Origin of the sequence: Halalkalibacter nanhaiisediminis (assembly GCF_007830185.1) — a bacterium.
In the GTDB taxonomy this organism is placed as follows: Bacteria; Bacillota; Bacilli; order Bacillales; family Bacillaceae_D; genus Halalkalibacter; species Halalkalibacter nanhaiisediminis.
Map to the genome: position 1 here is coordinate 96383 of NZ_VLKZ01000004.1, position 57671 is coordinate 154053.

Annotated in this window: 52 protein-coding genes and 1 other annotated feature (1 of these 53 cut by a window edge); of the genes, 41 read left to right on the forward strand and 11 right to left on the reverse strand. The window is 39.1% G+C overall.

Annotated features, from left to right (window positions below):
- A partial coding sequence (locus tag IQ10_RS08015) for a transglycosylase domain-containing protein (protein ID WP_242009792.1) occupies positions 1-2728 on the reverse strand: 2728 nt, incomplete at its 3' end.
- Between the two features lie 274 nt (positions 2729-3002).
- Positions 3003-3216 (forward strand) — a binding site (T-box leader).
- Between the two features lie 108 nt (positions 3217-3324).
- On the opposite strand from IQ10_RS08015, the gene tyrS reads away from it, so the two are divergent.
- Positions 3325-4569, forward strand: a complete 1245-nt coding sequence (tyrS, locus tag IQ10_RS08020) for a tyrosine--tRNA ligase (RefSeq protein WP_144449976.1) — start codon at positions 3325-3327, stop codon at positions 4567-4569.
- 59 nt (positions 4570-4628) lie between these two features.
- Here the strand turns inward: tyrS and rpsD are convergent, their stop codons facing one another.
- Entirely contained in the window at positions 4629-5231 is a 603-nt protein-coding gene (gene rpsD / locus IQ10_RS08025; RefSeq protein WP_144449977.1) for a 30S ribosomal protein S4, read from the reverse strand.
- 518 nt (positions 5232-5749) lie between these two features.
- On the opposite strand from rpsD, the gene IQ10_RS08030 reads away from it, so the two are divergent.
- Entirely contained in the window at positions 5750-7987 is a 2238-nt protein-coding gene (locus tag IQ10_RS08030; protein ID WP_144449978.1) for a sensor domain-containing diguanylate cyclase, read from the forward strand.
- A gap of 158 nt (positions 7988-8145) precedes the next feature.
- Here IQ10_RS08030 and IQ10_RS08035 read toward each other — a convergent pair whose 3' ends face one another.
- Positions 8146-8631, reverse strand: a complete 486-nt coding sequence (locus IQ10_RS08035; RefSeq protein WP_144449979.1) for a GAF domain-containing protein — start codon at positions 8629-8631, stop codon at positions 8146-8148.
- A gap of 176 nt (positions 8632-8807) precedes the next feature.
- Between IQ10_RS08035 and refZ the strand changes: the two genes are divergently transcribed.
- Positions 8808-9443: a forespore capture DNA-binding protein RefZ gene (refZ, locus tag IQ10_RS08040; RefSeq protein ID WP_144449980.1), complete on the forward strand. Its 636-nt coding sequence runs from the start codon at positions 8808-8810 to the stop codon at positions 9441-9443.
- A 32-nt stretch (positions 9444-9475) separates the two neighbouring features.
- Here the strand turns inward: refZ and hisJ are convergent, their stop codons facing one another.
- Positions 9476-10297 (reverse strand): histidinol-phosphatase HisJ, encoded by an 822-nt coding sequence (gene hisJ, locus IQ10_RS08045; RefSeq protein WP_199757403.1) that lies wholly within the window; start codon positions 10295-10297, stop codon positions 9476-9478.
- A gap of 262 nt (positions 10298-10559) precedes the next feature.
- Here hisJ and ezrA point away from each other — a divergent pair, with 262 nt between their 5' ends.
- Positions 10560-12248, forward strand: coding sequence for a septation ring formation regulator EzrA (gene ezrA / locus IQ10_RS08050; RefSeq protein WP_144449981.1), 1689 nt, complete (start codon positions 10560-10562; stop codon positions 12246-12248).
- 42 nt (positions 12249-12290) lie between these two features.
- Here the strand turns inward: ezrA and brnQ are convergent, their stop codons facing one another.
- Entirely contained in the window at positions 12291-13604 is a 1314-nt protein-coding gene (gene brnQ, locus IQ10_RS08055) for a branched-chain amino acid transport system II carrier protein (protein WP_144449982.1), read from the reverse strand.
- Between the two features lie 232 nt (positions 13605-13836).
- On the opposite strand from brnQ, the gene IQ10_RS08060 reads away from it, so the two are divergent.
- The 14 genes from IQ10_RS08060 (at position 13837) to IQ10_RS08125 (ending at position 28165) form a co-directional block, all read left to right on the forward strand.
- Entirely contained in the window at positions 13837-14979 is a 1143-nt protein-coding gene (locus tag IQ10_RS08060; RefSeq protein ID WP_144449983.1) for a cysteine desulfurase family protein, read from the forward strand.
- A complete protein-coding gene (thiI, locus tag IQ10_RS08065) occupies positions 14979-16184 on the forward strand; it encodes a tRNA uracil 4-sulfurtransferase ThiI (RefSeq protein ID WP_144449984.1) in 1206 nt (401 codons plus the stop codon). The genes IQ10_RS08060 and thiI overlap by 1 nt, the downstream gene beginning before the upstream one ends.
- Before the next feature lie 103 nt (positions 16185-16287).
- Positions 16288-16506 (forward strand): alpha/beta-type small acid-soluble spore protein, encoded by a 219-nt coding sequence (locus IQ10_RS08070; RefSeq protein ID WP_144449985.1) that lies wholly within the window; start codon positions 16288-16290, stop codon positions 16504-16506.
- A gap of 164 nt (positions 16507-16670) precedes the next feature.
- Positions 16671-18257, forward strand: a complete 1587-nt coding sequence (gene mbcS / locus IQ10_RS08075; protein ID WP_144449986.1) for an acyl-CoA synthetase MbcS — start codon at positions 16671-16673, stop codon at positions 18255-18257.
- 156 nt (positions 18258-18413) lie between these two features.
- Positions 18414-20018: an amidohydrolase gene (locus tag IQ10_RS08080; protein ID WP_144449987.1), complete on the forward strand. Its 1605-nt coding sequence runs from the start codon at positions 18414-18416 to the stop codon at positions 20016-20018.
- Between the two features lie 164 nt (positions 20019-20182).
- Positions 20183-21178: a signal peptide peptidase SppA gene (gene sppA / locus IQ10_RS08085; protein ID WP_144449988.1), complete on the forward strand. Its 996-nt coding sequence runs from the start codon at positions 20183-20185 to the stop codon at positions 21176-21178.
- 15 nt (positions 21179-21193) lie between these two features.
- Entirely contained in the window at positions 21194-21760 is a 567-nt protein-coding gene (locus tag IQ10_RS08090) for an RDD family protein (protein ID WP_242009793.1), read from the forward strand.
- Between the two features lie 91 nt (positions 21761-21851).
- The gene (locus tag IQ10_RS08095; protein WP_144449989.1) at positions 21852-22481 is read left to right on the forward strand and encodes a DUF2953 domain-containing protein; all 630 of its coding nucleotides are present in this window, start codon (positions 21852-21854) and stop codon (positions 22479-22481) included.
- A 54-nt stretch (positions 22482-22535) separates the two neighbouring features.
- Positions 22536-23003 carry a GerW family sporulation protein gene (ytfJ, locus tag IQ10_RS08100; RefSeq protein ID WP_144449990.1) on the forward strand — a complete coding sequence of 156 codons (468 nt, stop codon included), beginning with the start codon at positions 22536-22538 and terminating at the stop codon, positions 23001-23003.
- 166 nt (positions 23004-23169) lie between these two features.
- On the forward strand, positions 23170-23670 hold the full coding sequence (gene tpx / locus IQ10_RS08105; protein WP_144449991.1) for a thiol peroxidase: 501 nt from the start codon (positions 23170-23172) through the stop codon (positions 23668-23670).
- A 108-nt stretch (positions 23671-23778) separates the two neighbouring features.
- Entirely contained in the window at positions 23779-24768 is a 990-nt protein-coding gene (locus IQ10_RS08110; protein ID WP_144449992.1) for a class I SAM-dependent methyltransferase, read from the forward strand.
- A 239-nt stretch (positions 24769-25007) separates the two neighbouring features.
- Positions 25008-26204, forward strand: a complete 1197-nt coding sequence (locus IQ10_RS08115) for an acetate kinase (RefSeq protein WP_144449993.1) — start codon at positions 25008-25010, stop codon at positions 26202-26204.
- Between the two features lie 161 nt (positions 26205-26365).
- Complete coding sequence (locus IQ10_RS08120) at positions 26366-27322, forward strand: 3'-5' exoribonuclease YhaM family protein (RefSeq protein WP_144449994.1); 957 nt, start codon at positions 26366-26368, stop codon at positions 27320-27322.
- A gap of 12 nt (positions 27323-27334) precedes the next feature.
- Complete coding sequence (locus tag IQ10_RS08125) at positions 27335-28165, forward strand: EcsC family protein (RefSeq protein WP_144449995.1); 831 nt, start codon at positions 27335-27337, stop codon at positions 28163-28165.
- A gap of 45 nt (positions 28166-28210) precedes the next feature.
- On the opposite strand, the gene IQ10_RS08130 is transcribed toward IQ10_RS08125, so the two are convergent.
- Entirely contained in the window at positions 28211-28519 is a 309-nt protein-coding gene (locus IQ10_RS08130; protein ID WP_144449996.1) for a hypothetical protein, read from the reverse strand.
- A 260-nt stretch (positions 28520-28779) separates the two neighbouring features.
- Here IQ10_RS08130 and IQ10_RS08135 point away from each other — a divergent pair, with 260 nt between their 5' ends.
- The 4 genes from IQ10_RS08135 to IQ10_RS08150 all read left to right on the forward strand — a co-directional run bounded on the left by IQ10_RS08135 (position 28780) and on the right by IQ10_RS08150 (position 32697).
- Complete coding sequence (locus tag IQ10_RS08135; RefSeq protein WP_144449997.1) at positions 28780-29988, forward strand: argininosuccinate synthase; 1209 nt, start codon at positions 28780-28782, stop codon at positions 29986-29988.
- Positions 29988-31370, forward strand: coding sequence for an argininosuccinate lyase (gene argH / locus IQ10_RS08140; RefSeq protein ID WP_144449998.1), 1383 nt, complete (start codon positions 29988-29990; stop codon positions 31368-31370). The genes IQ10_RS08135 and argH overlap by 1 nt, the downstream gene beginning before the upstream one ends.
- Before the next feature lie 134 nt (positions 31371-31504).
- Entirely contained in the window at positions 31505-32263 is a 759-nt protein-coding gene (locus IQ10_RS08145; RefSeq protein ID WP_144449999.1) for an SDR family oxidoreductase, read from the forward strand.
- Between the two features lie 53 nt (positions 32264-32316).
- Positions 32317-32697: a hypothetical protein gene (locus tag IQ10_RS08150; protein ID WP_144450000.1), complete on the forward strand. Its 381-nt coding sequence runs from the start codon at positions 32317-32319 to the stop codon at positions 32695-32697.
- Between the two features lie 58 nt (positions 32698-32755).
- Here IQ10_RS08150 and IQ10_RS08155 read toward each other — a convergent pair whose 3' ends face one another.
- Positions 32756-33853, reverse strand: coding sequence for a M24 family metallopeptidase (locus IQ10_RS08155; RefSeq protein ID WP_144450261.1), 1098 nt, complete (start codon positions 33851-33853; stop codon positions 32756-32758).
- A 181-nt stretch (positions 33854-34034) separates the two neighbouring features.
- On the opposite strand from IQ10_RS08155, the gene IQ10_RS08160 reads away from it, so the two are divergent.
- The 3 genes from IQ10_RS08160 to IQ10_RS08170 all read left to right on the forward strand — a co-directional run bounded on the left by IQ10_RS08160 (position 34035) and on the right by IQ10_RS08170 (position 36462).
- Positions 34035-34718 (forward strand): metal-dependent hydrolase, encoded by a 684-nt coding sequence (locus IQ10_RS08160; RefSeq protein WP_144450001.1) that lies wholly within the window; start codon positions 34035-34037, stop codon positions 34716-34718.
- Between the two features lie 93 nt (positions 34719-34811).
- On the forward strand, positions 34812-35051 hold the full coding sequence (locus tag IQ10_RS08165) for a hypothetical protein (RefSeq protein WP_144450002.1): 240 nt from the start codon (positions 34812-34814) through the stop codon (positions 35049-35051).
- 103 nt (positions 35052-35154) lie between these two features.
- A complete protein-coding gene (locus tag IQ10_RS08170; RefSeq protein ID WP_144450003.1) occupies positions 35155-36462 on the forward strand; it encodes a CBS domain-containing protein in 1308 nt (435 codons plus the stop codon).
- 50 nt (positions 36463-36512) lie between these two features.
- Here the strand turns inward: IQ10_RS08170 and IQ10_RS08175 are convergent, their stop codons facing one another.
- Positions 36513-36797: a YtpI family protein gene (locus tag IQ10_RS08175; protein WP_144450004.1), complete on the reverse strand. Its 285-nt coding sequence runs from the start codon at positions 36795-36797 to the stop codon at positions 36513-36515.
- A gap of 97 nt (positions 36798-36894) precedes the next feature.
- Here IQ10_RS08175 and IQ10_RS08180 point away from each other — a divergent pair, with 97 nt between their 5' ends.
- Positions 36895-37830 (forward strand): DHH family phosphoesterase, encoded by a 936-nt coding sequence (locus IQ10_RS08180; protein ID WP_144450005.1) that lies wholly within the window; start codon positions 36895-36897, stop codon positions 37828-37830.
- Positions 37831-37941: 111 nt separating this feature from the next.
- Here IQ10_RS08180 and IQ10_RS08185 read toward each other — a convergent pair whose 3' ends face one another.
- The 3 genes from IQ10_RS08185 to ytrH form a co-directional block, all read right to left on the reverse strand.
- Positions 37942-38148 carry a YtzJ family protein gene (locus IQ10_RS08185; protein WP_144450006.1) on the reverse strand — a complete coding sequence of 69 codons (207 nt, stop codon included), beginning with the start codon at positions 38146-38148 and terminating at the stop codon, positions 37942-37944.
- A gap of 99 nt (positions 38149-38247) precedes the next feature.
- Positions 38248-38754 (reverse strand): sporulation membrane protein YtrI, encoded by a 507-nt coding sequence (ytrI, locus tag IQ10_RS08190; protein WP_144450007.1) that lies wholly within the window; start codon positions 38752-38754, stop codon positions 38248-38250.
- Positions 38751-39086 (reverse strand): sporulation membrane protein YtrH, encoded by a 336-nt coding sequence (ytrH, locus tag IQ10_RS08195; protein ID WP_144450262.1) that lies wholly within the window; start codon positions 39084-39086, stop codon positions 38751-38753. Before ytrH ends, ytrI begins: the two co-directional genes overlap by 4 nt.
- A 187-nt stretch (positions 39087-39273) precedes the next feature.
- Here ytrH and dnaE point away from each other — a divergent pair, with 187 nt between their 5' ends.
- The 15 genes from dnaE to hflK all read left to right on the forward strand — a co-directional run.
- A complete protein-coding gene (gene dnaE / locus IQ10_RS08200) occupies positions 39274-42642 on the forward strand; it encodes a DNA polymerase III subunit alpha (protein ID WP_144450008.1) in 3369 nt (1122 codons plus the stop codon).
- Positions 42643-42803: 161 nt separating this feature from the next.
- Positions 42804-44012, forward strand: coding sequence for an NADP-dependent malic enzyme (gene ystJ / locus IQ10_RS08205; RefSeq protein WP_144450263.1), 1209 nt, complete (start codon positions 42804-42806; stop codon positions 44010-44012).
- A 35-nt stretch (positions 44013-44047) separates the two neighbouring features.
- A complete protein-coding gene (locus IQ10_RS08210; RefSeq protein WP_144450009.1) occupies positions 44048-44713 on the forward strand; it encodes a FadR/GntR family transcriptional regulator in 666 nt (221 codons plus the stop codon).
- Between the two features lie 71 nt (positions 44714-44784).
- Entirely contained in the window at positions 44785-45633 is an 849-nt protein-coding gene (gene accD, locus IQ10_RS08215; RefSeq protein ID WP_144450010.1) for an acetyl-CoA carboxylase, carboxyltransferase subunit beta, read from the forward strand.
- Positions 45634-45646: 13 nt separating this feature from the next.
- Positions 45647-46624 carry an acetyl-CoA carboxylase carboxyl transferase subunit alpha gene (gene accA, locus IQ10_RS08220; protein ID WP_144450011.1) on the forward strand — a complete coding sequence of 326 codons (978 nt, stop codon included), beginning with the start codon at positions 45647-45649 and terminating at the stop codon, positions 46622-46624.
- Between the two features lie 204 nt (positions 46625-46828).
- A complete protein-coding gene (pfkA, locus tag IQ10_RS08225) occupies positions 46829-47788 on the forward strand; it encodes a 6-phosphofructokinase (protein WP_144450012.1) in 960 nt (319 codons plus the stop codon).
- A 40-nt stretch (positions 47789-47828) separates the two neighbouring features.
- A complete protein-coding gene (gene pyk / locus IQ10_RS08230) occupies positions 47829-49583 on the forward strand; it encodes a pyruvate kinase (protein ID WP_144450013.1) in 1755 nt (584 codons plus the stop codon).
- Between the two features lie 68 nt (positions 49584-49651).
- A complete protein-coding gene (locus tag IQ10_RS08235; RefSeq protein WP_144450014.1) occupies positions 49652-50047 on the forward strand; it encodes an FxsA family protein in 396 nt (131 codons plus the stop codon).
- Between the two features lie 211 nt (positions 50048-50258).
- Positions 50259-50732 (forward strand): DUF441 domain-containing protein, encoded by a 474-nt coding sequence (locus IQ10_RS08240; RefSeq protein WP_144450015.1) that lies wholly within the window; start codon positions 50259-50261, stop codon positions 50730-50732.
- Positions 50733-50952: 220 nt separating this feature from the next.
- Positions 50953-52068, forward strand: a complete 1116-nt coding sequence (citZ, locus tag IQ10_RS08245) for a citrate synthase (protein ID WP_144450016.1) — start codon at positions 50953-50955, stop codon at positions 52066-52068.
- Positions 52069-52182: 114 nt separating this feature from the next.
- Positions 52183-53448: an NADP-dependent isocitrate dehydrogenase gene (icd, locus tag IQ10_RS08250; protein WP_144450017.1), complete on the forward strand. Its 1266-nt coding sequence runs from the start codon at positions 52183-52185 to the stop codon at positions 53446-53448.
- A 40-nt stretch (positions 53449-53488) separates the two neighbouring features.
- Complete coding sequence (mdh, locus tag IQ10_RS08255; RefSeq protein ID WP_144450018.1) at positions 53489-54433, forward strand: malate dehydrogenase; 945 nt, start codon at positions 53489-53491, stop codon at positions 54431-54433.
- 175 nt (positions 54434-54608) lie between these two features.
- Positions 54609-55343: a response regulator transcription factor gene (locus IQ10_RS08260; protein ID WP_144450019.1), complete on the forward strand. Its 735-nt coding sequence runs from the start codon at positions 54609-54611 to the stop codon at positions 55341-55343.
- Entirely contained in the window at positions 55330-57111 is a 1782-nt protein-coding gene (gene pnpS, locus IQ10_RS08265) for a two-component system histidine kinase PnpS (RefSeq protein ID WP_144450020.1), read from the forward strand. The genes IQ10_RS08260 and pnpS overlap by 14 nt, the downstream gene beginning before the upstream one ends.
- A gap of 352 nt (positions 57112-57463) precedes the next feature.
- Positions 57464-57671, forward strand: the beginning of a protein-coding gene (gene hflK, locus IQ10_RS08270; protein WP_144450021.1) for an FtsH protease activity modulator HflK. It continues 746 nt past the right edge of the window; 208 of the gene's 954 nt are visible here — the first part of the coding sequence; it begins with the start codon at positions 57464-57466; the stop codon falls past the right edge of the window.

The following is a 57671-nucleotide window of genomic DNA, read 5'->3' on the forward strand; positions in this document are numbered from 1 at the left end:
CATTTCCGTTACTAGGAGAGCCATTGCCCCCACCATTGCCATTTCCGTTACTAGGAGAGCCATTGCCCCCGCCATCATTACTATTTTCATTTCCATTTCTAGCTGAATCGTTAGGATCACCATTACTGCTGTCATCATTATTTTCAACTGGAGTGGTTACTTCATCTGTTTCAGGCTGATATCCTGCACCTTGAGCAAAGGAGGATGCTTGGGATTCACGACCAGATGCATCTACAGCTGTCACATAGTAAGAGTATGATCCAGCTTGAACGGTTGTACTTGTATTCGTATTTTGACGCACATGTGTTAGACGTTGATAATTAGTTTGACCACTCGGAGCCCGGTAAATCCTGTAACCGACAATATCGTTATCAGGATGTTTGTTCCAAGATAGCGTTTGTCCATTTAACGTTACTCCTGTAACTGTACCTGGAGTTCTTCCGTTGTCAGGCGCTTGCTGGTCTGGGACTACATTTCTCATTGAATCTGGCAAATAAGAAGATATATTGGAAATATCCCAAATGTTATTCGAAATCGCAACGCCTTGTTCGGTAAATTCGGATGGAGTTGAGCCAAGTGCTAAATAGTTTCGCCCATCAATTGTGACATAACGTACGCCTTCTAAACTGTCATCTGCTTGAGATGGTAAAAAGTTCACATTAAATAAATCAGTTGTCACGAGTCCAGCTTGCTGACAAGCGGGAGAAGGGAGAAGACCCGTTATACTACAGATCGATCTTCTAACAATTCCATCAGGCATTACAAAGCTTTGCCCAGGAGCTAGTAGCTCTGGATTAGCAGAGTGAGCTGCGTTAGCAATATTAGCCCAAATTTGCTGAGTGCGAGGCCCGTAGCGCAAGCCTCCTACAGTGGTTTGGATTTGTTTAGGTGTGTCATAACCAATCCATACTCCAAGTGTTACATTAGGATTTGTACCGACAAACCATGAATCTCTTACACCACTTGTGGTACCTGTTTTTCCTGCCCAGTCAGCATAGAACGATAACCGACCAGGTAATGAACTTGCTGTACCACCAGGACGAAGCACATCTCGTAACATATCAATCGTTAAATAAGCTGTTTGTGGAGAGAACACTTCTGTTTCTTTCGGCTGATGCTCATAAATGATTTCTCCATTAGCTGTTTCAATTCGTTCGATAAGATAAGATTCTACGTATTTACCGCCATTTGCAAATGTTGCATAGGCGTTTGTATTTTGTTCTACCGTCACATTATTTTCTGTTGCTCCTAATGCAGCAGACTCATAAGGCTCGCCAGGTCCTAATTCAAAGCCGAGATTGAGCAATGTTTCTCGTGCTTGCTCATGCGGAACTCTCATAAATGAACGAACAGCTGGTACGTTCCGTGAGCGAGCTAACGATTCGCGAACAGATAGCAAACCCTGATGTGAATTGTCAAAATTGGTAATCTCTTGCCCTCCCGAATAGTAAGCTTCTGTATCAGGAACGACAATTCCAGGCTGTACTGCACCGATTTCCATTGCAGGAGCATAAGCAAGGAGTGGCTTCATAGTTGATCCATTTTGACGATATGCTTGTGTTGCGTGGTTGTATTGACTGTCTCCACCTTCATCTCGACCACCGACGAAGCCTTTTATCGCACCAGTTTTGTTCTCAATAAGAATAGCCCCGACTTCTTCTTGTTCGCTATCATTATTTGGTCCAGGTTTGTTTGGTCCAAATAAATGATCATTTTGAACAGCTTCTTGCATAGCGATATAAATGTCTTTCTCGATGGTTGTGTGAATTCGATAGCCGCTGCCTCTTAGTTGAGACATGGCTTCGTTTCGTATTTCTACATGTTCTTCTGCATCAAGGTCTTCAATCGAAATGTTCTGTTGCTTTAGCTTCTGTTCAACTAAAACATCTGTTGCACGACGCATCACTTCATATGTCAAATAAGGGTATAGTTCAATTGGTGCTGCTGTACTGTCTGTTAAATTTTCTCGAATTTCATAGGACATTGCCGTTTCTAACTGTGAGTCAGTAATAAAACCGGCTTCATGCATTCTCGAGAGTACAGTTTGCATACGATTTAAACTCGGATCAAGATTTTCTTTTACAGACCCATCACCATTAAATGGTGTGTAGCCAAAAGGACTTTGGGGTAGACCTGCTATATAGGCTGCTTGCGGGATCGACAATTCGCTTGCATTAACACCGAAAATACCTTGTGCTGCGGCTTGAACGCCTGCAATATGACGTCCAGAGGAATTTCGGCCAAATGGGACAATATTTAAGTAAGCTTCTAAAATCTCATCTTTTTCGAGAAACTTTTCTAAGCGCATGGCCAGTAAGATTTCTGTTGCCTTTCGATCAAAAGAGACCTCACTTGTCAGGATTTGATTTTTGATGAGTTGTTGAGTTAGTGTACTTCCACCTGTTTGCAAATTCGAATTAGCAAACTCCTGAAAGGTTGCCCGCATAATGGCTTTTGGAACAACGCCATCATGTTCATAAAAATATTCATCTTCTGTAGCAATAATAGCATTTTTCACATGATCAGAAATGTCCTCTAAGGCAACTTGGTGTCTTTCGATATCTGAAGGTAACTCGCCTAAAAATACATTATTTGCAAAATATACTTGACTCGTTTCTTCATAATCGTAAATGTCTGTGCGCATCTCATTTGCTGTTCGCAGGGGCTCATCTTTTACAAGGGAGGCGAAATAACCTGCTGCTGTTCCTCCAACAAAAAAAATCGACATACATCCGACTACTAAGCAAATAAGGAAAAGGTTCCAAAATACTTGGTATGTGATGCCGATTCTTCGAAAAACTTTCATTTCGTGCAATTTCCTTGAAAATGCTCGTATTTTCTCTATAAATGTTGATTTGTTAGTATGCATAGCAAACCTCCCATATATCAGCCATATTATAGCACATGCTAGTAAGTGATGATACGCTTTCTGGGATATTATCTTATGTCTGATTGACAAGGTGAAATAGATATGGTAAAAAAGAAACATTAAAATTTTAATAATTTCAGCGTTGAAAGATCGAAGTAATCTTTGTCTCCCTGTTTTAAAGAGAGCTGATGGTTGGTGTGAATCAGTACAAAGGCAAAAGGTGAATTACAATCTGGAGCTTTCTTTGTGATAAGCAAGGAACGGTTAATCCGTTATCGAAATCAAGTGGGAGAAATATATTTATTATTTCTTCAACAAGGGTGGTATCGCGAGACCTCGTCCCTTTTTTAAGGGGTGGGGTCTTTTTGATTTTACAAGGAAGTTTATTCAAAAAAAAGTCTAGCTACAGTACCTAACCAAGGGGCTGATGCTTTTCATACTAGGAGGAATAAATGATGGAAAAAGAGTACACATTGACAGTGGAGCAACAAGCAGAGGTAGAACGGCAAATCGCATATTTACAACGTGGTGTCGTTGAAATTGTTCCAGAAGCAGATTTTAGAAAAAAGATTGAGAAGTCGGTTGTGACAGGAAAACCGTTAAAAATAAAGCTTGGTATGGACCCGTCCGCACCAGATGTGCACATTGGACATACGGTTGTTCTTCATAAGCTTCGTCAATTCCAAGAGCTAGGACATGAAATTCAAATGCTTATTGGAGATTTCACGGGTCGAATTGGCGATCCAACAGGAAAATCGGAAACGAGAAAGCAACTGACAGATGAAGAAGTAAAGAAAAATGCAGAGACGTATGTGGAACAATATGGAAAAATTCTTGATATGGATAAGGCGAAAATTTATTACAACTCAGAATGGCTTAAGCCGCTAACGTTTGAAGATGTGGTTAAGCTTGCAGGAAATATGACAGTAGCAAGAATGTTGGAACGCGATGATTTCGAAAAGCGCTATAAATCAGGTCAACCGATTTCTGTTCATGAATTTTTCTATCCACTTATGCAAGGATATGATTCTGTTGCTCTAGAATCAGATATTGAAGTTGGGGGTACGGATCAGAAATTTAATTTGCTGATGGGGCGTCATCTTCAAGAGGCTTATGGGAAAGAGAAGCAAGTGGCGTTAACGTTGCCGTTAATTGAAGGTCTTGATGGTGAACGGAAAATGTCGAAGTCACTTGGTAACTATATTGGTATTGACGAAGAACCAAATGAAATGTTTGGTAAGTCAATGTCGATTCCTGATGAGTTGATGATTAAGTATTATAAGCTAGCAACAGACTTGTCACTAGAAGAAATTGCGCAGCTTGAAGTTGGGTTGAAGGATGGTAGTGTTCATCCGCGTGATGCGAAAATGAATCTTGGAGCGAAATTTGTTGAAATGTACCATGGTGAAGAAGCTGCACAAGAAGCGAGAACATACTTTGAAACAGTATTCCAAAAACGTGCACTTCCAACAGACATTCCAGAAACAACATGGGAAGGTAGTTCGCCAGTATGGATTGTCGACTTACTTGTAGATTTAAATATGCTCGGTTCAAAAGGTGAGGCAAGACGGATGATCCAAAATGGTGGAGTGAAAATTAACGAAGAAAAAGTGGAGGATGTTCAACTACAGGTTGAGATTGGTTCAGGATTTGTCCTTCAGGTCGGTAAGCGTAAATTTATGAAGGTCAATCCTAAATAATGTATTATTTAAAGGATAAAAAAATCCAGCCCCTATGAGGCTGGATTTTTCTTTGAAGATTAACGAGAGTAGAATTCAACGATAAGCGCTTCTGTGATTTCAGCAGGAAGCTCAGAACGCTCAGGAAGACGAGTGTAAGTTCCTTCTAGCTTATCTGCATCAAATGTTACGTAAGTTGGAACGAAGTCATTGCCTTCTAATGCTTCTTTCACAACTTCAAGGTTACGAGACTTCTCACGAAGGCTGATTGTTTGACCTGGTTTAACGCGGTATGATGGAATATCAACGCGTCCGCCATCTACAACAATGTGACCATGGTTAACTAGTTGACGAGCTGCACGACGAGTGCGAGCAAGACCCATACGGTAAACTAGGTTATCAAGACGAGACTCAAGAAGAATCATGAAGTTCTCACCGTGGATACCATTCATTTTACCAGCATCATCAAAAATACGACGGAATTGACGTTCGTTCACACCGTACATGTGACGAAGCTTTTGCTTTTCTTGAAGTTGCAATCCGTATTCAGAAAGCTTCTTACGTTGGTTTGGACCGTGTTGCCCTGGAGCGTACGGACGTTTTGCTAATTCTTTACCAGTTCCGCTTAGTGAAACACCTAAGCGACGAGATAATTTCCAAGATGGACCTGTATAACGAGCCATAATTTGACTCCTCCTTGTTATTTTGTTGTTGCAAAATAACAACCGCTTGATAATCTCATACTATGATCATTTTGCCTTCATGTATTTTCGCTTCGACAGCTAGAAGTTACACAATACACCTCGACTTTAGTCTCGAGGAACAAAATGAAGCTAACATAGTACGTTTACCTTGGCTGTCTTATTTTACACAAAATCCATTATACAAAATTTATATTGTTGATGTCAATATTCTTTTTAAAGCAAGCACTGAATAGGAAGATGGGATCCCATAATTTTTTATATGCTTACTCTGATCAGACATAGTAAAATGCAACAAGTTGTTTTATAATAGAGTGCACAAAGACCTAAAGTTAAATGAAATAGAATAATCGAAATGTCATATATACTTTGAAAATTAAGGGTATGATCTAGCCTGTCTTACTAGACTATTTCCAAATTTTAAGAATGATTAAAAATACGATGCGCTGTAGTCTATTGTTACCTAAGATGCGCATGAAATTGTGTGGTGGTACAAGAGAATGGACAAGCTTCTAATTGGAAACAGCTATAATAGTCAATTTAGAACAGTATTAGAGGAGGTTGTGTCAAATCATATTTTGAACACAACTTTGTTTGAGTCTGCTGTTTTTTTTATTGCATCTAATGAACAAATTCTTTCTGTTTGTAGAGTACAAGATATCCCTTCTTCTATGATAGAGGCCGTTAACTATTTTCAGAATCATTTCTCATCTGAAAAGTTGAAACATGAATATGAGCAATCGTTGCTGCTTGCTGTACCTATTTTGAACATCAACGAAAGTAACCCTGCACGTTACATAGGTGCCATTGTTCCATTAGAAAGTGAAGACAAGACTCTTTTAGAAGAATATCTTGAAGGAATTGCTTCTGGAATGAATTTAAGCCAACACTTATCTAATGCTGAGTCAGAATTAATTAAGTTAAAAGACTTACTGAAAGAAGCCGACTATCAGATTGAATTTACGTCTCTAGCTAACGCACTCGTGCAGTTATATGAGAGAAATGAACAAACTTCAGGTAAGCTGCTTATCGTGGAAAAAAGCGGTGACCATTATGTTCCATTATTTCATCAGTCTGAGTTGCAAATCCTTCCTGTTAAAGAAGCTGTTGAAGCGTATAGCTATGTAGAAGCTACGGATGCTGATCATCTGTTTTTCCTGAAAGATATTCCTATTTTAGGAAATGGGTATAACGATCATCTTGTTTTTCTACTATTAAATGATAAAAAAATAGTGTCCTTGTTTCTTTTTTCATTTCAATCTGAGCAAGATGCGATGAGAGAAAAGGAAAAAATGAACGTTACTTTAAAAGAAATCGCACCGCTTTTGCAAAAGGGATATGCTCATGAAAAAAGCGTACGAGAAGGGCAGCGAAGCGATATCCTCTTTCAAGTAACCAAGAAATTTTATTCTACAATGAATATTGGTGAAGTGTTGGGAGAAATTCTCTATGCTATGGAAAAAGCTTATCCTCATTATCATGTTCATCTCTTGCTCTCTCAGGAATGGGAGGTTAGTGCGGAATTACGAATTAAACCTTTCATGTATGGGGCTGACAGTGGGAATCGTAAAGCAGAACATGCCTATTTAACAGGTAATATTCAAGTTGACGACAATATGTTATATGTCCCATTACGTGGTAAGCAAGGAGTCTATGGAGTGATGGAAATTCAAACCGCTCCCAATGTTTATATTCCATCCTATGAAATTGATTTTATTCAAATGCTTGCAGATACAGGAGGAAATGCTTTAGAAAATGCAGAGTTGTACCAACAATCGCGCAACCTTATTCATGATTTGCAGCTTATTAATGAAACGTCGCATCAAATCAATCTCAATTTGCGATTGGCCGATACGATCAATTTTATGACTCAACAAATCATAGAATCTTTTCAAGCTGAGCAAGTAGGGTTTATTATGTTTCCTGCAAAAGGAGAGTCCGTTGTTCTTGATGGAAGTACCCCATTTTTTATAAACGATGAAACGCTAAGCAGTCTTGATCCGTTCATACGAAAGGTCAAACGCGATAAGGATCCAGTTTATATTGGAGATACGCGTTTACATGAAGAATTTCAACTAGAGGAATATAAATCGGTTTTGACGGTTCCGATGATTCAAAACAATGAACTAAAGGGAATGGTTATTACGATTCATCGTGATGCTTATCATTTTACTTTTGAGAATTTTAAGTTGCTTCAATCATTGGTTCATCATTCCACACTTGCCTTTACAAATTCAATGCTTCATGAGGAGCTTGAACGGTTGGTCATTACTGATCATCTGACAAAATTATACTCTCGCAATCACCTTGACAAACGAATTCAGGACTCGATGAATCAAGATATTCAAGGGACATTTCTATTACTTGACATTGATAACTTTAAACAAATTAATGACACTTACGGACATCAAGTAGGTGATGATATCATTATTCAAGTATCCAATATTATGAAGAAAAATATTCGAGATGAAGATATTGCTGCTAGGTGGGGTGGGGAGGAATTAGCCATCTATTTCCCAAAGATAGAAGTCAACATTGGGAACCGAATCGCTAAACGAATTGTAGAGGCAGTTTCAGTTGAAACAAGTCCAAAGGTGACTGTATCAGTGGGTGTTTCTTCTTGGCATGCAAAAGACGCTGATCTGTCGTTGAAACGTTTGTTCAACCTAACCGATGAAGCGTTGTATAGTGCGAAAGAAGCAGGTAAAAATCAAGTTGTGACAAAGATGCCTTTATAGAAAAAGAAGAGAAATGGTTATATAAAAGTGACTCGTAATGGTCTGACTCTAACTAGACTACTGTCGTCTGAATAAACGATAAGTAGCAAGTAAATCAGACCTCGAGTCCTTTTTTATTCTTTAGGAAACTTCGCTATTGATTGCTTATCCATTATTAATTAAATAAAGATATGTTGCTCCAGTTCATGAATGAATTGTTCTAGGTGGGCTTGATCTTCTTGTGAAAAGCGGTTAACAGTTGGACTGTCGATATCTAAAATGCCAATTATTTTTCCTTCGTAGCGAATTGGAATGACAATCTCAGAACGTGAAGCCGCATCACAAGCGATATGACCAGGAAATGCATGAACATCCTCCACTAATAAAGTTGTCTCTTTCTCCACAGCAGTACCACACACACCTTTTCCAATCGGAATGCGTACGCATGCAGGAAGACCTTGAAATGGAGCAAGGACAAGTTCTTCATTTTTTAGAAGATAGAAGCCAACCCAGTTGACATCGGATAGAAATTGATAAAGAAGAGCACTTGCATTCGCTAAATTTGCGATCAAGTCCTTTTCTCCAGTGAGTAAAGCATTTAATTGTTTTGTCACAAGCTCATAGTTCTTAGCGAGTGTACCTTTATATGTCTCTGTTTGAAACATGAGTGTTCCCCCTTTTCATTAACTCTTTCTTTCGTATTCTACACGATTCTTGATTCAGAACAAAATAAAAAATATGTAGAAAGATTTCAACTAATTGTCGACCGATTCATAAAGGAAAATAAATGGTTGAATCGAAACGATTATAGTGAGCACTAGCAAAGGAAGGGGATCATGAGATGAAGGTAACAACGAAGGATAAAATGCTGGACGCTGCTGTTAGGTTGTTTCATACTCAAGGCTATGATGGCACTTCTGTTAGAGACATTGCGACGAAAGCAAACGTAAATGTTGCACTTGTCTCCTATCATTTTGGAGGGAAGAAAGGGCTATATGAAACGCTTGTGACCCAGTTTTTAGAAGGTTACCTTCATGTGATGAAAAGCGAGCTGAATCGTGATTTGTTGTCAGCGAAGGAACAATTGCTGTCGTTACTTAGAGCACTACTTTTATATCAAACAACGAATCACTACGTTGCAAGGATGGTTCATCGGGAATTGACCCTTGATTCGATACTTGTTCGTGAATTAATGGCTACGTACCTCAGAAAAGAAAAGCATGATTTTGAGAACGTCATTCGTCGAGGAATGAGAACGGGTGAATTTCAGAAGCAGCCAATTGACTTTATTATTATCCATTTGCATACGATGGTGACGATGCCGTATTTGTCGCCTCATTACTTGCGAGAATTGTACCAAATCACACCTACTGAACCTTATTTTATCGAGCGTTACATGGAGCACATGGAGCGCTGGGTGAAGACATGGCTTTGTCAAACATCAAAAGCCATGCCTTCAGCGTATCTTGCACTTTAATGACTGTATTCACATAAACCTTAATTAAGGATTCAGCGTATTGGTTTAGTAAGCGGGGCGTGTGGTACGAGCTGATCATGGCCGCTCATCAGTGCACTAACTTGATGGGCATCTGAGCCGTACACAAGAGGGATGTTTAGTTCAATCGCTTGATCGATAATATGATCATAAGGGTATGGCTCTTTGCAAAGCGGCTTGACACATCCAGCGCCGTTATAGTCGAGCTCATATCCTTTCTTTTGGATTAGTGAAAGGATTTGCGTCGTTTCTTCGTTAAAAAGAGCATTTGTTGGAAACCGCTTATGAAACTTACGGGCCAGTGTAATATGTCCAATTCGCTTAGGTTTAAAATGACCGATGTTTGCTTCAATGGATGCTAATACTGTTTGAAAGTAACGTTTGTATACATTTTCGGTTGAACCAAGTAATTGAATTGCTTCGGCAAATGTATCTGGACTATAATCTATGCAGAAATAATCCTCGTCTATTTTTAAAAAATGAACGGACAGAATGCTATCATCGAGCAATGACCCGACTTCATTTAAGAAATAGGTTGTCTCACGTTCAAACCCCTCAATGTAATCAACTTCTAAGCCTAATAAAATATTAAGTTTCCCTTTATACTCTTTTTTCAAAGCTTGGATATGATCTATATAGCTTTCTAGATGTTTTGGATCCATTCCACTATCTTTTAAGGGAGTAGGGTCAGTGAAGGAAGGCGGAAGTGGTGCGTGTTCGGCAAATGTAATTCCCTTCATACCAAGTTTTATTGCCTCTTCGCAATAATCTGCAAGTGAATCCATAGTCCCATGTGGGCACCAAGGTGTATGAACGTGGCCATCATGTATGATCATCTTATCTCTCCTCCTATGTCGATACCCTTAAAAAAAGCATACAAAGTCGCATTTTCATGGTATCATAATACTGATCAAAATCGTAAAAAACATAAAAACTTTATAAAAATTGTCATGATATAGAGGATATTTGTTTTTTTTGGAGAAACAACAAGAAGTGCCGTAATAAACGAGTTGGTTTAAACGCTATTGGCGTTCATCACAGAGTGAAATGAGGCCTTCATTACAACGATTATAAGGAGCATAAGAAGGGAGTCCTCACATGTCTTACCTTATTTATACGGCGATCGCCGTTATTGCTATTTTAGTTATTGTTAGTGCAATCTTTAGAAAACGAACGTATAAAGAAGTCGATCGATTAGAGGAATGGAAAAATGAGATTATTAATCGAGCCATCCCCGATGAAATTGGTAAGGTTAAGCAGCTTCAAATGTCAGGGCAAACGGAAGAGAAATTTGAAGAATGGCGAAATGAATGGGATGATATTGTCGTAACCATTTTGCCTCAAATTGAAGAGCAGTTGTTTGATATCGAAGAGCTGGCAACGAAAAATCGCTTTAATAACGCGAAGCAATTGATTACCACGGTTGAAAATCGTTTAAATGGGATTGAAGTGCAATTAACGCAAATGCTTGGAGAGATCGACCAGCTTGTACAAAGCGAACAGCAAAATCGTACAGAAATTGACGATGTTAAGGCGAGTTATAAAAAATTGTATGCTGCATTAATGAAGAAGCGAGGGTCGCTTGGACAAGGTCTTGCTGCATTTGATGAGAGGTTTGATAAGGTAAATAACTTATTAACATCATTTGACGAAGCTACGGCTGAGGGGAGTTATCTTCAAGCGAGAGATCACCTTGTTGAAGCGAATGATTTGCTTACGGAGACCGAATCGTTATTGGAGCGTTATCCCAAGTTGTTGGTGCAGATTGAAACGACGATACCTTCAGAAATAAAGAATATTCGTGAAGGTATGGAAGAAATGGAGATTGCAGGATACAAGCTAGAAGCATTTGCTCTTCATCCACGAATCGACCTATTTCATGAAGAGCTAGTGGCGTTGAAAGAAGAAATGGCTAGCTTAAAGTGTGATGAAGTGGAGCAACGTTTAAAAGAATTATCAGAGCAGATTGAACAGGTATATGAAGCTTTAGAGTACGAGGTACAATCAAAACAATATGTGACTGATAAGCTATCTGAATTAAATGAACGAGTAGAGCAAGTGAATCAAAGAAGTGAGGAGTTAGCTCAAGAAACAGAGCAAATTCAGCAAAGTTACCATTTATCTGAAGAACACTTTAAAGCTCAAGATAAAATGAAAGAGAAGGTATTTGATCTAACGAAGCAGCTGGATGTTTTAGAGGATATGTCTTTAAATGAAAAGCAGACGTTTACATCCATACGTGAAATGGTTGACGAGTGGCAAGTAGAAATGGAGAAGCTTTCAACCTCTGTTGAACGTGACAAAGAGTCTCTTTTTGCTCTTAGAGAAGATGAATGGAGAGCGAAAGAAACACTGCGTACTTTAAGAGATACAATGCTTGAGACGAAACGAATGGTTCAAAAGAGTAATATTCCTGGATTACCTCAGAAATCTCTTATGCAGCTTGATCAAGCGGAACAGAAGTTAATGGAAGCTTCTGTTCAACTTGAGCAAGTCCCTCTAGAGCTTGGTAGGGTTAATGTCCTTGTGCAAGAAGCTGTTGGATTGGTTAATGAGAATGAAGAGTTGATAAAAGAAACGATTCATCAAGCTGCATTGGCAGAGAAAATCATTCAATTTGGAAATCGTTACCGAAGTCGATCTCAAGCTGTAGAGGCAGGATTGATTGATGCTGAACAATACTTCCGCCAATTTGAATATGAAGAGGCAATTGAATGTGCGGTACAGGTTATTAAAGTATATGAACCAGATGTGTTAGAACGTGTAGAAGAATATGTCAGTGCTTAAGTTTAAAACCAGGACCTGATCAGGGTCCTGGTTTTATGTGTTTTAACCGTTATTTTTATTATGCAGTATTGTGCCGATAATAGCACCAATAATAGAAGGAAGCAACCAACCAACTCCATTTGTGAAAAGTGGAATATTCTCAAAAACAGAAGAGATTGAGATGATCTCCATTCCAGCTGCGACGAGCCCATCATAAACGCTAATAACACTTGCAAAAGCAATGGATCCGATAAAAGTAGAGCGAGGGATACGGATAAAAGAATCAATCAACGACAACGTAATTAAGACAATAGCAATTGGATAAATAGCCACAAGAACGGGTAACGAAACGGCAATGAGCTGACTGAGACCTAGGTTAGCCATTGTCAGACTGAAAAGACATATAACAGCTATAATAACAGGATAAGAAAGCCCGTTAAACCGTTGTGTTAAAAATTCTCCGCAAGCAGAGACAAGTCCAATTGATGTTGTTAAGCATGCGAGTATGATAACCAAGGCCAATAAGACTGTACCAACTGGTCCAAATAACGAAGCTGTTATAGAAGAAAGGATAGCTCCTCCATTATCTAAATGTCCAATTGTTTCGACACTTGTAGCACCAAGATAAGCTAGTGCTACATACACAAAGGAAAGGCCTAATCCTGCAACAATACCAGCTTTAATCGTGTAAGCACGAAGCGCTACTTGCTGAACAATTTCTTTTTCCTTTAATCGGTTTATAATCACAATTCCAAAAACAAGAGCAGCAATTGCGTCCATTGTTAAGTAGCCTTCGAGAAAGCCACTGAAGAAAGGACTGCTAGAATACTTATCGACAGCAGGCTCTAATTGACCAAGTGGTGAAGCGACACCACGAACTGAGATAATAGCAATAAAAATCAAGAGCAGAGGTGTTAATACTTTACCAACTCGATCGACTAGCTTCGCGGGATTAAGAGCTAGCCAAAAAGTAAGTAAAAAGAAAACAAAAGTGGAGATAAATAAACTCCAACCATTTTGACTCGAACTTGTTAGAAAAGGAACAACACCAATTTCATATACGACTGTTCCTGTACGAGGAATTCCAAAAAAAGGACCAATCGCTAAATAAACGACAATGGGGAAAATCATAGCAAATAAAGGATGCACTTTTGATGAGAGTTGGTGAAGATCCCCTTTAACTTGTGAAATCGTGATGACAGCAAGCAGAGGCAATCCGACCCCCGTGACGAGAAAACCTAAAATAGCTAACCAGATGTCTTCACCTGCCTGTTGTCCTAGTAAGGGAGGAAAAATTAAATTTCCAGCTCCTAGAAATAATGCGAACATTAAGAAACCGAGTGCGGCGATTTCTTTTAATGGTAATGTTTGTTTCATGTTGTATCCTCCAGCGTGTGTTGTTTAAACGTCTACCTAAAAAAAAACCGTCACTAATCGTATCATAAATAAGGGCACGATTGAACAAAAGAAAAAATGAAAAGGTTGAAATGATGAAAATAGTTACCAAAATGCATCTCGATCTTGTTATTTAGACATTTTGTGCTAACATATATGAATGCACAAAATTAGAACGGGGTTTTTAAAATAAGATGAGGAGGTTAGCGAATCGATGATTTATTTAGATAATAGTGCGACGACAAAACCTTATAATGAAGTTGTCGAGACATATGCAAAGGTAGCAACTACTTATTTCGGTAATCCATCATCTCTCCACTCTCTTGGTATGCAAGCAGAAGGACTTATGCTCGAATCGCGTAATCGGATAGCTGGTCTCCTTGGTGTGAAAGTAAATGAAATTATTTTTACTTCTGGTGGAACAGAAGGGAATAATTTAGCGATAAAAGGTACAGCGTATGCACGTAAAAAACGTGGGAAACATTTGATAACCACTGTAATCGAGCATCCATCTGTGCATGAAACGTTTAGTCAGCTTGAGCAAGAAGGATATGAAGTAACATATCTCCCTGTTGATCATGAAGGAAGAGTAAATGTGGAGCAGGTTGTCTCTGCTATTCGTCCTGATACCATTCTTGTTTCGATTATTCATGTTAATAATGAAGTTGGAACGGTTCAACCGATTGAAGAGATCGGAAAACGTTTGAAAGAATATCAGAATGTCTATTTTCATGTTGACCATGTTCAAGGGATATCAAAAGTTCCCTTGTCATTTCATCAGGCCAATATTGATTTATGCACATGTTCAGCTCACAAATTCCATGGAATGAAGGGGACTGGATTTTTGTTTGTACGTGAAGGCGTAAGATTAGCATCCCTTCTTCATGGTGGAGAACAAGAAAATAGATTTCGAGCAGGAACGGAAAATGTAGCGGGTATTGTTGCGATGGCAAAAGCGTTAAGGCTTGTAAAAGATCAAGAAAACACAAAGTATGCACAGCTTTATGAGCTTCGAGAACAATTTGTCCGTGAGCTAAGAAAAATTGATGGCGTTGTTCTCAATAGCCCAATGGCAAAAGCGGCCTCTCATATTGTTAATTTTTCAATTCCAGGTGCAAAGCCAGAAGTAGTCGTCCAGTCTTTGACTACAAAAAAAATCTATGTATCTACAAAATCCGCTTGTTCATCAAAGCTATCGGCACCTAGTCACGTTTTAATGGCAATGGGTTTAGGAGAAGAAAGAGCCGCCTCTGGTGTTCGTGTCAGCTTTTCTTATGAGACAACAGCAGCTGAACTTAAATGCCTGCTGCAAGAGCTTCATTCTTTAATTCCAGAATTGTTGGAGGTTGTCAGATAATGCAATATGATCATATTTTAGTTCGCTTTGGTGAACTTGCATTAAAAGGAAAAAATCGTTCTGTTTTTGAAAAACAGTTACTTCAAAATATTAAAATGAACCTAAAGGCTTTTTCTCGACTTAACATTACTCGGACATTTGGCCGTATTATTGTTGAGTTAAATGATGAGAACCATGAGCCAGTTGTCGAAAAGCTAAAATCTATTTTTGGTATCCATTCATTTAGTTTGGCTTTTAAAGTGGAGAATGAGCTATCTGCGATTCAGCAGGCAGCTTTAGAAGTGTTGAAAGGACACGAGACACCTGTCCGCACATTTAAAATAAGCTCTAGACGTGCTTATAAGCAATTTCCACTTGATTCGCAGCGTTTAAATTATGAGGTTGGTGGATACGTTCTGACTCATACAGATGATATTACAGTCGATGTGCATCACCCTGATGTCAATATTACTGTTGAAGTTCGTGAAACAGCTACCTATGTTACATCGGGTTCATACCAAGGTCCAGGTGGATTACCTGTAGGAACAGGTGGTAAAGTTTTATTGATGCTCTCAGGAGGAATTGATAGTCCTGTAGCTGGTTATTTGACAATGAAGCGTGGCGCAAAAATAGAAGCGATTCATTTTCATAGTCCACCCTATACAAATGAACGTGCGAAACAAAAAGTAATCGACTTAGCAAAGACATTAACAAAGTTTGGAAGCAATGTCACTTTACATCTTGTTCCATTTACGGACATGCAAAAGCATATCCATTCTCAAATACCAAGTAGTCTTCAAATGACGATTATGCGTCGCATGATGATGAGGATTAGTGAGCAAATCGCGCAGCAAAGGGGAATTTTAGCTCTAGCTACAGGTGAAAGTCTAGGTCAGGTGGCCAGTCAAACTCTTCATAGTATGAATACAATCAATGAAGTGACGAATTTGCCAATTATCCGCCCTTTAGTGACGATGGATAAGCTAGAAGTGATCAAAATTGCCCAAGAGATTGATACGTATGAAACATCAATCTTGCCTTATGAGGATTGTTGTACAATTTTCTTGCCTCCTGATTCTAAGACTAGACCAAAGAGAGAGCAAGCAAATAAGTTTGAACAATATGTTGAAACAGACAAGTATGTAAAAGATGCTGTAGAAAGAACGGAAACGATCGTCATAACGAGTCAAACTCAAATGAATCATGAAGTGGATGATTTGTTTTAAGTTGATCTTATAAACATGTAAATTCACAGCAATTACCAGCAATACTATTGCATGTTTTTCTTCCTTTAGACTCATTCTATGAGTACAGAAGGAGGTGAGAAACATGGCTGGAAACAATAGTGGCGGTAATAGCAGTAATCAATTGCTTGTACCTGGTGTACAACAAGCGCTTGATCAAATGAAATATGAAATTGCTACTGAATTCGGAGTTCAGCTTGGACCAGACTCTACATCACGTGCCAACGGTTCTGTCGGTGGTGAGATCACAAAACGTCTTGTTCAAATGGCTGAGCAACAAATGAGTGGCTACCAACAACAATAATTATTTATATCATGGCTGTAGGAGAGTGAATCATTCACTCTCCTTATTTATTTTTATGATGGGGTATGATTCCATTTTGTTCTATTAAAATTGAGAAATTAAATATTCAAATAAATAATTCAATTCTGTATAATAGGAGTAGCAGATGACAAAGGGGGAGAACGATGAACCGAGAACAATTGATTGCACCAGAGCAGTATAATTTGTTTCAAGAGGTTGAAGCATTTGCTAATGATACTGAACGTTTAGCAATTCGTTGGACAAATGAAGCTGGCGATCGCAGAGATGTCACATATCCACAGCTTGTTGCAAAGACGAACCAATTTGCTAATGCTTTAACAAAAAATGGTCTTTCGCGAGGGGATAAGGTTTTACTTATCCTACCTAAAATTCCTGAAGCTTATTTTACTTATCTGGCTTGTTTAAAAGCAGGATTAGTGATTATTCCATGTTCTGAAATGCTACGAGCAAAAGATTTAAGCTATCGTATTGAACACGCCGAGGCAAAAGCGGTTATTGCATACGCTGAATTTATTTCAGAAATGAATTTAATAAAAGAAGATCAATCATCATTAGAAATGAAGTGGATTGTTGGAGGGTCTTCTGAAGGCTGGAACAATCTAAGTGAGATAGCTAATGATGAAAGCGATTTCTTTAAAGGGCCAGCGACAAAGAGAGATGAAATGGCGTTTCTTCCTTATACGTCTGGGACCACAGGAAATCCAAAAGCAGTTGTACATACTCATGGATGGGCGTATGCTCATTTACAGGTAGCTTCTAAAATGTGGTTAGATGTTCAAGAAGGGGACATCGTTTGGGCGACTGCTGCACCAGGTTGGCAGAAATGGATTTGGAGTCCGTTTTTATCGACAATTGGAGTAGGAGCCACAGCCTACGTGTATCACGGTCGATTTGAACCAAATGATTATCTTCAACGCTTACAGGATGAAAAAATCAATGTTCTCTGTTGTACACCGACAGAATATCGTTTGATGGCAAAGGTTGATAACATTGAGCGTTTTTCATTGCCACATCTGAAAAGTACGGTATCCGCAGGTGAACCGTTGAATCGACAAGTGATTGAAACGTTTAAAAAGACGTTTAACGTCGAGGTTCGTGACGGGTATGGGCAAACAGAAAATACGTTATTGATTGGTACACTGAAGGGTATGGAAATTAAGCCTGGGTCAATGGGGAAACCAACACCAGGTAATGAAGTGACGATTATTAATGAGGACGGGCAGCCTGTTAAGCCAGGTGAAGTAGGAGACATCGCTGTTCATAAAGACGCTCCAGCTTTATTTAAGGAATATTATAAGGATCCTGAACGAACTGCCATGGCTTTCAGGGGAGATTATTATATGACTGGTGACCAAGCAAAATTAGATGAAAATGGTTATTTTTGGTTTGAAGGTCGAAGTGATGATATTATTATTAGTTCTGGTTACACAATTGGACCATTTGAGGTTGAGGACGCCCTGACGAAACATCCAGCTGTACGTGAATGTGCGGTAGTCGCTAGTCCTGATGAAGTAAGAGGAAATGTCGTAAAAGCATTTGTTATTCTTCGAAATGATCAGGATACAGGCAGCGATGAGTTGATTAAAGAGCTACAAGAGCATGTGAAGCAAATGACTGCACCTTACAAGTACCCACGAAAGATTGAGTTCGTAAAGGAATTGCCGAAAACGACTTCTGGAAAAATCAGAAGAGTGGAGCTAAGACAACTAGAAAGAAAGAGACATGTGTAAATCATTTTTGATCAAAACTTTTGTAAGTTGATCAGATGAAGAAGGCTGACTATTCATGGTCAGCCTTTTTTACATGGCAGGCATATGCATTGCGTCTAGTCATATATTCTGGCACCATAAGGGAATAATTAGGATCAGAGAAGGAGAGAGGAATGAATGGGAACGCTTTGGTTGAATGGAACGTTTTTAACGATGGAAGCAGAGCATAAATCGGTGGAAGCTGTTTATGTTTCTAATGGAATCATTCGAGCAACGGGCACAAAAGCGGATCTTGAAAGCCGTTTTGCCCGCAACATTACTGAGCGGCAAGATGTAAGGGGAGCTTATGTATATCCAGGATTTGTCGATAGTCATCTTCACATGATCGGTCATGGTGAAAAGCTGATTCAACTTGATTTATCAGAGGTTGAATCAGCTATGGAAATGCGAAGACAATTGGCAGAGAAAGCGAAGGAAACAAAGAGCGGTGAATGGATATTTGGTGAAGGATGGAATGAAAATAATTTCTCTGATCGAAAAATCTTTCATCGACAAGAGCTTGATGAGATAGCAAGTGATAAACCGATGTTTCTAACAAGAGTGTGTCGTCACGCAGCGCTCGTCAATAGTGAGGCACTAAGACTTGCTGGGATTACAAGTGAGACTTTTGATCCTGTAGGTGGAGTGATCGTACGTGATGGTAAAGGGGAACCGACAGGCTATTTACTTGATACAGCAACAGAGCTAGTGAAGGATGTTATTCCTGCTGTCACAAAAAAGTATGTTAGGCGTGCGCTAGAAGTTGCTGTTGATGATTTATTTCGCGTGGGGCTTGTTGGTGGACACACAGAGGATTTGCATTATTATAATGGCTTCAAAGAAACCTTTGATCAATTTCTAGATGTGGTTGATGGCAAAAAAAGAAAATTTCGTGCCCATTTACTCGTCCATCACGAAGCAATCAAGGAAATGGAAGAGCAAGGATTTGATCAAGGTGAGATTACTCCATTCATAGAGCTAGGAGCAGTAAAAATATTTGCGGATGGAGCCTTAGGAGGGAGAACGGCTCTTCTCCAAGCACCTTATACGGATGACCCAGCTACTTCTGGAGTAGCGATGCATGCTAAAGAGGATCTTGATGGGATTATTGAAGCAGCAAGAAAGTGTAATCGTTCTGTTGCCATTCACACGATTGGAGATGGGGCGCTTGATATGGCGTTAACGGCCTTAGAGCAGTTTCCATTACAAAAAGGTAGGGATCGGTTAATTCATGTACAGGTAGTTAATGAATCGTTAATAAACAGGATGAAAAACCTTCCGCTTGTACTCGATATTCAGCCACGTTTTGTTGCTTCAGATTTTCCATGGGTGATAGAAAGATTGGGACAAGACAGACTCCCATTTTCCTTTGCATGGAAGACGTTGCTAGAAGAAGGACTTCATTGTGCAGGAGGTTCTGATGCACCGATTGAACCTGTGGATCCGTTACTTGGTATTCACGCAGCGATAACGAGAAAAAGAATAGGGGAGGACCACGAAGGTTATTTGCCAAGTCAAAAATTAACCGCATTTGAAGCAGTACAGCTTTTTACTTCAGGAAGTGCGTACGCGATTGGAAAGGAACATGAAAGAGGAAAGATTGAAGCAGGATACGTCGCTGATTTTACAGTTCTTGATTGTGATTTATTTACAATCGATGCCGATGCTATTCCAGACGCAAAAGTAATGATGACTGTTGTTGATAACACGATCATGTATGATTGTGAGGAGGGGACAAGCTAAGCTTGTCCTCTTCAACGTCAACTATTAGTAAAGTTAGCATGGGTGAAGATTTCAGTGGTTCAAGCTTAATCATCTTTTGTTGTGAAGATGACCCTATATTAGATTTTGTGTTATCATAACCTTTGATTGGGAAAATGAACCAAGTAGGATAGAGGAGTGAGAAAATGAGTCGTAAACGTTGGCTGGCCTTGATTGCCGTCGCTATGCTGTTAGTTGCTTCGATCTCTGTGAATATAGCAACATCAAGCGTTTTTTCTGATACGAATGCGTTTTTTGGTACGATGGATCAAGAATGGACAGAAACCGTTATTGAAACAGGGCAAGATATCACTGGTTCAATTGCTGTTTTAGAATTAAATGGTGTCATTCAAGACACTGGAGAAGTTGGTTTGTTTCAAACAGGTGGTTATCAGCATCAAATGTTTCTTTCTCAACTTGATTATGCCGCTGAAGATCCAAGTGTAGAGGGTATTATTATCCGTGTCAATACACCAGGTGGTGGAGTGGTTGAAAGTGCAGAAATCTATGAGAAAATTATAAATGCACAAGTGGAATATGAGAAGCCAGTTTTTGTCTCAATGGGAAGTATGGCTGCGTCAGGAGGCTATTATATTGCTGCTCCAGCAGATATGATTGTCGCTAGTCCACAGACGATTACGGGATCAATTGGTGTCATCATGGAATCAATTAATGTCGCACAATTAGCTGAAAACTACGGGATAGAAGTTAATACAATTAAGAGTGGACCTTATAAAGATATTATGTCAGCAACAAGAGAAATGACAGAAGAAGAAAGAGCCATCTTACAATCACTCATTGATGAATCGTACGACGAATTTGTCCGTATTATTGCTGAGGGTCGCCAAATGTCAGAAGAAGAGGTAAGAACGATTGCCGATGGACGGATTTATAGTGGTAACCAAGCGCTAGAGCTTAATCTCGTTGATGAATTAGGTAGCCTAGATGATACGATTGCATTGATGAAAGAATATGTTGGAGCAGATTATAATGTTGTACAATATGAATCAGGCCTTGGATTTCCGCAATTTTTTTCAATGTCTATGGAGCGAATGTTTACATCAGATCATGAGCTAGCAGTGCTTCAACGTTTGTTATCGGACCATCGCTCGCCAACGTTAAAATATTTATATACCGAATAGTGGAGGTGGAGAGCGTTGGAACAAACAGCTCAAGTAAATACAAAGTATCGGAGACAGAGAGTCGTGAATGGCCGTCTTCGTAACCGAGTAGTAGACGTGCGACATCAAGAAGAAAATCCTGTGGATAACAAAGAGCAAACGCTACCTAGGTATCAGTTTGCTGGTTTTTGGATGCGACTATGGGCTTTTTTATTGGATTCCATTACCGTTTTTGCGTTAAATGGCATGCTAATTTATCCACTGTTAACAATCACAGGGATAGGTGAGTGGATAACGATTGCGTCGTATAGTGGCGAAGCACTTTTATCTGCTCTTGTATTTTTCTTATATTTTGCGATTATGACAAAGAAGTATGGGCAAACGATAGGGAAAATGGTTTTTGGATTACGCGTCATTTCAAAAGATGGTGATGAGCTAAGTTGGAGTCAAATCATTTTTCGTGAAGGTGTAGGGCGATTTATTCACCAAATTTTTTTCCTGTTACAGGTTCTATATGTGGCTGTGGCTTTTACAGCAAAGAAGCAAGGTTTCCATGATATGATTGCAGATACGTATGTCATTCATGAACGAGAAGAAGTATAAACATGTCATAAACCTATCCTAATCAGGGTAGGTTTATTTTTTTACTGGTAGGAGAAACTAATGAGAATAGCTATGGATAGAGGAGAATCGTATGGGTTGGTTGATAGGCATTCTTATCATTTTAGTGGTTCTGTTTGTTCTTCTAATGGTAACAAAGCTTAAGATAAAAATAGATTATCAGCATAATCAAGATAATGATTTACTAGAAGTGAACCTTTCTTTATGGGGGATGAGGGTGTTTAAGTTCAAAGCTCCTTTAATAAAAATAGATGAAGATTCTGCTTCTCTTGTCGTAAAAGAAGAAGAGAAAATTGGAAATAAGAATATTAAAAAGACTGAGACGATTACACCTCAGACAATTATTGACGGTATTAGGCGTTTAAAAGATTTTCTTTTGCATATCATTGGATTTCACCGAATAGTGAAGCACTTTTTACAGCGTGTTTCAGTTTATGACTTTAAATGGTATACAGATATTGGAGTAGGAAATGCTGCTTATTCAGCACAGCTTGCAGGAGTTGTTTGGTCATTAAAGGGGAGCATCATTGGGTTAGTTGCCCATTACATGAAAATGAAACAAATGCCAAAATTAAATGTGCAACCTCGTTTTCAAGAAGTTGTCTCTTATACATCCTTTTCTTGCATGCTTTCCTTTCGAATTGGACATGCTATCATTGCGGGTCTAATGTTAATCAAACATTGGAAGAAAATACCGAAATGAACAAGAACGAGTTCGGTTGAAAAAAACATGTACTAATGTAGGGAGGAAATGAAAATGTCAGATCATCCAATTCAAGGGTTAATGAAGACAGCGATGGAAAATTTAAAAGAAATGGTCGATGTGAACACCATTATCGGAGATCCAGTCGAAACACCAGATGGTAGTGTGATCATGCCTGTTTCTAAGGTTGGTTTTGGCTTTGCTGCTGGTGGAAGCGAATTTATGATCGAAGAGAGTGGCGGAGCAGATACGAGTAGTAGTGGCCATCCATTTGGTGGAGGAAGTGGGGGTGGTGTATCGATTACACCAATTGCTTTCTTAGTTGTAGGCAGTCAAGGCGTTAAGATGATTCATATTGATGGTAGTACCCATTTATATGAGAAGCTACTTGATTTTGCTCCTCAGGTTGTGGAGAAGATTCAGCAAATGCTTGGCGGGAATCAGTCACAAGCAACATCTTATGCTTCACCAAACCCGCAGCACAATAACCAACCACATCATTATCAAGAACCCCCAGTGTAAAAAGTTCGATTGCTGACTGTTGAGAATAGCTCTCTACAGTCTTTTTGATGAGTAAAGAAAGTGATTTTCTATCATGCAGGTGCCATTCATAATTCTTGTCAGAAACTCATACTCTCATGTAAGATAGATATGTACATATTTCCAATCGTTAAAAGGAGGAATTAAAATGGCAGAAGTAACGTTTAAAGGCAATCCTATTACATTATTAGGTACAGAAGTAAAAGTTGGTGAAAAAGCTCCTGATTTCACAGTACTAGCAAATGATTTATCAGAAGTAACGTTAGCTGATTCAAAAGGTAAAGTTCGTCTTATCAGTGTCATTCCTTCTATTGATACAGGTGTTTGTGATCAACAAACGCGTCGCTTTAATGAAGAAGCAGCAAATTTAGACAATGTTCAAATTTTAACAGTGAGTGTTGATTTACCATTTGCACAAAGTCGTTGGTGCGCTGCTGCTGGAATTGAGAACGTTCAAACGGTTTCTGACCATAGAGAACTTTCTTTCGGACAAGCTTTTGGAGTAGCAATTAAAGAACTCCGCCTTCTTGCACGTGCAGTATTTGTTATTGATTCAAATGATACAGTGACGTATACAGAATACGTATCAGAGGCGACTAACCACCCTGATTACGAAGCAGCGATCGAGGCAGCAAAAGCAGCAAAATAATGAGTAGAGGATGTTTGAAAGTCCTCTCAATAAAGTCTACTGTCTTGCGATAGTAGGCTTTTTTCTATTACAATAGAGAAATCGATTTGTAGATGAGGGTGTGAAGTAATGAAGGATACACATATGGAAAGGTTATTTACCTATTTAAATGAAACAGCCCTTTACTTAGAAGAAAATTGGACTGTCACTTACCTTGAAGGTTTAGCGGAGGCTGGCGAGAATTTGTTTCGTCAAGAAATTTGTCAGCCGCTTGAGGATAAACAAAAGCGTATTCTAGAGGAGAAATTAGCGAGTGTTAGTAAGGTAGAGTATGAAGTTGAAGATATTCGTAAAGCGTTTCAGCTAACTGTATTAAAAGGAATGAAAGGGGCTGTTCAGCCTCATCATTCCATGACTCCTGATGCTGTGGCCTTGTTTTTAAGCTATCTCGTTAATAAAGTACTTGGAAAGCGCGAGGAAACAGCTACGATTCTTGACTTAGCTGTAGGTTCAGGAAACTTAATAAGTGCTTTATTAAACCATGCGACTGTTCCTCTACATGCTCGTGGATTTGAAGTAGATGAAACATTATTAAAGCTGGCATTTGTTAGTGCAAACCTCCAGCAGCACGAGTTGGAGCTATTCCATCAAGATAGTGTTGAGCCACTTGCTTTTCCAGAAGTCGATTTAGTGGTAACGGATCTTCCAGTAGGGTTTTACCCAAAAGATGATGTCGCGGCAAATTATCTCCTAAAGGCTGATGAAGGTCATTCTTATCTTCATCATTTAATGATTGAACAAGCGATTGAGAAAACAAAGGATAGTGGATTTCTTTTATTCGTGGTCCCTAATTTCTTATTCGAGAGCGATCAAGCCAAGCAATTACATGAATATGTAAAGGAGCATGCAAACATTCTTGGACTGCTTCAATTGCCAAAGACGATGTTCCAATCTGAACAATTCGGCAAAAGTATCTTCATGCTGCAAAAGAAGGGTGATGGTGTACGACAACCAAAGCAAGCGCTTTTAGCTGAGCTCCCTTCCTTTTCTAAAAAAGAAGCCCTTGCTGATATGATTCAACAAATGAATAAATGGTTTGATCAGGAGTTAGGCATTTAAGAAAATGAACTTTCTCATTGTGATAGCATACTTCGAAAGGAAGTATGCAGAATAGCGATGAGAGGGTTCTTTTTTGTTTACGCTCTCAATAAAACGGTTTCAAGTCAGAATATAATGAATTCGGGAGATAATAGGTGAAAATAAATGAATTCACTTGAAATACGGTATTTGGGGTGCTTAAATGGAGAAGGATAAAAAGATATATGAAGCTTGAAAGTTAAAAAAGGAGCTGTTTAAGCATGGCTAAAATTATCGCGATTAATGCAGGGAGTTCATCATTGAAATTCCAGCTACTTAATATGCCTGAAGAATTTGTTGTTACACAAGGTCTTGTTGAGCGAATCGGATTAGAAGACGGTGTTTTCACGATCGAAGTAAATGGTGAGAAAAACAAGGAAACGCTTGCTATTCCTGATCACGCATTTGCTGTAAAAACGCTTCTTGATAAATTAACAGGACTTGGTATTATTCAATCCTTAGATGAAATTGAAGGAATTGGACACCGTGTTGTACATGGCGGTGAAAAGTTTAGCGACTCTGTTTTGATTACAGACGAAGTCCTTAAAGGGATTGAAGAAGTATCAGAGCTTGCTCCTCTTCATAACCCAGCTAATATTGTTGGAATTAAAGCATTTAAAGAAGTGTTACCGAATGTACCTGCAGTCGCTGTTTTTGATACTGCTTTTCACCAAACAATGCCTGAAAGTTCTTTTCTATACAGTTTGCCGTATGAGTATTATAAGAAATATGGCATTCGTAAGTACGGTTTTCATGGTACATCACATAAGTATGTTTCAGAGCGTGCAGCAGAGTTATTAGGGCGACCACTTGAAGACCTTCGCCTTCTCTCATGTCATTTAGGAAATGGAGCAAGTATTGCTGCAATCCAAGGTGGCAAATCAATTGATACATCAATGGGCTTTACACCGCTTGCTGGTGTAACGATGGGGACACGTTCAGGAAACATTGATCCTGCTTTAATTCCATATATAATGGAAAAAACTGGTCAGGATGCATATGAAGTTCTTGAGACATTAAATAAGCGTAGCGGACTTCTTGGTGTATCTGGTTTTTCAAGTGACTTACGTGATATTGAAAGCGAAGCAGCTAGTGGAAATGATCGTGCTGAGCTTGCTCTTGAAGTATTTACATCGCGTATTCATAAATACATTGGTTCGTATGCTGCGCGTATGAGTGGTGTAGATGCGATTATTTTCACTGCGGGAATTGGTGAAAATAGTGATGTTATTCGTGAGCGTGTCTTAAAAGGACTTGAATTTATGGGTGTATACTGGGATCCATCTCTTAATAAGGTACGTGGGAAGGAAGCATTTATTAGCTATCCTCATTCTCCAGTTAAAGTCATCATTATCCCAACGAATGAAGAAGTGATGATTGCACGTGATACGGTTCGTTTAGCTAATGTAAGTCAGTAATTGTTGATTCAGCATGTGGTCTTATAAAGAAGCATCTCTCAAAAGGAGTGATGCTTCTTTGCGTTCATTTGATATGAGAGATATGATGGGAATGAGGACTTTCTCTCGTGCATAGAATGATGTTGAAATGGGTAAAGAGTAATAGGGTAGGGGGGAAAGATATGGGTGCCTTTCTAGACATGGAAGAAGGGGAAATCATTAGAGACTTTTTTCTCGTTAAAGAAAGAGAAATAAAGCAAGCTTCAAATGGAAGTGATTATGCTAACTTTCTATTAGAGCGTAATTTAGAGCTTGTCTCAGCACGGCTATGGGATATCACTTCCGATCAAAAAGCACAATTTCAACGTAAGTCTGTTGTGAAAATAGAAGGAACGATACAGAGCTATAGAGGTCAAAAGCAAATTAATATTCAACGGATGCGCCTGGCGACAGATGAGGATCAGATTAATGTGTCAGAATTGATTTCTAGAAAAGGGGTTGTCAGAGAAGAACTCTGGCAGGATTTGAGAATCATGATGGAGGAAGTACAGTCAGAGGTTCTACGGTCGATTATCAAACAATTATTTAGTCAACGAACGATCAGGGAACGGTTAACGACCATTCCAGCATCAAAAACGTATCATCATACATATTATGCTGGCTTACTTGATCATATTGTTCACGTGACTCAAAGTGCTTTTCAACTACTTCCTTTGTACCCAGCTTTAAATAGAGACGTTATCCTTGCGACATGTCTTCTTCATGATATCGGTAAGACACAAGTCTTTACAGATATCGTAGCGCCTGATTATACAACAGAAGGCGAACTTTTAGGACATATAACACTTGGACTTGAACTTATTCATGATGCTGCAAGAGAAGCAGGAATTTCCATTTACGATGCCGAACTACTTGCTCTTAAGCATTGTATTGCAAGTCAGTTCGGAGATATCAATCAAGGCTTTGGCAGTGCTGTATCACCGAAAACGGCAGAAGCGATTTTTTTTCATCACATCAAACAAATGAACACGAGATTACATGGGCTTGAAATGATCCAAGAACGTTCGCAGGAAGATTGGACGTATTCACCCATGTTTAAACGAAAAATGTATACGTATAAAAAAGGAGACGAATCGTAAGGAGAGATTTGGATGAGTCAACACAGTAATAGAGAGAAACGCTTAGATGAGATAAAAAGATGGGAAGAAGAATATTTCATCCAAGAAGCATCAGATATTGCCAAATCCTATCAAATATGGAGTGAGCGGATATTCAATCAATTGGGAGATGCGCGCAAACGAAAGTGGCTTTCAAAAATGGATGACTGTTTGTTTCATTTACAAGCGTGGTATCAAGATAGTAGGTCGTATGAAGACACGCATCGACGGATTATTCAATATGCTCGTATATTTGATGCTAGTATGACGACAATAGATGATTTGCATCAGCTGCCTATAGAGCAGCTTGATTATTTGGCCGAGCAGCTTATGGCAAAACAACGCATGATTGCTTTTGGTCAAGGTGGGTTAACGGGAATGGGGGGAGCTTTTTTACTGGCAGTTGATTTACCAGCGATGGCACTTATTCAATTACGATCCTTGCAACAACTTGCCCTTGTTTATGGATATGATACGAGACGTCCAGCTGAAATGATGTATATTTTGAAATTATTTCATGTTGCTACCTTGCCTAAATCGTATCAAGCAGCAGAGTGGGACAAGCTTTTTGCGGAAGTAGAAGGTCAGTTAGGAGATGACATTTTCTATCAAGGAGAAGATTCAATCTTTCAAGACAAGTGGATGGAGCAACTAATGAAGCAGTTAGCAAAAAGCTTTATGATCACGATGCTGCGTAAAAAAGTGATCCAAGGTATGCCGCTGATCGGCATGGCGGCAGGTGCAGGCTTGAATTATCGCTTCTCTCAGCAAGTCATTGAAATCGGACAACATTTTTATCAGAAGAGAAGATTACTTTCGGTGTAAACGTTAATATTCATCAGGAAAACCAGCTAGATTGAGCTGGTTTTTTTATTTACCGCTAGAAATAGATGGATTCATTCGAAACCAGATCCATAAGTCATTAATGATTGATGCTAGCTCTGCCATTTCAAGGTTTAATTCACATGAACGTTCAAAGTTTTCTTCCTCTGTTAATGCCTTATGAACAAGATTAATCTCCTTTTCAATTGTTTTAACGCGGTCTGGAATTGTCCCTCTTATTGACTCCCATTTTGACACAATGCGCTCTTGTGTGTCTTGTTCTAGCTCATCCCAATGTTCATTGATGCGTGGAATGGAAAGCCCAAGACGAGAATCATAGATGAAATCTATATTCATTTGCATTCACCTCACACTCATTTACATTCGCTGTATACATGATGATAACGAACATTTTAGTGAATGAAAACAAAAATATCATAAAAAAAGCGATATTTTCACTTGCCAAAATTGATTACCCCTGTTAAAGTAATGAATATTAATAAGAATTGACTTTGGTTTTATGCAAAGGAAGATATGGAAGAAAGACCACTCTTTTTTTAAATAACAATGTATAAAAATAATATTATAAGTATGATTATTCATAGGAGGAATGCAAAATGAAACAGAAAGTTGTGTTGGCTTATTCAGGTGGATTAGATACATCCGTTGCGATTAAATGGTTAGCAGATAAAGGTTATGACGTTATTGCTGTAGGGTTGGATGTAGGTGAAGGAAAGGATTTAGATTTCGTTAAACAAAAAGCATTAGATGTTGGTGCGATCGAATCGTATTCAATCGATGCGAAAAAAGAATTTGCAGAGGATTTCGTTTTACCTGCTTTGCAAGCTCATACATTATATGAAGAAAAATATCCGCTTGTCTCTGCACTTTCTCGTCCGTTAATTTCTAAGAAGCTAGTTGAAATTGCTGAACAAACAGGAGCTACTGCGGTTGCTCATGGATGTACAGGTAAAGGAAACGACCAAGTACGTTTTGAAGTGTCTATTCAAGCATTAAATCCTAACTTAGAAGTACTTGCTCCTGTACGTGAGTGGGCTTGGTCACGTGATGAAGAAATTGAATATGCGAAAAAGAATAATATTCCAATTCCAATTGATTTAGATAATCCATATTCTGTTGATCAAAACTTATGGGGCCGTGCAAATGAGTGTGGAATCCTAGAAGATCCATGGGCAACTCCACCAGAAGGTGCTTATGAGTTAACTGTTGCAATTGAAGATGCACCAGATGAAGCAGATATTATTGAAATTGGTTTTGAACAAGGTGTTCCAGTAACAATCAACGGAGTGTCATATCAATTAGATCAATTGATTCTTGAGCTAAACCAAATTGCTGGTAAGCATGGTGTTGGACGTATTGACCATGTTGAGAATCGTCTTGTTGGGATCAAGTCTCGTGAAGTTTACGAGTGCCCAGGTGCAATGACGTTAATCAAAGCACATAAAGAACTTGAAGATATTACATTAACGAAAGAAGTTGCACATTTCAAACCAATTATCAGTAAGAAATTATCTGAAGTGATCTATGATGGTTTATGGTTCTCACCATTACAACCAGCACTTCAAGCGTTCTTAAAAGAAACACAAAAATCAGTAACAGGCGTTGTTCGTGTGAAACTGTTTAAAGGACACGCAATTGTAGAGGGACGTAAATCTCCTTACTCTCTATATGATGAAAAACTTGCTACGTATTCAACAGATGATGAATTTGATCACAGTGCAGCTGTTGGCTTTATCTCACTATGGGGATTAACAACAAAAGTTCACAGCATGGTCAACAAGGAGAAGAAGGAGGTCACACAATAGTGACGAAGCTTTGGGGAGGACGTTTTACAAAGACAGCAGAGGAGTGGGTTGATGCATTCGGTGCATCAATCGGCTTCGATCAAGCGCTAGTCGATGAAGATATACAAGGAAGCCTTGCTCACGTGACGATGCTTGGAAAATGCGGAATTCTCCCAGCAGATGAAGTTGAGAAGATTAAAGAAGGGCTTAACACCCTTCGCGAAAGAGCAAAAAAAGGTGAGCTTGAATTTTCTGTTTCAGAAGAAGACATTCACTTAAACCTTGAAAAAATGCTCATTGATGAAATTGGCCCAGTAGGTGGAAAGCTCCACACTGGACGTAGTCGAAATGACCAAGTTGCAACAGATATGCATCTGTATTTACGTAACAATACGAAAGAAATTATGGATGCGGTAAAAAAGCTACAAGAAGCTCTTTATACGCAAGCAACGAAGCATGTTGAAACGTTAATTCCTGGTTATACACATCTACAGCGTGCTCAACCAGTTTCGTTTGCTCATCATTTACTGGCTTATTTCTGGATGCTTGAGCGTGATTATGGTCGGTACGAGGATAGTCTGAAACGTTTAAATATTTCACCTCTAGGTGCAGGAGCATTGGCAGGGACAACTTTTCCAATTGACCGTGCTTATGCTGCGGAATTGCTAGGCTTTGATGATATTTATCAAAATAGTCTTGATGCGGTAAGTGATCGTGACTTTATTGTTGAGTTTTTAAGTGCTTCCTCTGTTTTGATGATGCATTTATCTAGACTATGCGAAGAGTTAATTCTCTGGTCAACACAAGAGTTTCAATTTATTGAAATGGACGATTCGTTTGCAACAGGTAGTAGTATCATGCCGCAAAAGAAAAATCCTGATATGGCAGAGCTAATTCGTGGGAAGACGGGCCGTGTGTACGGCAATCTGTTTTCACTTTTAACAACGCTAAAAGGATTGCCTCTAGCATACAATAAAGATATGCAAGAGGATAAGGAAGGTATGTTTGATACTGTTGAAACAGTTAAAGGCTCTTTGAATATCTTCGCTGGTATGATTGAGACCATGACTGTTAATACAGAAACGATGGAAAAAGCAGTCCATCAAGATTTCTCAAATGCAACGGAGCTAGCTGATTACTTAGCTACAAAGGGAATGCCATTCCGTCAAGCGCATGAAGTTGTAGGGAAATTGGTACTTGTTGCCATTCAAAAAGGCGTTTTCCTCCTTGACTTACCGTTCTCTGATTATCAAGAGGCTAGTGAGTTATTTGAAGAAAACATTTATGATGTCTTACAACCGAAGACTGTTGTTGCACGTCGAAATAGCGCGGGCGGGACAGGCTTTGATCAAGTAAGAATTGCGCTTGAAAAGGCAGAGAAAAGTCTTAACGTAACTGTCTAAGATGTCAGAAACCATTTTTAATAAAAGTAGGCACACATTATCTCTAAAGATAGTGTGTGTTTTTTTTACTCTTAGCTAAAAACATAGTATGATCAAAGCAACTAGGTTACTATGGTAAATGGGAGGGGAAAGACATGCGTCACGCCTTGATTACGGCAGGAACAAAAGGATTAGGTGTTCAAGTAACCGAGTCCTTGCTTTTGAAGGGCTATTCGGTTACCGTTACATTTCGTAGTGATAAAGAGACGGTAGAAATGCTAAGAAAGCGTTGGTTTAGCTATGCTGATCGTCTCCAGTTTATTCAAGCAGATGTAACAAAAAAAGAAGATATTTATAAGGCAGTTGATGCTGCTTTTACGAAATTTAAACGAATTGATCTATTAATTAATAATGCAGGCCCTTATGTTTTTGAGCGAAAAAAATTGGTTGATTACGAAGAGGACGATTGGTACAACATGATCGAAGGTAATTTAAGTGCCGTCTATCACTTGTTAAAAAAAGTTGTACCGATTATGAGAGAACAAAAGTTTGGAAGAATTATTACATATGGTTTCCAAGGAGCAAACAGTGCCCCAGGCTGGATCTACCGTTCAGCTTATGCAGCGGCTAAAGTAGGACTTGTCTCATTGATGAAGACGGTTTCCATTGAAGAAGCTGAATACGGGATTACAGCTAATATGGTTTGTCCAGGTAATATTTTAGGTGAGATGAAAGAGGCGACGATTAAAGAAGCCCGCCAGCATCCTGACAGTGAGACACCAATTGGCCGTTCAGGCACGGGAGAGGATATTGCAAGGTCGATTCTCTTCTTATGTGAAGAAGACGCTGATATGGTCACTGGAACGGTTTTAGAGGTGACAGGTGGTGTAGATGTTATCCATCGTTATCGCTAATGATGTATAATCATCCATATTTTTACACACCTTAATAAATGAGGTGAAAAATGATGAAGATATGGTTTGTTATGTCATTTGTTTTTTTAGTTATGTTTAGTTTGTTTCAACCAGTAGAAGCTGCTGGAACAGAGTTAATGAATAGTTTTTCGTTTAGAATGACATTGGTGGAAAATGGAACTGAATATCAATGGGAATATGATAGTCCTAATGCTTATGAATTTGAGTATGGTGAGCGTGTCATAAAAGGAGAAGAAGCAAAAAAGAAGGTCGAAGAAATGTTTCGCATCTTAAAATTGACTGAAGAAGAAAAGGTTGAAACCCTTGTCAAAAGAGTGAAGGATGCGAATCACCCCAGTTTGGAACGTCTAGATATTCGTTATATGAATGCTGATGGCAAATTGTATACATGGGTATGGCAAAATAATCAATAAAGAGATGATGGAAAAAGGTCTAATTTTAGTAGTTAAACACTAAGATTAGACCTTTTTCTTATTTTATGATTTGTAATTCTTTTGGGTACGTGGTTAAACATTCGTATCCTTGGTCGGTGATAAGGACTTCATCTTCAATACGGACACCTCCGACATTCGGAACGTAAATACCTGGTTCGATTGTAAAGGTCATTCCCACTTTCAATTGCTCTTTATTCTTCTCGTTTAGTGAAGGAAGCTCATGGACTTCTGATCCAAGACCGTGTCCAATTCGATGAGGAAAAAACTTGCCGTAGCCTGCATCTGTTATGACTTTTCTTGCTGTTTTGTCCAAATCGCCTAGCACGGTGCCTTTTTTACAGAGATCAAGCGTCTTGAGTTGTGCTTGCAACACCGTATCATAGATGTTTCTTTGTTCCTCAGATATATCGCAAAAAGCAACGGTTCTTGTAATATCTGAGCAATACCCTTCTAGAACAACGCCTAAGTCAAATAACACAAATTCGCCAGGGTGAATTTGTTTCATGCTTGGACTCCCGTGAGGATTAGCTGATTGTTCGCCGCTTAAGACAAGGGTACCAAATGACATTTCGGTAATCCCTTTTCTTTTCAGCTCATATTCAATGAGAGCAAGGATATCCATCTCCGTTCGACCTGTTTGTAAGGCGTGAACTCCTACTTCGACACCGAAATCAGCTAGCTTAGCTGCTTCGCGTAATATAGAAATCTCAGCTTCACTCTTAATAAGTCGTTGTTCCATCAATTTTGCGTCTATAGACACAAATGATAAATCAGGAGAAAGCTTTTGTAATTGTTCTGCTCTTGCATAGAAAAGAGCTTCTTTTTCGATAGCGAGATTTGTGCCTTGAAGGTGAAGAGATGATAGATACTGTGAGAGTAGCTCCCAAGGATCTTCATGATCGCTGTAGCCGATGATATCACTACTCCAGCCAGCTTGATGGACGAGGGCTTTTTCCATGTTTGGGCAGACTAAACAAGGTTCGTGATCTGGGAATACTAGTAGAGAAACGATTCGTTCATATGGATGACAGCGAAAGCCACTAAAGTAAAAAACGTTCGCTTGTCCTTGGATAAAGGCATAAGAAATGTCTTCCTCCCTTAACCATTTTTGTAAATGCAGTAAACGTTGTTCGATCATATTAAACTCCTTTTGTGGTTCGTATAATTATCCTTAATTTAGCATGATATGTTAAAATAAAAAAGATACATGGAAAATTTACTTTTGCTAAAAAAGAGTCATAAAAAGCAGGAATCTGCTTAACAATGATTAAGTAGACATAGGGAAGGATATTTAAAACCAAAAGGAGCGGATAATAGTGAAAATTAGTTATCATGGTCATTCGGTTGTTTATGTAGAGACGAAGGGTAAAAGAATTATTATTGACCCATTTATTACAGGCAACGGATTGACTGATTTAGATGCTGATAAGCTAGAAGTCGATGTCATTTTACTTACTCATGGGCATAATGATCACGTTGGTGATACGGTTGAACTAGCAAAGAGAAATGATGCCCTTGTTGTTGCACCATTTGAACTCGCTACATATTTAGGTTGGCAAGGAATCAATACTCACCCCATGCATATTGGTGGTTCTCATACATTTGAATTTGGGACAGTTAAGCTTACACAAGCTTTCCATGGCTCATCTTTTACGGTTGAAGAAGAACAGAAAATTGTTTACACAGGGATGCCTGCTGGAATTTTGTTTACTGCAGAAGGAAAAACAATCTTTCATGCAGGAGATACAGCGTTATTTAATGATATGAAAATGATTGGAGAACGCAATACAATTGATCTAGCTTTCTTGCCAATTGGTGATAATTTCACGATGGGCCCAGAGGATGCGGAGGTTGCAGCGGAATGGCTCCAAGCGAAACGAGTTGTTCCGATTCATTACAATACATTCCCTGTTATTGAACAGGATCCTGAAGCATTTGCAGATCAATTATCAGGAAAGAAAGGTTTGTCATTAAAAGTGGGAGAAAGCATTGAATTATAAGACGAGGACCAAGCCTTATCCAAATAAGAGGCTTGGTCTTTTTTTTATTTTTAAAACATATGCTGTATAAAAAGGGTAAGAGGAGGATGCTATGTGCGTGAGCGAGCAGTCATTTGTTTCTTAATAGCCGCCATTATGCTTCCATACGGAATTGGTTATTTGCCGTTTGGTGGTGAAGGGGTTGCGCAAGTGTTTGCCTGGGGATGGGTTGCTTTTGCAATCATTGTTTTAATTGGAAATGCTATTCAACTGTTATATATAAAAAGAGTACAGGAAACAAAAGCTGTACCTATCAAAAAGCGCATTAGTGCTCGGCAGAAACTTCGAGGATAAGGAAGATGACCTTGCTCACTAACACTTTCAGACGTATACTGTAAATAGTACAGTTTTCTATTCCAATAGAAACAGTCAGTGAAACGAAAGTGTGGTGGCTATGATGGCTACAAAGCATGAGCAAATTATTGAATATATAACGAATTTAGCAGTCGGTGAGAAAATTTCTGTTCGTTCGATTGCAAAAGCGTTAACGGTAAGTGAAGGAACCGCTTATCGTGCAATTAAAGAAGCTGAAAATCAGGGGCTTGTCAGCACGATTGAACGTGTAGGAACGGTCCGGATTGAAAAGAAAAAGAAAGAAAATATCGAAAAATTAACATACGCAGAAATTGTAAATATTGTGGATGGACAAGTGCTCGGTGGACGTCAAGGTCTACACAAAACATTAAATCGCTTCGTCATTGGTGCGATGAAGCTTGATGCCATGATGCGTTATGTGGAAGCTGGAAATCTATTAATCGTTGGGAATCGTTATCAAGGGCATAAGCTAGCACTAGAGGCAGGAGCAGCAGTGCTCATTACTGGTGGTTTTGATACGACTGATGACGCCATTAAGCTTGCAGAAGAACTCGATTTACCGATCATTTCAACAAGTTATGATACATTTACCGTTGCAACAATGATCAACAGGGCTATCTATGACCAGCTTATTAAAAAAGAGATTGTTCTTGTTGATGACATTTTAATTCCGTTGCAAGATACGTATTATATGACAACGCAGAACACCGCAGAAAAATGGCATGAGCTAAATGAAAAAACGGGTCATAGTCGTTACCCTGTCATTGATGCCCAAATGAAAATACAAGGTATGGTTGCAGCAAAGGATGTTCTTGGTGCGACAAAGCAAACGTCAATTGAGAAAGTCATGACGCCTAATCCCATTACGGTTAATGAGCGAACGTCAGTCGCAGCTGTTGCCCATGTGATGGTTTGGGAAGGCATTGAGCTGCTTCCTGTTATCGATGAACAGCGCAAGCTTATAGGTGTTATTAGTAGGCAGGATGTTTTAAAAGCCCTGCAAATGGTTCAGCGTCAACCTCATGTAGGTGAGACGATAGAAGATATTGTGACGAGTCGGATAGAAGAACAATCCTCTGCGGAAGAACTCGCTTTTAAGTGTGAAGTAACACCGCAAATGACAAATCAGTTAGGTACGATTTCATATGGTGTTATGACCACACTCGTAACAGAGGCTGGTAGTAGAGTGCTACGTAAATACAAAAAAGGTGATCTAGTCGTTGAGAATATTACACTCTATTTTATTAAGCCTGTTCAAATTGAAAGTATTATTTTAATTAAACCAAAGGTTCTCGAAATTGGGCGAAAGCATGGGAAAATTGATGTTGAGCTTTATCATGATGACGAAATCGTAGGAAAAGCGCTCATGATGGCTCAATTGATAGACTAATGAAACGAATAGAAAAGGGTGACCACATTGTCACCCTTTTTAAGTGTTCTTTAATCATTTAATTGAGGAATATAGTGACGATATGCTCTGTAGCCAAAGATCACATTTAGAACACCTAGTAAAGAAAACACAGCTCCGACAATCAAATCAATGTTACTTCTTGGATTGACAAGCAGGTTAGCACCAAATGCGGTAAGGAAAAAGCCAAGAGATAGCGTTGCTTTCGTTTGATAAATGCGGTTTAATAGTGATTTCGGTGTACGCCACACTTTTATTTTGTTATAAATGAAAAAGACAGCAGAGAAGATAATAATAATCGTAAATATTTTTTCCATGAAACAGCCTCCTTGATTTCTAATCCTAGTTAATATTGTAGCGCTAGTTTAACGGGAATACCAGTGAAGGAACAATGAACAGAAGAGAGGGAATGTAATGATAAAAAATATTTTGGATGCGATTGAACGCTTTGAGACGATCGTTATCCATCGCCACGAACGTCCTGATCCAGATGCTATAGGATCACAATTAGGATTGGCTCAAGTCATTAGAGAGCAGTACCCAAGTAAAAACGTATATGCAGTTGGTGAAGCTGAACCATCGCTTGCTTTTCTTGGAGAAATGGATGTTATCTCAGACGAACAATATACAGGAGCTCTTGTGATCGTTTGCGACACAGCTAATACAGAAAGAATTAGCGATCAGCGCTATGATCAGGGAGCCGCCCTTATCAAAATTGATCATCATCCAAATGATGAGCCATACGGCGATATCGTCTGGGTGGAAACGACCTATAGCTCGACGAGTGAAATGATTGTGGAATTAATCGTTCAAGGACAAAAACTGGGGTATGCCCTTAGTTCTGAATCTGCTTTGTTATTATATGCAGGCATTGTAGGGGATACGGGGCGTTTCCGTTATTCCAACACAAGCGCAGATACGTTAAAACGGACAAGTTTATTGGTCGAACAGCGATTTGATCAAAATGCTTTTTATTCCGAGTTGCATAAAAAAGATTTGAAAATGACTCGGCTACAAGGATATGTCCTTCAACACTTTGAAATTAAAGAGGGTCATTTAGGCATCATGCGCTTAACAAAAGACATTCTCAAGCAGTTTGACGTTACATCGAATGAATCTTCTCAACTTGTCAATACCTTTTCCGATGTAGAAGGGTTAAAGGCATGGGTCTTCTTTGTTGAAGAGGAAGACAAAATTCGTGTAAGGCTACGTTCAAAAGGACCTGTGATCAATACGATTGCCACGCAGCATGGCGGTGGAGGTCATCCCATGGCTTCTGGAGCAACGGCTTATTCATGGGAAGAAACAGAAGAAATTATTGAAAAGCTGTTAAAGGCATGTCGCGCATAAATGATTAAAGAAAAAGACGAGGGGCTATTCTCTCGTCTTTTTCAAAAGATAAGAACGTTTAAAATTCACTGATGTCTAGCGCAAACAGCCTATCCGCTTGCGCTTTTCTAGTTACTTCTCTTTAGTCGGGATGAACCAGGAACCCATGTCTGTTACATCTTCATGGACCTTGATATCTTCTTTTTCAAGTTCTTTACGAATAAGGTCTGAGACTTCTTTTGTTTCAGCAAAAGCAGATAATCCAGCTTTGATTTTCTCTACTTTTTTTAAGGCCATTTCTTTTCGGTTAATGATCATTTCTTTTCCCGTTACGTCCATTTGTCATCCCTCCTAAAAAATAGATGAAATACTCCTTTCATTATACAGAAAAACATCCTCTCCAAACAAATGAAGTGAAAAGTTCGAAAAATTGTGATGTTATATTCTAAAAGGGATGATCTCCACATGAATCCGTAACGTCGTAAATAAATAGATTTCTTTTACGTCTAACTGATAACGAGCTTCACCAACATGAAATACTTTATTTTCTAACGTTCGGACCATTAAATCCTTCATATTAGCAACTGTTTCAATGTCTTTGCGTTCTAAAAACTGTAATTCGTTTAGAGCTTGTTGCCGTAGTTCAAACAATGTTAGCTGATTTAAACGTAATTTGCGATCATTTAAATAAGTGATATCGATTTGTTGAATAGTGAGCTTTTTTTGGTTTTCTTCGTTTAATTTTGTTTGCTCGCTAACAAGGCGGTCAATCCTTGTTTGCTGATCAATGATGACAGTCTCTTGTTTCGAAATCCGTAGCATAAGTCCTTCGTATACTTGTCCGTATTGATAAATAAAAAAAAACCACCCGATTAGCATGCCAATGATTACGCCTGCGAAAAAACGTTGCCAGCCTGGGCGCTCATAATATGGCGGAATTCTCACGATGATAGTGGCTCCCCGACAATCCACTGAATGAGCAATGTGCCAGAATGAGCCCCGCATAGTGCAGCTAAAATCATAAACCCAGTTTTAAAAATATCCCCATGAGCCCCGTCAAATAGACCGCGTTCAATCGTTGTAATGGCGTCGAATGTACCACCTATTGCCGCGACGATCGCCCAGATCTTTAAGCTTCCTGCTAAGTCGTGCATGACAGATAGTGGAGGCTTTCCAATTAGAAAGGCTCCAATCCCACCGATGATCGCTCCACCAATAATGACACCAAAAGCGACAAAAAAATCAATGATCAGTGTAGCCAGTAATTCACGAGTCATCATCTAGCCTCATCCTCCTAATTTACTCCTATTAAAAATGCTAAGCTTATCTTTATCATATATAGGCTCTCGTGAACGTAAATATGACAGCTATGATCTAGATTATTGAGAAGAGAAATCAAGACGTGTTCATCTTGACCTGATTTGTACTATACTAGAAGAACGAATGATGAAAGGTGGAAGAGGAATGATGATTGTTCAGAGCCATGTGTATAGTGAATACAGTCTTTTGTCATCAACCAATCGCATAGAAGCGCTTGTAGAGAAGGCAAGTAGGCTTGGTTATCAAGCTTTGGCTCTTTGTGACCATCACGTGATGTACGGAGCGGTTCCTTTCTATCAAGCTTGTTTAAAATATGGGATCAAACCGATTTTGGGTCTAGAATTGACGATACAAAGGGACGAGGATGAACCTCATACGTTGGCACTCATAAGATTGTATGCAAAAAACGAACAAGGATATGCACACTTAATGCAGCTTGCTACATTGATCGGGCATAAAGAAGAGAAGCATCCAGCTCTTTCGCGGGAAGAGGTTATACCTTATTTGAATGACCTTGTTGTTGTTTTGCCTGATCAAGATGGTCCAATCCATTCATGGTTGCAAAGTGGGCAGGATGAAAAAGCGAGAGAGTGGTTGGCAACATGGAGAGGGCAGACAAATGTAGCAGATTGGCTTCTTGGAATATCAGGAAATAACGAGCAGGTTGAACAAGTAAGCTTATTTTCAAAACAGAATGGGTTAAAAGTGATTGCCTCCCATCCATGTTATTTCCTTGAAGAAAGAGATGCTGAAGCTTTTGGTATAGCACGTGCGATTCGAGATGGAGTGAAAGCAGAGGACCGGGCTCTGAGAAGAGAAGAACGATCTTATTTTTTACAAAGTCCAGAGCAAATGCTCACGTGTTTCAAACATGAAAGAGAAGCTTTAGAAAACACCCAACTTCTTGCTTCTTTATGTTCAGTTCAGCTTACCCTTGGACAACCACAGCTTCCTAAATATACGCCTGCAGAAGGGGAGTCAAACGAGCTCCTGCGCCAGCTATGCGTAAAAGGAGCTCATTTGCGTTATCGTGAAGTAAATGATCAAGTAAGGGAACGACTTGAGAAAGAATTACACGTCATCACACAAATGGGTTTTAGTGATTATTTTTTGATTGTATGGGATTTTATGAGGTATGCACGGAAGCAAGGCATGTTAACTGGTCCAGGAAGAGGCTCTGCTGCAGGTTCACTCGTTGCATATGTACTGGAGATTACGAATGTCGATCCTCTTAAATATAATCTTTTATTTGAGCGGTTTTTAAATCATGAACGTGTCTCCATGCCCGATATCGATATTGATTTTCCTGACCATCGCCGTGATGAAGTGATTGAATACGTACAAGGAAAATATGGAAAAGAACATGTCGCGCAAATTATTACATTTGGTACACTAGCCGCAAGAGCAGTTGTTAGGGATGTTGGTAAAGCTCTTGGACTAATGAGTTTTGTGATCGAACAAGTAGCAAGAGAGATACCGTCAACTCCTGGTATGACACTTGAGAAGGCACTTGCAGAAAGTAAGCGACTAGCAGCTTTAATCAATGAATCGGATGAAGCGAAAGCTCTTTGGCAGATCGCTAAGCAGCTTGAAGGCTTACCAAAGCATACCTCAACACATGCGGCTGGGGTTGTGATTAGTGCTCGTCCGCTCCCAGAAATCGTCGCTCTTCAAGCTGGCCAAGCAGGAGTTTCATTGACACAAGCAACGATGAATGTCATCGAAGAGCTTGGCTTACTCAAATTTGATTTTCTTGGTTTGAGAAACTTAACCTTGCTTGAGCGCATGGTGTCTCTAATCGAGGAACATAATCAAGTGAAGCTGGACCTACAGAACATTCCTTTAAATGACGAAGAAACATTTGTTTTACTTGGAAAAGGTGATACGACAGGAGTTTTTCAATTGGAATCTCCAGGTATGAGAAGGACTCTTACGCACTTGAAACCAACTGAATTTGAAGATATTGTCGCGGTTAATGCTCTGTATCGTCCTGGTCCAATGGAATTTATTCAAACGTATATTGATGGTAAATATAAAGTACACACTATTACGTATGCTCATCCTGATCTAGAGCCAATTTTAAAAGGGACTCATGGAGTCATCGTCTACCAAGAGCAAATTATGCAAATTGCCTCTCTTTTAGCAGGCTTTTCCCTAGCAGAAGCCGATATCTTACGTCGAGCGATCAGTAAAAAAAAGAAGGAAGAATTAGCCCGTCAGCGTGAGGCTTTTGTAAAAGGGGCAGTTGATAATGGGTATGAGGCGAATGTTGCAATAGAAGTATTTTCCCTTATTGAGCGGTTTGCTGACTATGGTTTTAATAGAAGTCATGCTGTCGCTTATAGCATGATCAGCTATCAACTTGCTTATGTGAAAGCACACTACCCGCTTGCCTTTTATACCGCGCTATTTTCAAGCGTGTGGCATAATCATGAGAAGCTTGCTCATCATTTACGTGAATGTAGAAGTGCTGGATATAAGGTCTTGCCTCCATCTGTTTCGCATAGTGATTTGCTGTTTTCGATTGAAAATAAGGCGATTCGCTTCGGGCTACTACCGATTACACATGTAGGTGTTCAGGCTGTAGAAGCGATCATCTCTGAACGAAAAAAGAAGCCTTTTGAAGATTTGTTTAGCTTTACTGTTCGTTTTGATCAAAAGATTGTGAACAAGAAGTCAATCGAGCAATTGATAAAAGCTGGGGCAATGGATGAATTTAGACAAGATCGTGCAACGCTTTTAAAATCGCTAGACGAAGCTCTTCGTTTTGCTATAGAAGTGAAAGAGTTTCAAGAGGAAACAGGGGGATTGTTCACTCTTGATATACAGGCCCCAGAATATGATCAGGCTGAGCCATTGCTTATTCAAGAAAAGCTTGAGTATGAAAAAGAGGCACTTGGTTTTTATTTATCAGGACATCCAATTGAAACGTATAAAGCGAAACTGGCTGATGTAACAAGAGTCACGATCGAAACGGCATTTACAAAGACTGGGATTGTAAGAGTAGCTGGGCTAATTGTGAGTGTAAGAAAAATTAAAACAAAAAAAGGGGAGCCGATGGCGTTTGCTGTTCTAAGTGATGAATCACAGGAAGGGGAGCTTATTCTTTTTCCGCAAGCATGGCAGAAAGTAGAGATAACTTTTAAAGAAGGCGAGCTTGTTCTGATAGAAGGACGAATGGATCAATCAAAAGAGCGAAAACAAATCATTGTTGAAAAAGTGGTCTCTGTAAATAGTCTATCTAATGAGCAAGGCTCAGTACAAGACGCCAAACTTTTTTTAAGAATTACTCCCGCACGAGAACATCCTAAACTTTTACAACAGGTGAAGCAGCAATTGTTGGATAATAAAGGTCAAGTGCCAGTTGTCCTTTATTATGAGCAAACAAAACAGACGAAGCGTTTGCTAGCAAACTATAATGTTTCCCCAAGTAATACTTGCTTATCTATCTTAAAAGAACTGCTCGGTAAAGAAAACGTTGTCTTAAGAAAAGAAGGCACGAAGGATAAATAGCGAATTTTCCTTGGCTAATGTTGAAAGTTTCTATATAATTAGGGGTGTTTTAAAGTGGTCAGACCAGTTCGGGTGTATTGCACCCCCTAGGTTAAATAAAAGTTAATTTAATAGAAAAAGGAGTGTCTAATGTGTCAACATTGAGAGAAGAAGCCTTACATATGCACCGGGAGAACCAAGGGAAGCTTGAAACAACGTCAAAAGTACTTGTCCGCAATGCACGTGACTTGAGTTTAGCGTATTCACCAGGAGTAGCCGAGCCTTGTAAAGAAATCTTTGAGGATGTAGAATCTGTTTATGAATATACAGTCAAAGGAAATATGGTCGCTGTTGTGAGTAATGGAACGGCTGTACTTGGACTTGGTAATATTGGACCAGAAGCTGCTATGCCTGTTATGGAAGGAAAAGCTGTTCTGTTCAAATCATTTGCTGGTGTTGATGCGTTTCCGATCTGCTTAAATACAACAAGTGTAGACAAAATTGTTGAAACAGTTAAATTAATGGAGCCAACTTTTGGTGGTGTAAACCTAGAGGATATCGCTGCGCCTGATTGTTTTGAAATTGAGGAACGCCTTAAAAAAGAGGCAAATATTCCTGTATTCCATGATGATCAACATGGTACGGCAATTGTAACATTAGCTGGTTTAATTAATGCATTAAAAATTACGGGCAAGAAAATGTCTGAAATTAAAGTTGTCGCAAACGGTGCTGGTTCAGCAGGGATTGCAATTATTAAGCTAATGCAACGAATGGGCGTACGTGATATTATTATGTGCGACTCAAAAGGAGCGATCTATGATGGACGGTCTGCTGGAATGAACAACATTAAGGACGAGGTTGCTAAGTTCACGAACAGAGATCGCTTAGAAGGTTCTCTTGCTGATGTTATCAAAGGTTCAGACGTATTTATCGGTGTTTCTGTAGCGGGTGCATTAACAAAAGAAATGATTGAAAGCATGAACGAAGACCCAATTATCTTTGCAATGGCAAATCCTGTTCCAGAAATCATGCCAGAAGAGGCAAAAGCAGCAGGAGCAAAAGTGATTGGTACTGGTCGTTCGGATTTTCCGAATCAAGTGAATAATGTACTAGCTTTCCCTGGAATTTTCCGTGGTGCGCTTGATGTACGAGCTACTCATATTAACGAAGAAATGAAAGTTGCAGCAGTTTATGCGATTGCTGATTTAGTTGCAGAAGCTGACTTAACTACTGAGTATGTGATTCCAGCTCCGTTTGATCCACGCGTAGCTCCAGCAGTTGCAGCAGCAGTAGCAAAAACGGCTATGGAAACGGGAGTTGCTCGTATTAAGGTAGATCCTGAACAAATTGCTGAGAAAACAAGAAAATTAGCCGTTATTGGTAATGAATAGTAATTGTTAGGGTAATAACTGAGATGAGGGTGACTATGTCATCAGAACAACCTAAAGTTTATATTGAAATCATTAAGCAAATCAATCAAATTATCCACAATGATCAATTAACAAGTGGTGATAAATTGCCGTCTGAAAGAGAATTGAGCGACCGACTAAGTGTAGGTCGCTCCTCTGTCAGAGAAGCTCTTCGTGCATTAGAGCTTCTTGATTTAATTGAAACACGACGTGGTGAAGGAACGTTTATTAAACCTGCAGGAAGCTTCCAGTTAGTTGATATTATCTTATCTTTTTTATTGAAAAATGATAGTGCCCAGCAGGATTTAACAGAAACGAGAAGAATAATAGAGCTTGAAGCATTGCGGCTTGCCTGTATACGAATGACAGATAATTCGATTGATCATCTTAGGCAGCTGATAAGGCGAGCAAGAGAAGAATGGTCCCATGGTGATCTCCCAGTTGAAGAAGATTATTTATTTCATAAAACGATTGTCGAGTCTTGTAATAATCGTCTTCTTCTTCATTTATGGATATCCCTTGTTGAATATAATAAAGTAGCGCTTGAACGTTCTCTTCAAAGAGAAGGGAGAATGCTAGTCTCAATAAAGGAGCATGAAGACATTTATTTGGCTCTGAAAGACCGTCATTGTGATGTAGCGATCAAAGCGATGGAAAAGCATCTGCAAAACAGTCGCTTCTAGCTCTTGTACTACTTGAAGTGTGTAAGTCATAAGATAAAGAAATGGTAAGCTTAAGCGAGCGAGGTGTAAAAATGCTTAAGGATTTTTTGAAAAAGAAAAAGCGATATGCGACTATCCCATCAGAACGAGCAAAGCAAGAAGTACCTGAAGGCCTGATGACGAAATGTCCAGCATGTCGAACAATTATGTATACGAAAGAATTAAAGAAAAATCTTTATGTGTGTGATACGTGTGGTCATCATCATCGTATGACGGCATACGAACGAATGGACAGTTTATTCGATACTGGAACATTTGTTGAGCTTGATAAAGGGATGATCAGTAAGAACCCTCTAGATTTTCCAACGTACGAGGAGAAGCTAGAATCAGACCGTCAAAAGACTGATTTAAACGAAGCAATTGTTACTGGAGAAGGGCTAATTAATGGTTTTGGTGCAGTTGTTGCAGTAATGGATTCACGATTCCGTATGGGTAGTATGGGTTCAGTCGTTGGTGAGAAAATTACACGTGCTGTTGAACAGGCGATTGAAAAGAACATGCCATTTATTCTATTCTCTGCTTCTGGCGGAGCTAGAATGCAGGAAGGGGTTCTAAGCCTCATGCAAATGGCTAAGACAAGTGCGGCCCTGCAGAAGCTTAATCATCAAGGTGGCTTGTTTATTTCGATTATGACTCATCCTACAACAGGTGGTGTTTCAGCAAGCTTCGCATCGCTTGGTGATTATAATTTTGCTGAACCGAAAGCGTTAATTGGCTTTGCTGGCCGAAGAATTATTGAACAAACGATTCGTCAAGACTTGCCAGATGATTTTCAAACAGCTGAATTTTTACTGAAGCACGGTCAGCTCGATCGAGTCATACCTCGTCTTGAGATGAAAGAGACGTTAACGAAAATTTTAGATATGCATCACGTTTCATAAAGGAGGTGTAAAGATGGCTAGTGAACTTGGTTTTGAAAAACCTATTTTGGAACTGAAAAATAAGATTAATGAGTTGCGAACGTTTACGGAAGAAAAAGAAATTGACTTATCTGATGAAATTTCTAAGTTGGAAAAACGTTTACAACAATTAGAAAAAGATATTTATGGAAACCTTCAACCGTGGGAGCGTGTTCAAATTGCTCGTCATAGTGAGCGACCAACGACGTTAGATTATATTGAGCATTTGTTTACTGATTTTTTAGAGATGCATGGTGATCGTTTGTATGGAGATGATGCAGCGATTGTTGGCGGAATTGCAAAATACCGTGGCCGACCTATAACTGTTATTGGGCATCAAAGAGGTAAAGATACGAAAGAGAATATTCGTCGTAATTTTGGTATGCCTCATCCAGAAGGATATCGAAAGGCTCTTCGTCTGATGAAGCAGGCTGAAAAGTTTAATAGACCAATTATTTGCTTTATTGATACGAAGGGAGCATACCCTGGAAAAGCTGCAGAAGAAAGAGGACAAAGCGAAGCGATTGCAAGAAATTTACTTGAAATGGCGGGCTTTACTGTACCGGTTATTTGTATCGTTATTGGAGAAGGTGGAAGTGGCGGTGCCTTAGCGCTTGGTGTTGGTGACCATATCCATATGCTAGAGAATTCGACTTATTCTGTTATCTCCCCTGAAGGAGCAGCAGCATTGCTTTGGAAAGATGCGTCTTTAGCCCAAAGAGCTGCAGAGTCAATGAAGATCACAGCACCTGATTTGAAAGAGCTGGGAATTATTGATCACATTATCCGTGAAGTAAAAGGTGGAGCCCATCGAGATGTGAAACAACAAGCTGAGGAAATTGATCGTGTGCTAGGAAACTCACTCGATGTTCTTTCAACACTATCAAAAGAGGATCTCGTTGAAAAACGCTATCAAAAATACAAAAAAATCGGACAATATACGTTTGAAAACGATATCATACCTATTAAATAAAGGAAAGTGCTTTCTGCCTGTGTGGAAGCACTTTTCGTTTTGTGCGTAACGGTATTGTGTTCACTCGGCTAAAGTGGTATTTTTTAAAAATGAGAGCAAGATATGATTGAAAAGATTGGTCGAATGAGAGGCAAAAGGACACATGACAGATGGTGAATGTGTTACTTTTCTGATATATTTTGAAAAGATTTAGGAGGTTTAAGGATGAAACGAATTGGTGTATTGACGAGTGGTGGTGACTCACCAGGAATGAACGCGGCTATCCGTGCTGTTGTTCGTAAGGCAATTTATCATGATCTTGAAGTTTACGGGATTTCGTATGGCTATGCAGGACTGATTGCAGGTGAGATTGAGAAAATGGAGTTAGGTTCTGTTGGGGATATTATTCATCGCGGTGGAACAATGCTCTATACAGCTCGTTGTGAAGAGTTTAAAACGTTAGAAGGACAGAAAAAAGGAATTGAACAGCTTAAGAAATTCGGTATCGAAGGACTTGTCGTCATTGGCGGAGATGGTTCTTTCCGTGGAGCACAAAAGCTAACGGAGCATGGTTTCCCAACAATTGGAGTGCCTGGAACAATTGATAATGATATTCCAGGGACTGATTTCACAATTGGCTTTGATACAGCTCTTAACACAGTTATTGATGCAATTGATAAGATCCGTGATACAGCAACCTCACATGAGCGTACATATGTGATTGAAGTCATGGGTCGTCATGCTGGTGATCTTGCTCTTTGGTCAGGTCTTGCCGATGGTGCAGAGACGATTGTAATTCCAGAAGAGAAGGACGATTTAGATGATATTATTGCCCGCCTTAAGCGTGGACAAGAGCGTGGTAAAAAGCATAGTATTATTGTAGTTGCTGAAGGTGCTGGAAGTGGGTTTGAATTTGGGGATAAAATTCAAAGAGCAACGAATCTAGAAACACGTGTGACAGTTCTTGGTCACATTCAACGTGGTGGTTCTCCAACAGGATTTGATCGCGTACTTGCTAGCCGATTAGGAGCAAAAGCGGTAGACTTACTTTTAGAAGGTAAAGCCGGAGTGACGGTTGGTATTCAGCGAAACGAACTTGTCTATCATGATATAAATGAAGTTCTTTCTCAAGATCATGCTATTAATCTTGATATGTACAAGCTATCCCAAGAATTATCTATCTAATTTAAAATAAAGATAAACATGGAACAAATAGGAGGCAAATATGCGTAAAACGAAAATAGTCTGTACCATTGGCCCAGCAAGTGAAACAGTAGATAAGCTAGTTTTGTTGATCGAGGCAGGAATGAACGTGGCACGTCTAAACTTTTCTCATGGAGACTTTGAAGAACATGGTGCACGCATTAAAAATATTCGTGAAGCAGAAGAACGTACAGGTAAAAAAGTAGCGATCCTTCTCGATACAAAAGGACCGGAAATTCGCACTCAAACATTAGAGGGTGGCGTAGCGGAATTAGTGATGGGTGATGAGCTCGTTATTTCAATGACCGAAGTGATAGGAAACAAAAAGAAAATATCAGTCACATATCCTGGCCTTGTTCATGATGTTCATCCAGGATCTAAAATCCTTCTGGACGATGGTTTAATCGGTCTTGAAGTAACAGAGGTTCGCGAAGGTGAAATTGTGACTAACGTTTTAAATAGTGGAACGTTAAAAAATAAAAAAGGTGTCAATGTTCCAAATGTCAGCGTAAATTTACCTGGTATTACGGAAAAAGATGCTGCTGATATTAAATTCGGAATTGAGCAAGGCGTTGACTTTATTGCGGCGTCATTTGTAAGACGTGCTGCCGATGTACTAGAAATTCGCGAACTTCTTGAGCAAAACAATGGTGCAGATATTCATATCATTCCAAAGATTGAAAACCAAGAGGGTGTTGATAACATCAACGAGATTCTTGAAGTTTCAGATGGTCTAATGGTTGCTCGTGGTGATTTAGGGGTTGAGATTCCTGCTGAGGAAGTTCCACTTGTTCAAAAAGATTTAATCAAAAAGTGTAATGCGGTTGCAAAGCCTGTTATCACTGCTACGCAAATGTTAGATTCAATGCAACGTAATCCGCGTCCGACACGCGCAGAAGCAAGTGATGTGGCAAATGCAATTTTTGATGGCACAGATGCAATTATGTTATCAGGAGAAACCGCTGCTGGTGATTACCCTGTAGAATCTGTTCAAACAATGAATAATATTGCAAGACGTACAGAACAAGCGCTAAATTATGAAGCGATGCTACGTAAAAAGACAAAAGAAGCGAAAACAACGATCACAAGTGCTATTGGTCAATCAGTTGCACACACAGCTTCTAATTTATCTGCAGCGGCTATTTTATCTGCAACAGAAAGCGGTTATACAGCTCGTATTGTATCGAAATATCGTCCGAAATCGCCTATTGTGGCTGTAACGAGCAATGAACGAGTGATTCGCAAGTTGAATCTTGTATGGGGTGTAAATCCAATTTTAGGAAAAGAAGCAAACTCTACAGATGAAATGCTTGAATCAACAATCGAAACGGCCCTGACAACGGGTGCAATTAAGCAAGGAGATCTTGTAGTGATTACAGCTGGTGTTCCTGTAGGTGAAACAGGTACGACTAATATTATGAAGGTGCATGTGATAGGTGAAGTCGTTGCAAAAGGACAAGGAATTGGTCGTCGTACAGCAGCAGGTAGAGTTGTTGTTGCAAAAACGGCTGCTGAGGCAAATGAAAAAGTAACAGAAGGTGCTATTCTTGTTACATACAGCACAGATAAAGATATGATCCCAGCCTTTGAAAAAGCAGCAGCAGTTATTACGGTGGAAGGCGGATTAACGTCTCATGCAGCTGTTGTTGGTTTAAACTTAAGTACACCTGTTATTGTCGGTGTTGATGGAGCGCTTGATCTATTTAAAGATGGTGAAGAAATTACAGTTGATAGTGCCCGTGGCGACATTTACAGAGGTCACACGAGTGTACTATAATAAATGACAAGGAGAAGGGAATCCCCTTCTCTTTTTCCATATCTAAATGATTTATAAAGGAGTATGAGATGTTTCGATTATTATTATTACTCATCATTGTTGTCCCAGCCCTTGAAATAGCTGTTTTGATATTATCTGGGAATGTTATTGGAGTTTGGCCGACTTTTCTTCTTATTATCTTAACAGGAATTATTGGGGCATGGTTGGCTAAGAAGGAAGGACTGCAAGCGATAAGACTTGCACAGCTTCAAACACAGCAAGGACAACTGCCTAATGGTGTTATTCTTGATGGGATTTGTATTTTAATTGGAGGAATCTTTCTATTAGCACCAGGATTTATTACTGATACAATTGGCTTTTTATTATTAATTCCGCAAACTCGATCAATTGGAAAAGCTTTTTTAATAAAGATTTTTAACCGAATGATTAAGAATGGTAATTTTATTATTATGTCACGTAAATAAGCGATATAATTTCCTATGTCTCCAGCTGTTTAGAAGAGTAGGAGAGCATATTGAAGCTTCATCAAATCTAGCGAATTTCTGGTAATTATGATATGATGAATGTGCATTGCTATGAAGTCTCGTTAAGATCGAGTTGCTGTCATTGATGACACCAGTACATACTATTTTTAGGACTCGTATCTTGTGCGTAAGGAAGTAGGTTGATGGTTTCTTGTTCTCACAAGCATCGGTTTTTATGCTGATTTTGTTAGCTGTAGCGATTCTTGCAAAAAATCAATCACTCATTGTGGCAGTCTTATTCCTGCTAGTCATTAAGTGGATAGGGTTAGGGGATAAACTGTTTCCTCTTTTTCAACAAAAGGGGATTAATATTGGAGTTACAGTTATCACTATAGCTGTCTTAACACCAATCGTAACAGGTGAAATTGGATTCAAACAACTCGGAGAAGCTGTTCGCTCTTCGTATGCATGGATTGCTCTTGGGGCAGGTGTTCTTGTTGCTCTGATAGCTGCTAGCGGCATTGATTTACTTAAAACAGATCCACACATTACGACGGCTCTTGTTTTTGGGACAATACTTGCTGTCACACTTTTTAACGGTGTGGCTGTTGGACCGCTAATTGGAGCGGGAATCGCCTATTTAGCAATGAGAGTGGTACAATTTTTCACCAATATTGGTGGATGAAAAATTTTTCGTATTATTGTCAGAATACTGAAATAAATAAAACTTTTCGAAATGTATCACAAGTTTTAACGAAAAATGTTCACAAAGGTGTAATAAATCGGTATAATAAAGTTTGTGAGCAATCCTTCCTACATAGCAACGCTTATTTCTCAAAATGGAAATGTAAGCATTTACTAGTTTGAAAAAGGGGAAAGATAATTAGTGAAAAGGAGAGGTTAACGTGAGTACAACTCGTGGTCTAGAAGGTATTGTAGCAACGACATCAAGTGTTAGTTCAATTATTGAAAGTGTTTTGACTTATCAAGGGTACGATATTGATGATTTAGCAGATAATGCGAGTTTTGAAGAGGTGATTTACCTCCTTTGGAATGGACGATTGCCGAAAGAAGATGAGTTGAGTCAATTTACTCAAGAGCTTGCCAATCATGCAGAAATACCAAAAGAGATTATTGACCAAATGAAAGCTTATCCAATTGGAAAGGTTCATCCAATGGCAGCGCTTCGTACAGCAATTTCAAGTCTGGCATTATTTGATGAACAAGCTGACGTTATGGAAGAGGATGCTAATCGTCTAAAAGCGCTTAAGATTCAAGCCCAAATCCCAACAATTGTGACAGCGTTTTCTCGAATTCGTGAAGGTCAGGAACCTGTTGCACCTCGTACAGATTTAGGCTTTGCTGCTAACTTCCTTTACATGTTAACAGGTAATGAACCTGATGAGATTGCAGTCAATGCTTTAGATAAAGCACTTGTTTTACATGCTGATCATGAGTTGAATGCTTCTACTTTCACAGCGCGAGTCTGTGTGGCGACACTATCTGATGTTTACTCAGGAATCACAGCGGCAATTGGTGCACTAAAAGGGCCTTTACATGGTGGAGCAAATGAAGCTGTTATGAAGATGTTAACAGAGATAGGTGACGTGAATAATGTAGAGCCTTATATCCGCAAGGCACTCGATAACAAAGAGAAGATTATGGGCTTCGGTCATCGAGTGTACAAAGATGGTGATCCTCGTGCAAAGCATCTCCGTGAAATGTCTAAACGTCTCACTGAAATCACTGGTGAAACAAAGTGGTATGAGATGTCAATTAAAATTGATGAGATGGTTACTGGTGAAAAAGGCTTGCTTCCGAATGTAGATTTCTATTCTGCTAGTGTTTATCACAGCTTAGGGATAAACCATGATTTATTTACACCAATTTTCGCTGTGAGTCGTACATCTGGTTGGTTAGCTCACATTTTAGAACAATATGATAACAACAGACTAATTCGTCCAAGAGCAGAATATGTAGGACCTGATAAACGTTCTTATATTCCAATTGAACAACGCTAAGAGCGTACACTAGGAGGGGAACCTCCTTGTACATAGAGATTGACTTTCTTGCAGAAGAGTTGCACCATTAAAGGTGAGACAATGGTTTTTAATTATTAAGGAGGTAATGTAAAGATGGGAGAAGTAATTAAAGTAAACAATGGAGTGCTTGATGTTCCGAATAATCCAATTATTCCTTATATTGAAGGTGACGGAATTGGTCCTGATATTTGGGCAGCGGCATCTCGTGTATTAGATGCAGCAGTTGAGAAAGCATATAACGGTGAAAAGAAAATTGAATGGAAAGAGATCCTTGCAGGTGAAAAGGCATTTAACGAAACAGGTGAGTGGTTACCTGCTGCAACATTAGATGCTGTACGCGAATATATGATTGCAATCAAAGGACCTCTAACAACTCCTGTTGGTGGCGGAATCCGTTCGCTTAACGTAGCGTTACGTCAAGAACTTGACTTATACGTATGTCTTCGTCCAGTTCGTTATTTCCAAGGTGTTCCTTCACCAGTTAAACGTCCAGAAGATACAGACATGGTTATCTTCCGTGAAAACTCTGAAGATATTTATGCTGGTATCGAGTATCAAGAAGGTTCTGACGAAGTGAAGAAATTGATTGATTTCTTACAAAATGAAATGGGTGCAAGCAAGATTCGCTTCCCTGAGACGTCTGGAATCGGTATTAAACCTGTTTCTCAGGAAGGAACAGACCGACTGGTTCGTGCTGCGATTCAGTATGCAATTGATGAAGGCCGCAAGAGTGTTACGATTGTTCACAAAGGAAACATCATGAAATTTACTGAAGGTGCATTTAAGAACTGGGGTTATGAAGTAGCTGAACGTGAATTCGGAGATAAAGTATTTACTTGGGCTCAATATGATAAATTAGTTGAAACAGAAGGTAAGGATGCTGCTAATAAAGCACAAGCTGAGGCTGAAGCTGCTGGTAAAATTATCGTGAAGGATTCAATTGCTGATATTTTCTTACAACAAATTTTAACTCGTCCAAAAGAATTTGATGTTGTAGCGACGATGAACCTAAATGGTGACTATATCTCTGATGCACTTGCTGCTCAAGTTGGTGGAATTGGTATTGCTCCAGGTGCAAACATTAACTACGACTCAGGTCATGCTATTTTTGAAGCAACTCATGGAACGGCGCCTAAATATGCTGGTCTTGATAAAGTAAATCCATCTTCTGTTCTTCTATCAGGTGAATTAATGCTTCGTCACTTAGGTTGGAATGAAGCTGCAGATTTAATTATGAATTCAATGGATAAGACGATTGCAAGCAAGGTTGTCACATATGACTTCGCACGTTTAATGGATGGTGCAACTGAAGTATCGTGTTCTGGTTTTGCAGATGAGCTTATTAAAAATCTTAAATAATCATAAAAAGAACTCATAAAATTAATGGGAGTGAATATTTATGGCAATTAAACGTCGTAAGATTTCCGTAATTGGTGGGGGCTTTACTGGAGCAACAACAGCTCTAATGGTTGCACAGAAGGAATTAGGAGATGTTGTTCTTCTGGATATTCCTCAAATGGAAGGTCCAACGAAAGGGAAAGCACTTGATATGTTAGAGTCAACACCTGTTCAAGGAATTGATTCAAATATTATCGGTTCTTCTAATTATGAAGATACGAAGGATTCTGATGTTGTTGTCATAACAGCTGGGATTGCACGCAAGCCAGGTATGAGCCGTGATGACTTAGTTAATACAAATGCTGGAATTATGAAAGCAGTAACGAGGGAAGTTGTAAAATATTCACCAAATTGCTACATCATTGTGTTAACAAACCCTGCGGATGCAATGACGTACACGGTTTATAAGGAATCTGGTTTCCCAAAAAATCGTGTAATCGGTCAATCTGGTGTTCTAGATACGGCTCGTTTCCGTACATTTGTAGCACAAGAATTAAATCTTTCTGTTGAAGATATTACAGGGTTTGTTCTCGGTGGCCACGGTGATGACATGGTTCCACTTATTCGTTACTCAGCTGCTGGCGGTGTTCCGCTTGAAAAGCTTATTCCACAAGATCGCCTAGATGCAATCGTAGAGCGCACTCGTAAAGGTGGCGGTGAAATTGTAGGTCTTCTTGGTAACGGTAGTGCGTACTACGCTCCAGCTGCATCACTTGCTCAAATGGTTGAGGCCATTATTAAGGATAAAAAACGTGTTCTTCCGACTATTGCCTACCTAGAGGGTGAATACGGTTATGAAGATCTTTATGTCGGCGTACCGACGATTCTTGGCGGTGACGGTATCGAGAAAATCATTGAGCTTGATTTAACAGATGATGAAAAAGCAGCGCTAGCTCAATCAGTTGAGTCAGTTCGTAATGTTATGAAAGCTTTGCCAAAAGAGTAATAAGTGAGAAAACCCCTTTGCTGTAAATTGTAGCAAAGGGGTTTATTTATTATTGTGTTAAGATGTTATATGATATGTAAAGGATAGAAACATAAAATAAAATTGGTAAGAGGGATGGACCGTTACAATATTGACTCGACTTTTAAGGGGAAGGTTGAGTTTGGAGGATTGAACTATGTCACAACGTTTACTAGTCGTCGATGATGAAGAATCAATTGTTACCTTACTGCAATTTAATCTTGAACAATCAGGATATGAGGTCGTGACCGCGATGGACGGGGCAGCGGGTTTAGAACTTGCCCTATCCCAATCATTTGATTTAATTATACTCGATTTGATGTTGCCTGAAATCGATGGTCTCGAGGTTTGCAAACAGTTACGTCAGCAAAAAGTATTAACACCCATTTTAATGCTGACAGCAAAGGATGATGAATTTGATAAAGTTCTTGGGCTTGAACTAGGTGCAGATGATTACATGACCAAACCTTTTAGTCCTCGTGAGGTCGTTGCACGTGTGAGGGCGATTTTGAGAAGAATTGGACAACAGCCATCTTTATCACAGCAAAATGCAGAAACGAACGAAAATCAGAAAGTGATTACATTTGGTGAGGTTGATATTTATCCAGACAATTATGAAGTCCACTATAAAAAGAAGTCATTAGATTTAACTCCAAAAGAATTTGAACTTCTTCTATACTTGGCTAATCACAAAGGACGAGTACTGACTCGAGATCAGCTTTTAAATGCTGTTTGGGACTACGAGTTTGTTGGGGACACAAGAATTGTCGATGTTCATATCAGCCATTTAAGAGAAAAAATTGAACCGAATACAAGGAAGCCCATTTACATTAAAACGATTCGAGGGCTTGGCTATAAATTAGAGGAACCACAATTAGATGGTCAAGCTTAGATTTAGAATCACTATAGCAGTTGTCAGTATTACGTTATTGGTAATGACAAGCCTTGTGGTAACGATCGGCCAATTATATGAAAACTTTACGTTAAACAGTATAACCGATCGATTAAAAAAAGAAGCACAATTAACGGCTTACATACTTGCTGAAGAAGGATTGGATCGAGACAATATTCAATTATTAACCGAACAGTTTTCAGAAACTTTAAATGCTAGAGTGACCATTATCCTCCCAGACGGTACTGTGATTGGTGAATCGGATACAGATCCATCATTAATGGATAACCATGATTCACGACCTGAAATTAAGGCAGTGACGTCTGGAGAAGAAGGAATGAGTATTCGCTATAGCAATACGGTCAATGAGGAATTACTGTATTATGCTGTTCCGGTTATAGATGCACAAAACCAAGAGATTGGGTATGTACGTCTAGGCTTACCAACCACAACATTGACCCAAATGAACCAAACCATATGGGGAATTTTGATCATTAGCTTCTCAATTGCTTTTGTTATTATTGGCTCTGTCACATATCGTGTAGCGAATCAAATGATTAGACCAATTGAAAATGCGACAGCTGTAGCCATCGAGCTGGCAGAAGGAAACTTTAAAGCACGAACAGTTGAGGGTAAGAGTGATGAGATTGGACAACTTACTAAGTCGATTAACGTTTTAGCTTATAATTTAGAACAAATTACAAGGAGACATCAAGCCCAACAAGAGCGGATGGAGACGTTAATTGAAAATATGGGAAGTGGACTCATTCTAATTAATAGAAGAGGAGATATCACGCTCATTAATCGAACGTGTAATGATATTTTTCAAGACGATACTGATTTATGGGTAAATCAACTCTATCATGACGTAATCAAACACAAAGAATTAAATAAAATTGTCCAAACAATCTTTCTGACAGAAGAAAAGCAACGGATGCAAATTCATTTTCCTGTTCACCTTGAAGTACGGCATTTTGATGTATATGCAGCCCCTATTATGAGCAATAAGGGAAGGTTAAAGGGAATTGCGATCGTCCTTCATGACATCACTGAATTAAAAAAATTAGAGCAGGTACGTAAGGATTTTGTAGCCAATGTTTCACATGAACTCAAGACTCCTGTTACATCAATTAAAGGGTTTACAGAGACTCTTTTAGACGGGGCGATGGAAACAGAACAATTACGAGGAAAGTTCTTAAATATTATTTATAAAGAAAGTGAACGTTTGCAAGGGCTTATTCATGATTTGTTGGAATTATCGCGAATTGAGCAACAGTATTTTAAGCTTAATTGGCAGAAGACAAACCTTGAAGGTATTGTAGAAGATGTAGCTGTATTACTCAAAGAAAAAGCAAAAGAAAAAGGAATTGAAATTGTTACAAAAAAGGAAGGGGATAGTACGCTAGAAGGAGATCCTGAACGCTTAAAACAGATTCTGATTAATCTCGTTAATAATGGAATTATGTACACATCATCTGGGGGCCGCATCGATATTTTATTAACAGGTACCAAAGATCTTGTCGAGCTACAAATTGCTGATACTGGTGTGGGAATCAGTGAAGAGGATCTACCGCGTATTTTTGAACGATTTTACCGCGTTGATCGAGCACGTAGTCGTAATTCTGGTGGAACGGGTTTAGGGCTGGCCATTGTTAAGCATTTAGTTGAAGCTCATCACGGGCATATTCATGTTCAAAGTCAAGTTGGAAAAGGGACAACATTTACGGTTGTTTTCAAACGGCAGCAAGACGAAGGAACGGAGAAATAAGGTCGTCTTTACAAAATTTTTACACTTTGTTCATGTTAGCTTAACCTTGTCCATCTATACTACTAAGTGAACGGTTTCATCAATACCTAGTCAAGGGTAATTGACTCATCCCATTACTCTTTGACGAAGTAGTTTTACATCCCCTTATTTTTTGGACGAAAGCTCCCCCTTATAGCTTTCGTCCTTTTTGTTGTTATTTACAATTTGATTTTCCTATTACCTCCATTTTGGTTGTGTTTTGTACTATAATGAATAAGAATGTGGGAACGGTGTATTTTATTTTCAAATACAATGAAACCGATTCAAGCTATTATTCGTAAGGTACATAGAATGAAAATGGAAGGATGATACGATGACGATTAAGCAATTATTGATCGGTTTTATTTCTTTAGTCGGAATTGCCATTCTCGCTCTTTTTTTAGTGACGGGCTGGTATACGGTAGACGAATCTGAACAAGCAGCACTAATCACTTTTGGTAAAGTGGAAGAGACGATTACTGAGCCAGGATTAAAATTTAAAATGCCATGGCCAATCCAAAGAGTTGAAATATTATCAAGAG

What these genes read in the sequence shown, in the direction of transcription:
- tyrS (WP_144449976.1), top strand. Translation starts at nt 3,325, where the DNA reads ATGGAAAAAGAGTACACATTGACAGTGGAGCAACAAGCAGAGGTAGAA.
- rpsD (WP_144449977.1), bottom strand. Translation starts at nt 5,231, where the DNA reads ATGGCTCGTTATACAGGTCCATCTTGGAAATTATCTCGTCGCTTAGGT.
- IQ10_RS08030 (WP_144449978.1), top strand. Translation starts at nt 5,750, where the DNA reads ATGGACAAGCTTCTAATTGGAAACAGCTATAATAGTCAATTTAGAACA.
- IQ10_RS08035 (WP_144449979.1), bottom strand. Translation starts at nt 8,631, where the DNA reads ATGTTTCAAACAGAGACATATAAAGGTACACTCGCTAAGAACTATGAG.
- refZ (WP_144449980.1), top strand. Translation starts at nt 8,808, where the DNA reads ATGAAGGTAACAACGAAGGATAAAATGCTGGACGCTGCTGTTAGGTTG.
- hisJ (WP_199757403.1), bottom strand. Translation starts at nt 10,297, where the DNA reads ATGATCATACATGATGGCCACGTTCATACACCTTGGTGCCCACATGGG.
- ezrA (WP_144449981.1), top strand. Translation starts at nt 10,560, where the DNA reads ATGTCTTACCTTATTTATACGGCGATCGCCGTTATTGCTATTTTAGTT.
- brnQ (WP_144449982.1), bottom strand. Translation starts at nt 13,604, where the DNA reads ATGAAACAAACATTACCATTAAAAGAAATCGCCGCACTCGGTTTCTTA.
- IQ10_RS08060 (WP_144449983.1), top strand. Translation starts at nt 13,837, where the DNA reads ATGATTTATTTAGATAATAGTGCGACGACAAAACCTTATAATGAAGTT.
- thiI (WP_144449984.1), top strand. Translation starts at nt 14,979, where the DNA reads ATGCAATATGATCATATTTTAGTTCGCTTTGGTGAACTTGCATTAAAA.
- IQ10_RS08070 (WP_144449985.1), top strand. Translation starts at nt 16,288, where the DNA reads ATGGCTGGAAACAATAGTGGCGGTAATAGCAGTAATCAATTGCTTGTA.
- mbcS (WP_144449986.1), top strand. Translation starts at nt 16,671, where the DNA reads ATGAACCGAGAACAATTGATTGCACCAGAGCAGTATAATTTGTTTCAA.
- IQ10_RS08080 (WP_144449987.1), top strand. Translation starts at nt 18,414, where the DNA reads ATGGGAACGCTTTGGTTGAATGGAACGTTTTTAACGATGGAAGCAGAG.
- sppA (WP_144449988.1), top strand. Translation starts at nt 20,183, where the DNA reads ATGAGTCGTAAACGTTGGCTGGCCTTGATTGCCGTCGCTATGCTGTTA.
- IQ10_RS08095 (WP_144449989.1), top strand. Translation starts at nt 21,852, where the DNA reads ATGGGTTGGTTGATAGGCATTCTTATCATTTTAGTGGTTCTGTTTGTT.
- ytfJ (WP_144449990.1), top strand. Translation starts at nt 22,536, where the DNA reads ATGTCAGATCATCCAATTCAAGGGTTAATGAAGACAGCGATGGAAAAT.
- tpx (WP_144449991.1), top strand. Translation starts at nt 23,170, where the DNA reads ATGGCAGAAGTAACGTTTAAAGGCAATCCTATTACATTATTAGGTACA.
- IQ10_RS08110 (WP_144449992.1), top strand. Translation starts at nt 23,779, where the DNA reads ATGAAGGATACACATATGGAAAGGTTATTTACCTATTTAAATGAAACA.
- IQ10_RS08115 (WP_144449993.1), top strand. Translation starts at nt 25,008, where the DNA reads ATGGCTAAAATTATCGCGATTAATGCAGGGAGTTCATCATTGAAATTC.
- IQ10_RS08120 (WP_144449994.1), top strand. Translation starts at nt 26,366, where the DNA reads ATGGGTGCCTTTCTAGACATGGAAGAAGGGGAAATCATTAGAGACTTT.
- IQ10_RS08125 (WP_144449995.1), top strand. Translation starts at nt 27,335, where the DNA reads ATGAGTCAACACAGTAATAGAGAGAAACGCTTAGATGAGATAAAAAGA.
- IQ10_RS08130 (WP_144449996.1), bottom strand. Translation starts at nt 28,519, where the DNA reads ATGAATATAGATTTCATCTATGATTCTCGTCTTGGGCTTTCCATTCCA.
- IQ10_RS08135 (WP_144449997.1), top strand. Translation starts at nt 28,780, where the DNA reads ATGAAACAGAAAGTTGTGTTGGCTTATTCAGGTGGATTAGATACATCC.
- IQ10_RS08145 (WP_144449999.1), top strand. Translation starts at nt 31,505, where the DNA reads ATGCGTCACGCCTTGATTACGGCAGGAACAAAAGGATTAGGTGTTCAA.
- IQ10_RS08150 (WP_144450000.1), top strand. Translation starts at nt 32,317, where the DNA reads ATGAAGATATGGTTTGTTATGTCATTTGTTTTTTTAGTTATGTTTAGT.
- IQ10_RS08170 (WP_144450003.1), top strand. Translation starts at nt 35,155, where the DNA reads ATGGCTACAAAGCATGAGCAAATTATTGAATATATAACGAATTTAGCA.
- IQ10_RS08175 (WP_144450004.1), bottom strand. Translation starts at nt 36,797, where the DNA reads ATGGAAAAAATATTTACGATTATTATTATCTTCTCTGCTGTCTTTTTC.
- IQ10_RS08180 (WP_144450005.1), top strand. Translation starts at nt 36,895, where the DNA reads ATGATAAAAAATATTTTGGATGCGATTGAACGCTTTGAGACGATCGTT.
- IQ10_RS08185 (WP_144450006.1), bottom strand. Translation starts at nt 38,148, where the DNA reads ATGGACGTAACGGGAAAAGAAATGATCATTAACCGAAAAGAAATGGCC.
- ytrH (WP_144450262.1), bottom strand. Translation starts at nt 39,086, where the DNA reads ATGACTCGTGAATTACTGGCTACACTGATCATTGATTTTTTTGTCGCT.
- dnaE (WP_144450008.1), top strand. Translation starts at nt 39,274, where the DNA reads ATGATGATTGTTCAGAGCCATGTGTATAGTGAATACAGTCTTTTGTCA.
- ystJ (WP_144450263.1), top strand. Translation starts at nt 42,804, where the DNA reads ATGCACCGGGAGAACCAAGGGAAGCTTGAAACAACGTCAAAAGTACTT.
- IQ10_RS08210 (WP_144450009.1), top strand. Translation starts at nt 44,048, where the DNA reads ATGTCATCAGAACAACCTAAAGTTTATATTGAAATCATTAAGCAAATC.
- accD (WP_144450010.1), top strand. Translation starts at nt 44,785, where the DNA reads ATGCTTAAGGATTTTTTGAAAAAGAAAAAGCGATATGCGACTATCCCA.
- accA (WP_144450011.1), top strand. Translation starts at nt 45,647, where the DNA reads ATGGCTAGTGAACTTGGTTTTGAAAAACCTATTTTGGAACTGAAAAAT.
- pfkA (WP_144450012.1), top strand. Translation starts at nt 46,829, where the DNA reads ATGAAACGAATTGGTGTATTGACGAGTGGTGGTGACTCACCAGGAATG.
- pyk (WP_144450013.1), top strand. Translation starts at nt 47,829, where the DNA reads ATGCGTAAAACGAAAATAGTCTGTACCATTGGCCCAGCAAGTGAAACA.
- IQ10_RS08235 (WP_144450014.1), top strand. Translation starts at nt 49,652, where the DNA reads ATGTTTCGATTATTATTATTACTCATCATTGTTGTCCCAGCCCTTGAA.
- icd (WP_144450017.1), top strand. Translation starts at nt 52,183, where the DNA reads ATGGGAGAAGTAATTAAAGTAAACAATGGAGTGCTTGATGTTCCGAAT.
- mdh (WP_144450018.1), top strand. Translation starts at nt 53,489, where the DNA reads ATGGCAATTAAACGTCGTAAGATTTCCGTAATTGGTGGGGGCTTTACT.
- IQ10_RS08260 (WP_144450019.1), top strand. Translation starts at nt 54,609, where the DNA reads ATGTCACAACGTTTACTAGTCGTCGATGATGAAGAATCAATTGTTACC.
- pnpS (WP_144450020.1), top strand. Translation starts at nt 55,330, where the DNA reads ATGGTCAAGCTTAGATTTAGAATCACTATAGCAGTTGTCAGTATTACG.